Origin of the sequence: Shewanella aestuarii, from assembly GCF_011765625.1 — a bacterium.
Taxonomy (GTDB): Bacteria; Pseudomonadota; Gammaproteobacteria; order Enterobacterales; family Shewanellaceae; genus Shewanella; species Shewanella aestuarii_A.
In genome coordinates this window covers 2,950,732-3,008,402 of sequence record NZ_CP050313.1, presented here as the reverse complement: position 1 = coordinate 3,008,402, position 57,671 = coordinate 2,950,732, and the positions used below count along the sequence as shown (strand labels likewise).

The 57,671-nt window shown below is 42.1% G+C and carries 48 protein-coding genes and 2 pseudogenes (2 of these 50 only partly in view); 40 read left to right on the top strand and 10 right to left on the bottom strand.

The genetic code is table 11. The features are described from left to right. The 5 genes from HBH39_RS13225 to HBH39_RS13205 form a co-directional block, all read left to right on the top strand. Nucleotides 1–624, top strand: the 3' portion of a protein-coding gene (locus HBH39_RS13225; protein WP_167679013.1) for a DUF1365 domain-containing protein. 195 nt of this gene lie to the left of the window's left edge; 624 of the gene's 819 nt are visible here — the last part of the coding sequence; its start codon lies off the left edge, out of view; it ends in the stop codon at nucleotides 622–624. 99 nt (nucleotides 625–723) lie between these two features. Continuing rightward, on the top strand, nucleotides 724–1,968 hold the full coding sequence (locus HBH39_RS13220; RefSeq protein ID WP_167679011.1) for an SAM-dependent methyltransferase: 1,245 nt from the start codon (nucleotides 724–726) through the stop codon (nucleotides 1,966–1,968). 15 nt (nucleotides 1,969–1,983) lie between these two features. Further along, the gene (locus tag HBH39_RS13215; protein ID WP_167679009.1) at nucleotides 1,984–2,517 is read left to right on the top strand and encodes a DUF2878 domain-containing protein; all 534 of its coding nucleotides are present in this window, start codon (nucleotides 1,984–1,986) and stop codon (nucleotides 2,515–2,517) included. A gap of 34 nt (nucleotides 2,518–2,551) precedes the next feature. Beyond that, entirely contained in the window at nucleotides 2,552–3,193 is a 642-nt protein-coding gene (locus HBH39_RS13210; protein ID WP_167679007.1) for a chalcone isomerase family protein, read from the top strand. Further along, on the top strand, nucleotides 3,193–3,714 hold the full coding sequence (locus HBH39_RS13205; protein ID WP_167679005.1) for a DUF3833 domain-containing protein: 522 nt from the start codon (nucleotides 3,193–3,195) through the stop codon (nucleotides 3,712–3,714). The genes HBH39_RS13210 and HBH39_RS13205 overlap by 1 nt, the downstream gene beginning before the upstream one ends. A 115-nt stretch (nucleotides 3,715–3,829) precedes the next feature. Here HBH39_RS13205 and HBH39_RS13200 read toward each other — a convergent pair whose 3' ends face one another. The 3 genes from HBH39_RS13200 to HBH39_RS13190 all read right to left on the bottom strand — a co-directional run bounded on the left by HBH39_RS13200 (nucleotide 3,830) and on the right by HBH39_RS13190 (nucleotide 5,746). Next, complete coding sequence (locus HBH39_RS13200; protein ID WP_167679003.1) at nucleotides 3,830–4,174, bottom strand: DUF3634 family protein; 345 nt, start codon at nucleotides 4,172–4,174, stop codon at nucleotides 3,830–3,832. A 193-nt stretch (nucleotides 4,175–4,367) separates the two neighbouring features. Next, nucleotides 4,368–4,706 (bottom strand): hypothetical protein, encoded by a 339-nt coding sequence (locus tag HBH39_RS13195; RefSeq protein ID WP_167679001.1) that lies wholly within the window; start codon nucleotides 4,704–4,706, stop codon nucleotides 4,368–4,370. 158 nt (nucleotides 4,707–4,864) lie between these two features. Further along, nucleotides 4,865–5,746 carry a DMT family transporter gene (locus tag HBH39_RS13190; RefSeq protein ID WP_167678999.1) on the bottom strand — a complete coding sequence of 294 codons (882 nt, stop codon included), beginning with the start codon at nucleotides 5,744–5,746 and terminating at the stop codon, nucleotides 4,865–4,867. A gap of 317 nt (nucleotides 5,747–6,063) precedes the next feature. Between HBH39_RS13190 and dnaK the strand changes: the two genes are divergently transcribed. From dnaK to carB, 8 genes are all read left to right on the top strand, one after another. After that, nucleotides 6,064–7,986, top strand: coding sequence for a molecular chaperone DnaK (gene dnaK, locus HBH39_RS13185; protein ID WP_167678997.1), 1,923 nt, complete (start codon nucleotides 6,064–6,066; stop codon nucleotides 7,984–7,986). A 110-nt stretch (nucleotides 7,987–8,096) separates the two neighbouring features. Continuing rightward, nucleotides 8,097–9,224: a molecular chaperone DnaJ gene (dnaJ, locus tag HBH39_RS13180; protein ID WP_167678995.1), complete on the top strand. Its 1,128-nt coding sequence runs from the start codon at nucleotides 8,097–8,099 to the stop codon at nucleotides 9,222–9,224. Nucleotides 9,225–9,333: 109 nt separating this feature from the next. After that, entirely contained in the window at nucleotides 9,334–10,590 is a 1,257-nt protein-coding gene (locus tag HBH39_RS13175) for a DEAD/DEAH box helicase (protein ID WP_167678993.1), read from the top strand. 90 nt (nucleotides 10,591–10,680) lie between these two features. Next, the gene (locus HBH39_RS13170; RefSeq protein ID WP_167678991.1) at nucleotides 10,681–11,481 is read left to right on the top strand and encodes a M48 family metallopeptidase; all 801 of its coding nucleotides are present in this window, start codon (nucleotides 10,681–10,683) and stop codon (nucleotides 11,479–11,481) included. 96 nt (nucleotides 11,482–11,577) lie between these two features. Further along, complete coding sequence (locus HBH39_RS13165; RefSeq protein ID WP_167678990.1) at nucleotides 11,578–12,195, top strand: FKBP-type peptidyl-prolyl cis-trans isomerase; 618 nt, start codon at nucleotides 11,578–11,580, stop codon at nucleotides 12,193–12,195. 106 nt (nucleotides 12,196–12,301) lie between these two features. Beyond that, nucleotides 12,302–13,117 carry a 4-hydroxy-tetrahydrodipicolinate reductase gene (gene dapB, locus HBH39_RS13160; RefSeq protein WP_167678988.1) on the top strand — a complete coding sequence of 272 codons (816 nt, stop codon included), beginning with the start codon at nucleotides 12,302–12,304 and terminating at the stop codon, nucleotides 13,115–13,117. 189 nt (nucleotides 13,118–13,306) lie between these two features. Then, nucleotides 13,307–14,464 (top strand): glutamine-hydrolyzing carbamoyl-phosphate synthase small subunit, encoded by a 1,158-nt coding sequence (gene carA / locus HBH39_RS13155; protein ID WP_208764162.1) that lies wholly within the window; start codon nucleotides 13,307–13,309, stop codon nucleotides 14,462–14,464. Between the two features lie 23 nt (nucleotides 14,465–14,487). Next, nucleotides 14,488–17,709, top strand: coding sequence for a carbamoyl-phosphate synthase large subunit (gene carB / locus HBH39_RS13150; RefSeq protein WP_167678984.1), 3,222 nt, complete (start codon nucleotides 14,488–14,490; stop codon nucleotides 17,707–17,709). Nucleotides 17,710–17,803: 94 nt separating this feature from the next. On the opposite strand, the gene HBH39_RS13145 is transcribed toward carB, so the two are convergent. Continuing rightward, nucleotides 17,804–18,691, bottom strand: a complete 888-nt coding sequence (locus tag HBH39_RS13145; protein WP_167676119.1) for an IS982 family transposase — start codon at nucleotides 18,689–18,691, stop codon at nucleotides 17,804–17,806. 238 nt (nucleotides 18,692–18,929) lie between these two features. On the opposite strand from HBH39_RS13145, the gene bfr (HBH39_RS13140) reads away from it, so the two are divergent. The 3 genes from bfr (HBH39_RS13140) (at nucleotide 18,930) to dinB (ending at nucleotide 21,176) form a co-directional block, all read left to right on the top strand. Further along, the gene (gene bfr / locus HBH39_RS13140) at nucleotides 18,930–19,400 is read left to right on the top strand and encodes a bacterioferritin (RefSeq protein WP_167678982.1); all 471 of its coding nucleotides are present in this window, start codon (nucleotides 18,930–18,932) and stop codon (nucleotides 19,398–19,400) included. Nucleotides 19,401–19,416: 16 nt separating this feature from the next. Then, nucleotides 19,417–19,884 carry a bacterioferritin gene (gene bfr, locus HBH39_RS13135; protein WP_167678980.1) on the top strand — a complete coding sequence of 156 codons (468 nt, stop codon included), beginning with the start codon at nucleotides 19,417–19,419 and terminating at the stop codon, nucleotides 19,882–19,884. A gap of 218 nt (nucleotides 19,885–20,102) precedes the next feature. Next, nucleotides 20,103–21,176, top strand: a complete 1,074-nt coding sequence (dinB, locus tag HBH39_RS13130; RefSeq protein ID WP_167678978.1) for a DNA polymerase IV — start codon at nucleotides 20,103–20,105, stop codon at nucleotides 21,174–21,176. 30 nt (nucleotides 21,177–21,206) lie between these two features. On the opposite strand, the gene HBH39_RS13125 is transcribed toward dinB, so the two are convergent. Continuing rightward, nucleotides 21,207–22,667 (bottom strand): aminoacyl-histidine dipeptidase, encoded by a 1,461-nt coding sequence (locus tag HBH39_RS13125; RefSeq protein WP_167678976.1) that lies wholly within the window; start codon nucleotides 22,665–22,667, stop codon nucleotides 21,207–21,209. Between the two features lie 173 nt (nucleotides 22,668–22,840). Between HBH39_RS13125 and HBH39_RS13120 the strand changes: the two are divergent. The 5 genes and pseudogenes from HBH39_RS13120 to HBH39_RS13100 all read left to right on the top strand — a co-directional run bounded on the left by HBH39_RS13120 (nucleotide 22,841) and on the right by HBH39_RS13100 (nucleotide 31,241). Continuing rightward, nucleotides 22,841–24,375: pseudogene (locus tag HBH39_RS13120) on the top strand (M17 family metallopeptidase). 1,733 nt (nucleotides 24,376–26,108) lie between these two features. Beyond that, nucleotides 26,109–27,038 (top strand): STM4504/CBY_0614 family protein, encoded by a 930-nt coding sequence (locus tag HBH39_RS13115; protein ID WP_167678974.1) that lies wholly within the window; start codon nucleotides 26,109–26,111, stop codon nucleotides 27,036–27,038. A gap of 333 nt (nucleotides 27,039–27,371) precedes the next feature. After that, nucleotides 27,372–28,661: an NCS2 family permease gene (locus HBH39_RS13110; protein WP_167678972.1), complete on the top strand. Its 1,290-nt coding sequence runs from the start codon at nucleotides 27,372–27,374 to the stop codon at nucleotides 28,659–28,661. A 180-nt stretch (nucleotides 28,662–28,841) separates the two neighbouring features. Next, nucleotides 28,842–29,971, top strand: a pseudogene (gene proB, locus HBH39_RS13105) (glutamate 5-kinase). Next, complete coding sequence (locus HBH39_RS13100) at nucleotides 29,964–31,241, top strand: glutamate-5-semialdehyde dehydrogenase (protein ID WP_167678970.1); 1,278 nt, start codon at nucleotides 29,964–29,966, stop codon at nucleotides 31,239–31,241. Before proB ends, HBH39_RS13100 begins: the two are co-directional and overlap by 8 nt. 112 nt (nucleotides 31,242–31,353) lie before the next feature. Here the strand turns inward: HBH39_RS13100 and HBH39_RS13095 are convergent, their stop codons facing one another. The 4 genes from HBH39_RS13095 to HBH39_RS13080 all read right to left on the bottom strand — a co-directional run bounded on the left by HBH39_RS13095 (nucleotide 31,354) and on the right by HBH39_RS13080 (nucleotide 35,458). Next, entirely contained in the window at nucleotides 31,354–32,082 is a 729-nt protein-coding gene (locus tag HBH39_RS13095; protein ID WP_432280118.1) for a TorF family putative porin, read from the bottom strand. A 126-nt stretch (nucleotides 32,083–32,208) separates the two neighbouring features. After that, nucleotides 32,209–32,574, bottom strand: coding sequence for a cupin domain-containing protein (locus HBH39_RS13090; protein ID WP_167678968.1), 366 nt, complete (start codon nucleotides 32,572–32,574; stop codon nucleotides 32,209–32,211). Nucleotides 32,575–32,587: 13 nt separating this feature from the next. After that, nucleotides 32,588–34,084, bottom strand: a complete 1,497-nt coding sequence (locus tag HBH39_RS13085) for a CoA-acylating methylmalonate-semialdehyde dehydrogenase (RefSeq protein ID WP_167678966.1) — start codon at nucleotides 34,082–34,084, stop codon at nucleotides 32,588–32,590. 33 nt (nucleotides 34,085–34,117) lie between these two features. Next, nucleotides 34,118–35,458 (bottom strand): aspartate aminotransferase family protein, encoded by a 1,341-nt coding sequence (locus HBH39_RS13080; protein ID WP_167678964.1) that lies wholly within the window; start codon nucleotides 35,456–35,458, stop codon nucleotides 34,118–34,120. 279 nt (nucleotides 35,459–35,737) lie between these two features. On the opposite strand from HBH39_RS13080, the gene HBH39_RS13075 reads away from it, so the two are divergent. The 5 genes from HBH39_RS13075 to HBH39_RS13060 all read left to right on the top strand — a co-directional run bounded on the left by HBH39_RS13075 (nucleotide 35,738) and on the right by HBH39_RS13060 (nucleotide 39,186). Next, a complete protein-coding gene (locus HBH39_RS13075) occupies nucleotides 35,738–37,234 on the top strand; it encodes an aldehyde dehydrogenase (protein ID WP_167678962.1) in 1,497 nt (498 codons plus the stop codon). A gap of 123 nt (nucleotides 37,235–37,357) precedes the next feature. Continuing rightward, nucleotides 37,358–37,624, top strand: coding sequence for a hypothetical protein (locus HBH39_RS19830; protein WP_244325652.1), 267 nt, complete (start codon nucleotides 37,358–37,360; stop codon nucleotides 37,622–37,624). Further along, nucleotides 37,621–37,770 carry a hypothetical protein gene (locus HBH39_RS19825; RefSeq protein WP_244325805.1) on the top strand — a complete coding sequence of 50 codons (150 nt, stop codon included), beginning with the start codon at nucleotides 37,621–37,623 and terminating at the stop codon, nucleotides 37,768–37,770. The genes HBH39_RS19830 and HBH39_RS19825 overlap by 4 nt, the downstream gene beginning before the upstream one ends. Before the next feature lies 1 nt (nucleotide 37,771). Beyond that, nucleotides 37,772–38,623: a sulfurtransferase gene (locus HBH39_RS13065; RefSeq protein WP_167678960.1), complete on the top strand. Its 852-nt coding sequence runs from the start codon at nucleotides 37,772–37,774 to the stop codon at nucleotides 38,621–38,623. Between the two features lie 215 nt (nucleotides 38,624–38,838). Beyond that, nucleotides 38,839–39,186 (top strand): YkgJ family cysteine cluster protein, encoded by a 348-nt coding sequence (locus HBH39_RS13060; protein ID WP_432280158.1) that lies wholly within the window; start codon nucleotides 38,839–38,841, stop codon nucleotides 39,184–39,186. A gap of 133 nt (nucleotides 39,187–39,319) precedes the next feature. On the opposite strand, the gene HBH39_RS13055 is transcribed toward HBH39_RS13060, so the two are convergent. After that, a complete protein-coding gene (locus tag HBH39_RS13055; protein WP_167678958.1) occupies nucleotides 39,320–40,627 on the bottom strand; it encodes an NAD(P)/FAD-dependent oxidoreductase in 1,308 nt (435 codons plus the stop codon). Between the two features lie 222 nt (nucleotides 40,628–40,849). Here HBH39_RS13055 and HBH39_RS13050 point away from each other — a divergent pair, with 222 nt between their 5' ends. From HBH39_RS13050 to HBH39_RS12985, 14 genes are all read left to right on the top strand, one after another. Further along, entirely contained in the window at nucleotides 40,850–41,398 is a 549-nt protein-coding gene (locus HBH39_RS13050; RefSeq protein WP_167678956.1) for a cupin domain-containing protein, read from the top strand. Nucleotides 41,399–41,781: 383 nt separating this feature from the next. Then, nucleotides 41,782–42,546 (top strand): gamma-glutamyl-gamma-aminobutyrate hydrolase family protein, encoded by a 765-nt coding sequence (locus HBH39_RS13045; RefSeq protein ID WP_167678954.1) that lies wholly within the window; start codon nucleotides 41,782–41,784, stop codon nucleotides 42,544–42,546. 2 nt (nucleotides 42,547–42,548) lie between these two features. Further along, nucleotides 42,549–43,904 carry a glutamine synthetase family protein gene (locus HBH39_RS13040; RefSeq protein WP_167678952.1) on the top strand — a complete coding sequence of 452 codons (1,356 nt, stop codon included), beginning with the start codon at nucleotides 42,549–42,551 and terminating at the stop codon, nucleotides 43,902–43,904. Nucleotides 43,905–43,970: 66 nt separating this feature from the next. After that, the gene (locus HBH39_RS13035; protein WP_167678950.1) at nucleotides 43,971–45,335 is read left to right on the top strand and encodes an aspartate aminotransferase family protein; all 1,365 of its coding nucleotides are present in this window, start codon (nucleotides 43,971–43,973) and stop codon (nucleotides 45,333–45,335) included. Nucleotides 45,336–45,620: 285 nt separating this feature from the next. Continuing rightward, on the top strand, nucleotides 45,621–46,721 hold the full coding sequence (locus HBH39_RS13030; protein WP_167678948.1) for a polyamine ABC transporter substrate-binding protein: 1,101 nt from the start codon (nucleotides 45,621–45,623) through the stop codon (nucleotides 46,719–46,721). 149 nt (nucleotides 46,722–46,870) lie between these two features. Next, nucleotides 46,871–48,007 (top strand): polyamine ABC transporter ATP-binding protein, encoded by a 1,137-nt coding sequence (gene potA, locus HBH39_RS13025; RefSeq protein WP_167678946.1) that lies wholly within the window; start codon nucleotides 46,871–46,873, stop codon nucleotides 48,005–48,007. After that, nucleotides 48,004–48,903, top strand: a complete 900-nt coding sequence (locus HBH39_RS13020) for an ABC transporter permease subunit (protein WP_167678944.1) — start codon at nucleotides 48,004–48,006, stop codon at nucleotides 48,901–48,903. Before potA ends, HBH39_RS13020 begins: the two co-directional genes overlap by 4 nt. Then, nucleotides 48,900–49,721, top strand: coding sequence for an ABC transporter permease subunit (locus HBH39_RS13015; protein WP_167678942.1), 822 nt, complete (start codon nucleotides 48,900–48,902; stop codon nucleotides 49,719–49,721). Before HBH39_RS13020 ends, HBH39_RS13015 begins: the two co-directional genes overlap by 4 nt. Nucleotides 49,722–49,925: 204 nt before the next feature. Continuing rightward, nucleotides 49,926–51,212, top strand: a complete 1,287-nt coding sequence (locus HBH39_RS13010) for an NAD(P)/FAD-dependent oxidoreductase (protein ID WP_167678940.1) — start codon at nucleotides 49,926–49,928, stop codon at nucleotides 51,210–51,212. Nucleotides 51,213–51,235: 23 nt separating this feature from the next. Beyond that, the gene (gabD, locus tag HBH39_RS13005; protein ID WP_167678938.1) at nucleotides 51,236–52,684 is read left to right on the top strand and encodes an NADP-dependent succinate-semialdehyde dehydrogenase; all 1,449 of its coding nucleotides are present in this window, start codon (nucleotides 51,236–51,238) and stop codon (nucleotides 52,682–52,684) included. Between the two features lie 24 nt (nucleotides 52,685–52,708). After that, entirely contained in the window at nucleotides 52,709–53,986 is a 1,278-nt protein-coding gene (gene gabT, locus HBH39_RS13000) for a 4-aminobutyrate--2-oxoglutarate transaminase (protein WP_167678936.1), read from the top strand. A gap of 102 nt (nucleotides 53,987–54,088) precedes the next feature. Beyond that, nucleotides 54,089–56,206, top strand: a complete 2,118-nt coding sequence (locus tag HBH39_RS12995) for a methyl-accepting chemotaxis protein (protein WP_167678934.1) — start codon at nucleotides 54,089–54,091, stop codon at nucleotides 56,204–56,206. Between the two features lie 94 nt (nucleotides 56,207–56,300). Further along, nucleotides 56,301–56,975: an RluA family pseudouridine synthase gene (locus HBH39_RS12990; protein WP_167678932.1), complete on the top strand. Its 675-nt coding sequence runs from the start codon at nucleotides 56,301–56,303 to the stop codon at nucleotides 56,973–56,975. Between the two features lie 60 nt (nucleotides 56,976–57,035). Then, on the top strand, nucleotides 57,036–57,671 hold the 5' portion of the coding sequence (locus tag HBH39_RS12985) for a DUF599 domain-containing protein (protein ID WP_167680080.1). Its footprint extends 93 nt past the window's final position; only the first 636 of its 729 coding nucleotides appear in the window; the start codon lies at nucleotides 57,036–57,038; its stop codon lies off the right edge, out of view.

Below are 57,671 nucleotides of genomic sequence, written 5' to 3'. Positions count from 1 at the left end.
TATCTTAATGATACAGCAACTCAGTTCGGGGAAGATTTTATTGCAGTAGAGTTGCTTACTGCAACCGGTGACATCATGTTAGATAGCCAAGCTTTAAAGCAACGGGCATTAACAATAGTGGCCAAATTAGGTGGCCAGCAAAGCTGTAATAAGGTCATTTTTAGTGGTCAAATTCGTCACTTTGGTTTTTATTTCAGTCCGGTTAACTTTTTCTTTTGCTATCAAGATGATATACCGCTATATATGATAGCAGAGGTAAGTAATACCCCATGGAATGAGCGTCATTGTTATCTGGTTGATTTGAATCAGACCACTCATACCGATAAAGCGTTTCACGTGTCGCCATTTATGACCCTTGATATGCATTACTTGTGGCGAATTTTACCTCCAACACATCGGCTAAAGGTTAGCATTGAAAATCGCAATCAATATAACGATAAGTTGTTTGATGCGACGATTGCGTTAAAAAGAAGCCCGTTTTCAAAAGCAAACCTTCGTAAGTTTGTTATTGGTTATCCATTGATGACATTGAAAATAGTCAGCGGGATTTATTGGCAGGCATTAAAGATATTTGTAAAACGGATCCCATTTGTGAGTAAGCAAGTCAAGACTTCGGCTTCTTAGTCAAATAAAACACAAACCTTTAGATGTATTGAACCAAGTTACCGCTTAATGCGTATAAAATTTTCATAAATGCAAATAAAAAGGTATCGGAGCTTAGACATGGAAAATACGGCAACAAGCACCAATATAGCTCAAGCAACGCTGTCTGACAGTTTAGCCCAAAAAGTACTTATCAAAGCGCTGGCACATCTTACTGCTGGCCAATTAACCATTGTAGATGGTCAACAATCATATGTGTTTGGTGATAAAAGCAGCGTTCTTCATGCAACCATGCAAGTGATGCATCCAAGTTTTTATCGACAAGTGGTTTTTTCAGGTTCAATTGGTGCTGGAGAAGCCTACATTCAAGGGCATTGGTCTAGTCCTGATTTAACTAAAGTAGTGCAAGTTTTTGCACGCAACTTGGCCCTGCTCGATAACATTGAACGCTATTTTTCTTGGTTTAGTAATGGTCTAAACCGTATTAAACATCTTTTTAATCGAAACTCTCAACAAGGCTCTAAGCGTAACATATTGGCCCATTACGACTTGGGAAATGATATGTACAAAGCCTTCTTAGATCCTGAAATGATGTATTCAAGTGCCATTTATCCAAGCCAAGAGGCCAGTTTAAATGATGCGCAAATCCATAAATTAGATACCATATGTCAGCGTCTTGATTTAACCCCAGGGCAAAGCTTATTAGAAGTGGGCACTGGTTGGGGAGCTCTGGCCATTTATGCTGCAAAACACTATGGTGTATATGTTACAACCACCACCATCTCTGATGCGCAATATGACTATGCAGTAGCACGAGTTAACGCTGAAGGCCTGTCAGACAAAATCACCTTATTAAAGCATGATTATCGCGAGTTAACGGGTGAGTATGATCGCGTGGTATCGATTGAAATGATCGAAGCTGTAGGGCACGAATACCTAGCTGGCTTTTTTGAGAAACTACAGCATTTACTCAAACCAGAAGGTAAGTTACTGATTCAGGCAATTACCATTGCAGATCAACGCTATGACAGCTATCGTAAAAGTGTCGATTTTATTCAGCGCTATATTTTCCCCGGCGGTTGTTTGCCATCGGTGAGTGAAATGGCGCGCCATATTGCCAATAAAACCGATATGGTGATTTGGTCTCTGGATGATATCGGCCTTGATTATGCAAAAACATTGCAGCACTGGCATCAAAACTTTGATGCGGCTAAAGAGCAGATTAGTCAATTAGGCTACGGTGAAGACTTTATTAGAATGTGGAAGTTCTATTTAAGTTATTGCGAAGGTGGCTTTTTAGAGCGCACAACCAGCACGGTGCATTTAACTGCTGTTAGACCAAAATATCGCATCACATCAATCTAAATATTGGGAATGACAATGAAAAAGTTATCAGCGTCGCCCCAATTGTCTGCTGCATTGTCGTTATCCTCTTCACAATGGTTGATCATCAATGCCCTTAGCTTCCAAGCAATTTGGTGGCTGGGGGTGTTAGGTCAAAACCAGTATTTATGGTTATCAGCTGTTATTGTTGCACTGCAATTTACTGTTTTAAAAGCTAAATTGACCGAGTTTAAAATCATGCTAGTTGCCAGTGTGATTGGCTTTAGCCTAGATATGCTGCTGATTCAGTTTGGTGTATTTGTCTTTAGTACATTCCCTTGGTGGTTATTGATTTTATGGGGTGGTTTTTCAATTACCTTGAATCATAGTCTTGGTTTTTGTCACCGTTTAGCATGGTATTTACAAGCATTACTGGGTGGTGTTTCAGGTAGCTTGAGCTACCTTGCGGGGGCCAAGTTTTATGCGGTATCGCTTCCAATGGGGCAATTGCAATCAAGCCTCATTTTAGCGGTGATCTGGAGTGTGCTTTTCCCCGTATTGTTATCTATATCAGGTCGCTTATCTCGCTAGCACTGGCGACCTTCCTTGTTTCAGGAATAAAGAGATGACAAACCTTACTATCCAACCATTTTTTTTCTCAGCATACAAACCGATATCGGGGTTAGGCAAACTCATTAAGCTTGGATTTAGCGCAGTATTAATCTTTGCCTCACAATTGGGCCAAGTTTATGGCGATCAGCTTAATACTAATTACCAAACTAGTACCGATGAAGCAGCATCAAATATTATTTCAGTTGCTAAAGTCGACACGCAATCGCTCGTCAAAGTTGGCGAGGCAGATATGGATGTAATGTGGTTTGATGTATACCTTGCCAAGCTGTATACCACAGATGGTCAATATCAACAAAACCGTTACCCAGTCATGTTAGATATCGAGTATCACCGCGACATTAGCGCACAAGATTTAATTGAAGCGACGATTGACCAGTGGCAGGCCATGGGGTTATCAGCAAGTGAAATCGATAATATAAAAACGCATCTGTCATCCGCTTGGCCTGACGTCGCCAAAGGCGATCGACTTAGTTTTGTGATTCATAATCATCAATTAGCCGAATTTTTAGTTAACGATAAACCTTTTTATCAGGTGAGTGATTTGGTTTTTAGTCAGGCATTCATAGATATTTGGTTATCTGAAAGAACCTCTCGCCCTAAATTACGTAAGCAATTGATTGGAGAAGTACGCTAATGAAGAATATATGGCTGTTGGCCCTGAGCTTATTACTGATGTCTTGTTCTTCCGCTTCAATTGAAGATTATCAAAAAACCACGCCCACATTGGATCTCGCCAGCTTTTTTGATGGAGAGTTAACGGCTGCCGGTATAGTGCAGGACTTTTCCGGTAAAGTGACTCGTAAGTTTACCGTTAAAATGCAAGGTGAATGGACTGGTAATAAAGGCGAATTAAAAGAATGGTTTGTATATGATGATGGTGAAAAGCAAACTCGTATATGGCGAATTACTGATTTAGGTAATGGTCAGTTTGAGGGGCGTGCCGATGACATTTTAGGCGTCGCTGAAGGCCAAGCCAGTGGCAGTGCACTTCGCTGGCGTTATGATATGCAGTTGCAGGTTGATGGTGAAGAATACCAAGTCGAGTTTGATGATTGGATGTTTTTAGTTGATGACAAAACTATCATCAATAAAAGCGATATTATTAAATTTGGGATAACGGTTGCACAAGTTACCTTGGTGATCAGTAAGTCGTAGTTTTTGTGATCGTATCCTAGTTTGTCTCATCAGGTTAACTGAAATAGCCATTGATTACTCAATGGCTATTTCATTAAAAGCATGCTCATTTAGCTAAATATCAACAGCTTTAGCCTTAGCCTTTGAGTTGGCTGTTATCAACGGTTTTGCGATCATAATACTCAAATGGAAAGACGTTGCGAATTTGCTGTGTTAGGTTGTCATTGACGTTGGCTGACACATGTAATCTGACACTATTGTTTTTTTCTGCACGAATAGTACAAGTGAGTTTTTCGTGCTTGGCAATTTGTTTGCATTCACGTTCAAATTTTTCCGGAATTTTGCCTTTATGACTGGTTAACTTGCCGTTTTTAAAGTGCATTTCAAACAGTGTTAACCCCTGTTTACCACTAAAAATGAGTTTGTAAGCTAAAAAGGCAAGTGCTGTGATAAATGCAATTTTAAAAAATGTATCTGTCATTTTGACCATCCTAGTGCTGCTATGTTCTAAAACATAAATTACTCTTTAATCAGATTGTTGCAATCACTATTTTTAATAATATTGAGTTGAGTCAAATTCAGCATTGACAAGAGTTATGCCTACCCTGTATCGGCAGCAATTAAGTTCTTAAACAGAAGAGTATTATCGAAAAGTCACAATTTATGGTCTGGATTTAGGGAGCAATATTAAATAACTCATTGGGTAAGCTTGCTAATACTAAGCGTTCATAGGTGGTATAAATCCAGATAATAAAAAAGCACAGCATCATAATTAAGGCAACAATACGGAATGCCTGTGCATACTCAGTGACATAAGTGAAATAACGACGTTGAATGGCGTTACTAAGGTAAGTACCTACTAATGAAAATACGCATAAATACATGGCTGCATATTGGGTTGAGCTTGAACCATAGGTTTTTTCATAAACCAAGATAAGCCCCACTATACTTAGCACAATATAGCGAAAAGTCCTTTCTGCTTTGTCTGACAAACGCCATCGTGGCAATCCCATTGCCTATCCCTCTATCCAACTTTTTGCTATTAAACATATGTAAATAAAAATTATTTATAGCCTTAGTTGGATGTTTTTTCAACTATGAAATAGTTTAATTTCCAAGACGCCTATCAAATCATAACCTATCAGGAAGTGCTGATATCGAAGCATCTAGTTCAATGTTTTGGGAGTACTTTTTGTAATGCCAGCCCTGTAAGAATGAGTCCAAGGCCGGTATAAGTGGCAAGGCTGATTTGTTCGCCTAATATCCAAGTGATAAAACCGACAGACATCACTGGAGTCAAAAATACTAAGGTACTAATATTTGCTGCTTTGTCGGTTTTCTTCAATGCCATTAACCATAATACAAAGGTAATCCCCATTTCAAACAGACCGACATACATGCCAGCAAGTAAGCCTTTAAGTGTGAGAGTTGGCAGAGAATCTGTAAGTAGCAGTGTGATAATAATAAATGGTAAGCCTAGTAAAAAACTTAGCAGCAAACTGACAATGGCATCACCTTTATCTTTGGTGTTGATTAACCAATATAAACACCATAAAAGGGTACTGCATAGCGCCAAACCTATTCCAAGTGGGCTTTCAAAACTAAAATCTGTCAGCTTACCGCCGGTGGCAATAACAAATACGCCAAAGTAAGCAATGACGGCGGCTATCAAATCGGCTTTACTTAACTTGTGTCCGAGAAGCGGGACCGAAAGGATCGGTAATAAAATGGCCCAAGTGTAATTTAGCGATAACGCTTGTTGGGCGGGTAATAAATCATAAGCTGCAAATAATACGTAGTAATAAAGAAAGGGATTAAGTAAGCCGGTAAGCAAATAAAACCAGGGACGCGTAATAAATTGACGTCCAATAAGAGTAAGTTTTCCTTGAATGACTAAAATCAGTCCTAAAGTGACAATTGAGGTTAATACAGCTACTAGCACTAATTGCAAAGGACTAAAAAAACCTAAAGCAACTTTAAATGCGGTTGCGACGGTTGACCACAGAAAAATGGCACCTAAACCATAAAGGTAGGCTAGTTTGGTTTGTGTCACTTACAAATCCTTGATGATGTATCGGTTAGGAAGGAACAGAGTGTAGCTAATTTAAACTCTGAACCAATAGGAATAATTGTATACAATATTCAGTTTAGCTATATTGCCACATCTCATATTAGCAAGACACTATAAATTTTTTTTGCTCGCCCTTGTAAATCAATTTTACGCCCTTATATAAGTGGTAAGAAAGATTTGCGCGGCAAAAATGACAAAAATTAGATTGCAATTGACTGCTTGAAAAATTTTATCACGGCCCCATATCTACACCAGAATACAAATTTTATGACGAATAGCGTCAATTTTCGGAGGACCCCATGGGTAAAATTATTGGTATCGATTTAGGCACAACAAACTCTTGTGTGGCTGTCCTTGATGGCGGCAAAGCACGCGTAATTGAAAACGCAGAAGGCGATCGTACAACACCTTCTATCATTGCTTATACCGATGATGAAACTATTGTAGGTGCACCTGCAAAGCGTCAGGCTGTAACCAATCCAACTAACACTTTCTTTGCCATTAAGCGTTTAATCGGTCGTCGTTTTAAAGATGACGAAGTACAGCGCGATGTTAACATCATGCCATTTAAAATTATCGCAGCAGATAATGGTGATGCATGGGTTGAGCAACGTGGTAATAAAATGGCTCCTCCACAAGTTTCTGCTGAAATTTTGAAAAAAATGAAAAAGACAGCTGAAGACTTCCTAGGTGAGCCAGTAACTGAAGCGGTTATTACTGTTCCTGCTTACTTTAACGATTCTCAACGTCAAGCAACTAAAGATGCTGGCCGTATCGCAGGTCTTGAAGTTAAACGTATTATTAACGAGCCAACAGCGGCTGCGTTAGCTTACGGTATTGACAAAAAGCAAGGCGACAACATAGTTGCAGTATACGATTTAGGTGGTGGTACATTTGATATCTCTATCATCGAAATCGACAGCAATGATGGCGACCAAACCTTTGAAGTATTAGCAACCAACGGTGATACTCACCTAGGTGGTGAAGACTTTGACAATCGTTTAATCAATTATTTAGCTGATGAGTTTAAGAAAGAGCAAGGCATGGATCTTCGTAAAGATGCCCTAGCAATGCAGCGTCTTAAAGAAGCGGCTGAAAAAGCGAAGATTGAACTTTCAAGCACAAACCAAACTGAAGTGAACTTACCTTACATCACAGCAGATGCAACAGGTCCTAAGCACTTAGTAGTAAAAATTACTCGTGCCAAGTTAGAGTCTTTAGTAGAAGATTTAATCCAACGTTCTTTAGAGCCGCTAAAAGTTGCACTAGCGGATGCTGATTTATCAGTGTCTGACATCAACGAAGTTATCTTAGTTGGTGGCCAAACTCGTATGCCTAAAGTGCAAGAAGCAGTAACCAACTTCTTTGGTAAAGAGCCGCGTAAAGACGTTAACCCTGATGAAGCTGTAGCTGTTGGTGCAGCGATTCAAGGTGGTGTACTTGCTGGTGATGTTAAAGACGTATTACTACTTGACGTAACTCCACTATCATTTGGTATCGAAACCATGGGTAGTGTGATGACTAAGCTTATCGAGAAGAACACCACTATCCCGACTAAAGCGAGTCAAACATTCTCTACTGCTGAAGATAACCAAAGTGCTGTGACTATTCACGTACTGCAAGGTGAGCGTAAGCAAGCGAGTTACAATAAATCTTTAGGTCAATTCAACCTAGAAGGTATCGAGCCTGCACCACGTGGTATGCCACAAATTGAAGTGTCTTTTGACATCGATGCAGATGGTATCTTAAAAGTATCAGCGACCGACAAGAAAACCGGTAAAGCACAAAACATCACCATCAAAGCTAACTCTGGTTTAAGCGACGAAGAAGTTGAGCAAATGGTACGCGATGCAGAAGCTCATGCTGATGAAGATGCTAAGTTTGAAGAGTTAGTTCAAGCTCGCAACCAAGCTGACGGTCTTGTACATGCGACTAAAAAGCAAGTAGAAGAAGCGGGTGATGATTTACCTACTGAAGACAAAGAGAAAATTGAAGCTGCTATGGCTGAAGTTGAAACTGCGACCAAAGGTAATGACAAAGCAGCCATCGAAACAGCAACTCAAGCGCTTATTGAAGCCTCTGCTAAATTGATGGAAATCGCACAAGCTAAAGCACAAGCTCAAGGCGGCGCAGAGCAAGCCACTGACGCTGGTCAAAAAGCTAACCCTGCTGATGATGTTGTTGACGCTGAATTTGAAGAAGTGAAAGACGACAAGAAATAATTAACTAAACCAGTTAGTTAATTTGAAGCGGGCGTTGAGGTTCACCTTTAACGCCCGTTTGCACAATCTTACTTTATTAATTGAAGCCAACCTTCGAGAAGCAAAACACTATGTCAAAGCGTGACTTTTACGAAGTTCTTGGTGTCGGTCGTGACGCCAGTGAACGTGAAATTAAAAAAGCCTACAAGCGTTTAGCTATGAAGTATCACCCTGATCGAAATCCGGGTGATAAAGAAGCTGAAAAGAATTTTAAAGAAGCGAAAGAAGCTTACGAAATTCTAACCGACAGCGACAAAAAAGCCGCCTATGATCAATTTGGTCATGCAGGTGTAGATCCTAACCGCGGTGGTGGCGGTGGTGGTCATGGTGACTTTGGCGATATTTTTGGTGATGTTTTTGGTGATATTTTTGGCGGCGGTCGTCGTGGCGGTCAGCGTCAAGCGGCCCGTGGCAGTGATTTACGATACAACCTTGAATTATCGCTAGAAGAAGCCGTTCGTGGGTTAACCAAAGAGTTACGTATACCAACACTTGCAGCATGTGACTCGTGTGACGGTAGCGGCGCTAAAAAAGGTACTCAAGCAACAACATGTGGCACTTGTCATGGTCAAGGCCAAGTACAAATGCGTCAAGGCTTCTTTGCGGTTCAGCAGGCGTGTCCTACCTGTCACGGTCGCGGTAAAATCATCAAAGATCCTTGTAATAAGTGTCATGGTGACGGCCGAGTTGAAAAGAGCAAAACTTTATCGGTTAAAATTCCTGCTGGCGTTGATAATGGCGACAGAATTCGCTTATCAGGTGAAGGAGAAGCGGGTGAGTTCGGTGCACCTCCTGGTGACTTATACGTTCAGGTGAGCGTGCGTGAACACCATATCTTTACTCGTGATGGTAATAACCTTTACTGTGAAGTGCCTATTTCATTTAGCAAAGCAGCGCTTGGCGGTGAAATAGAAGTGCCTACGTTAGATGGTAAAGTTAGCCTGAAGATCCCTGCAGAAACCCAAACCGGTCGCATGTTCCGTTTACGTGGCAAAGGCGTTAAGTCGGTTAGAAGCCATGCAGTAGGTGATTTACTGTGTAAAGTTGTAATGGAAACCCCAGTCAAACTGAACGATAAACAGAAAGAATTGTTACGTGAGTTTGAAGCAACATTAACGGGTGAGTCTAAAAAGCATAGCCCAAAAGCTGAAGGCTTTTTTGACGGTGTGAAAAAGTTCTTCCAAGACTTGAACAGCTAATTAGTTGTCAAACGTGTAACCATTATATATCAATAGATTAAGGCTGTTTACTTAGGGTAAGCAGCCTTTTTTATTGGGTAAATTTAGCTTTATAAATGAGCACAGTCTTATGTCATTTTCAACATTTAAACTTAATTCACAGCTATTAAGCGCCTTACCTGAAAAAGTGACTAAGCCAAGTCGCATTCAAGATTTAGTGATTGAGGCCATTATCGCAGCAAAAGACGTACTTGCCTTAGCGCAAACTGGCAGTGGTAAAACTTACGCATACGGGCTGCCTGTATTGCATCGATTAAGCTTAATGCCGGCTGCACAGTTGCAAAAGCAAGGTCCAATGGCACTGGTCATTGTACCTACTCGTGAACTTGCTACCCAGATTGGCCAAGACTTGTCGCCATTAGCGCACAAGGTAGGTTTAACGCTGGATGTGTTATGTGGCGGTGAAGCGATAGAACAGCAAATCAATCGCTTAAGCTCCAAGGTTCATATGATAGTCGCAACCCCAGGGCGGCTACTGGCTTTGGTTGAACAAGGTTTTATTCGATTTGAACACGTGCAATCTGTTGTGCTTGATGAGGCGGATAGGTTGCTGGATATGGGCTTTATTAAGGAGATTAATGTGCTACTTAAACGCATGCCGAATAAGCAAACATTGCTGTTTTCTGCCACGTTACCCGATGCCTTAGATGCATTAGCTGGGCAAGTATTAGCTACCGGGCATGTTCGAGTTGAGGCTCATGCAGTTAATAGTGCCGTAGATGATATTGAGCAAACCTTATATCTGGTTAATAAAGGCAGTAAAGCGAAGGTGTTGATGCATTTGATGAACTTGCACCAATGGTCGCAGGTATTAGTGTTTGTAAACGCAAAAGATAATGCCGATGCTTTGTGTAAAAAATTGCGCAAAGCCGGTATTGATTGCGCCGCCCTTCATGGTGATAAAAATCAAGTTGATCGCAGTCAATCCTTAGCAGACTTTAAAACCGGTCAGTTAAGCGTATTGGTGGTCACTGATGTATTAGCTCGCGGTATTCATATTGACGCGCTGCCAGTAGTGATAAATTTTGAGTTGCCTCATCAAGCAGCTGTTTATGTGCACCGTATAGGTCGCACGGCTCGAGCAGGGCAAAGCGGTATTGCGTTATCGTTAGTCAGTCATAGTGAGATACAACACCTTGATGCAATTCGTTTATTAACTCAACAGCCTTTAACCTTAAAGACCCTAGAGGCATTTCCTGTCACCGATAAACCAAGTTGTAACACCAGTAAGCGGCCACCAAGAGACAAACAAGCAAACCGTCGTACAGCAAGTAAACGCAGTAGCCGCGATTTTTCATCAGCAAGCAGAAACAAATCATCTATATAAAAAGTATACAGTGCATTCAATCTTGGTAATTTTTCAACCACGCAGTAACATATAAGGACATTGGAAAAATAAGTAGAAGGACTTAACACCATGAAGCGATTGTTAGTGAGTGTATTAGTATCCAGCTTTTTAGTTGGCTGCGTGGCAACCAAATCTCCGACAGGGCGCACACAAGCGCTGCTATTTTCTGATGCTCAAATGCAGCAAATGGGAGCGCAGTCTTTTGAGGCGATGAAAAAAGATCAAAAAATCAGTCAAGACAAAGCCAAAACTAACTATGTGAATTGTGTTGCCCAGCGTATTACCGCGACATTACCAGACCAAAGCCAAAAGTGGGAGGTGGTGTTGTTTGAGTCTGATTCAGTAAACGCTTTTGCATTGCCTGGCGGTCATATTGGGGTTTACACCGGCTTATTAAATGTGGCGACAAATCAAGATCAATTAGCAACCGTTATCGGCCATGAAGTGGCCCATGTTTTGGCACAACATGGTAATGAGCAAGTCTCACGTCAGCAACTAACGGGGATAGGGATGCAAGTCGCCGATGTGGCTCTTGGGGCAAGTGGCGTAGCCAACAAAGATTTATACATGGCAGGACTAGGTCTTGGCGCTCAAATTGGGGTGATTTTACCTTTTGGGCGCGATCAAGAAAGCGAAGCCGATATTATGGGGTTAGAGTTGATGGCCAAAGCGGGTTTTGACCCCAATGCCAGTGTCCAGTTATGGAAAAACATGGCTAAAGCGGGTGGTAAACAAGGGCCTGAATTGCTGTCTACCCATCCATCTCATGGTCATCGAATCGAAGATTTACAGTCAGGGTTGAATAAAGTCATGCCACTTTATACCCAAGCAAGAAAACAGTCTTTGACTGAATGTAAAATTAACCGTTGAAAAACACCCTAAAATCGGGCTTTTTCACAGCATCAGCAGATTAAGTGTGATAAACTCCGTGCAAATTTTTTATCGATAAAATGAGAGAAGCAAATTATGTCAGAAGTGTTCAGCACAATGGAGCAGCATGCAAGTTATGGTGTAGGTCGTCAAATGGGCGAGCAACTAGCTGCCAACCCTTTTGAAGGAATTGATATTCCTGCAGTGCAAGCTGGTTTAGCTGATGCATTCTTAGGTAAAGAAAGCCAAGTTTCAATGGCAGATTTACAAACAGCGTTTACTGAAATCAGCCGTCGTTTACAAGCAGCACAAGAAGAAGCCGCTGCTGCAGCAACAGCTGAAGCTGATGCATTTTTAGCTGAAAACGCTAAACGTGACGAAGTGATTGTGACTGAGTCAGGTCTTCAGTACGAAGTATTAGTTCAAGGTGACGGCGAGAAGCCATCAATTGATTCAACTGTACGTACTCACTACCACGGTACTTTCATCAACGGTGAAGTATTCGATAGCTCAGTAACTCGTGGCCAGCCTGCAGAATTCCCAGTATCAGGTGTGATTGCTGGTTGGACAGAAGCTTTACAGTTAATGCCTGTTGGCACCAAGCTTAAATTATTTGTGCCACATCACTTAGCATACGGTGAGCGTGGTGCTGGAGCTTCAATTCCTCCTTACACTGCGTTAGTGTTTGAAGTTGAGTTGTTAGACATCATCTAAGTTAGTTAAAACGCCTAAGATTACTTAGGCGTTTTTGTATATATCGTTAATGATTTAGCCAATAAGTATGCAGCTAAATTTAAGTGGGTTTTTACTGGGAGAGCAAATGACTACAAAAGTAAGAGTTGCCGTTGTCGGTGCGAGTGGTCGTATGGGACGTACATTAATTGAATCGGCAAAACATCAAGAGTTTATATACTTAGGCGCAGCGGTTGAGCGTTTAGGTTCAACCTTAATCGGTGTCGATGCGGGTGAACTTGCTGGTGTAGGCTCTATGAATGTAGCCATTGCTGACTCTCTTGATGATGTTGCAGATGATTTTGATGTACTGATTGATTTTACATCACCAGAAGCTTCTATTGTTCACTTAGATTGGTGCGCGCGCAATCGTAAACCGATTGTCATAGGAACTACAGGTTTCAATCATGCTCAAAAAGAGCAAATTGGTGCTTATTCTGAACAAACTCCGGTAGTTTTTGCACCGAATATGTCTGTTGGTGTGAACCTAATGTGGAAGCTGTTAGAGCTTGCAGCAGAAGTGATGGGTGACTATACCGATATCGAAATTATTGAAGGTCATCACCGTTTTAAGAAAGATGCCCCATCAGGGACCGCACTTAAAATGGGTGAAGTGATTGCCAAAACCCTAGGCCGTGACCTTGAAAAGTGTGCCGTTTATGGCCGTGAAGGGATCACCGGAGAGCGCGATCGTGAAACCATTGGTTTTGCCACGATTCGTGCAGGGGATTTAGTCGGTGAGCACACTGCAATGTTTGCGGATATTGGGGAGCGTTTAGAAATTACCCATAAAGCCTCTAGCAGAATGACCTTTGCTAACGGTGCAATGCGTGCAGCGCATTGGTTGGTTGATCAAAATCCTGGCTTGTATGATATGCAGCAGGTACTTGGACTTAATGATTAATGTAGAAACCACCATTTGATATGGTGGTTTTTTTTGAAACATACTTTTTCTGAAATTGACTTTATCGCGCCTAGACTGGGTATTGATTGTCTTGTATGATCGCCCGAATTTGTCAAAATTTCGTAATTCAGCGGAAATTGGTATCTTAGTGCAAAATAAAAACACATAATTTCAGTGGCTTGGCTCTTTTTGGAGGTCGCGTTGACACAGTCTGCCTTACTCGTACTCGAAGATGGAACAGTTTTCTCTGGCACAGCAATTGGTGCTACAGGGATTTCAGTTGGTGAAGTAGTATTTAATACTTCAATGACCGGATACCAAGAGATATTAACTGACCCATCATATTCACGCCAAATAGTAACATTAACTTATCCACATATCGGTAATACCGGAACCAATAATGAAGATGTTGAATCAGAATCGGTTCATGCATGTGGTTTAATCATTCGTGATTTACCGTTAATTGCTAGCAACTTCCGTAACCAACAATCACTAAGCGATTATTTAAAAGCGAATAACGTGGTTGGAATAGCGGACATCGATACCCGCAAATTAACGCGTATCCTGCGTGAAAAAGGCGCCCAAGCCGGTTGTATTATGGTGGGTGACCTAGACGAAGCTAAAGCACTGGAACACGCTAAAGCCTTCCCTGGTCTTAAAGGCATGGATTTAGCCAAAGAAGTGACCACAGATAAAACATACCAATGGCGAAGTGGCAGCTGGAAATTAGTCGGTGGTCTACCGTCTGACACCCCAGAAGCTGAGCTTAAATTTAAAGTAGTTGCCTATGACTATGGTGTAAAACGCAATATTTTGCGCATGTTAGTTGACCGTGGTTGTGATGTCACAGTCGTTCCAGCTAAAACACCTGCGGCAGAAGTATTAGCCATGAACCCAGATGGGGTGTTTTTATCAAATGGTCCTGGCGATCCAGAACCATGCGATTACGCCATCGCGGCGATTCAAGAAATTTTAACAACAGATATTCCAGTGTTTGGTATTTGTTTAGGCCATCAATTACTGGCGCTAGCTTCAGGTGCAAAAACCTTAAAAATGAAGTTTGGCCATCATGGTGCTAACCACCCTGTCAGTAATATTGAACGAGGTAATGTGATGATTACCAGCCAAAACCACGGTTTTGCTGCTGATGAAACCACATTACCAGCCAACATCAAAGTGACTCACAAGTCATTATTTGATGGTTCATTACAAGGTATTCACTTAACCGATAAGCCAGCATTTAGCTTCCAGGGACACCCTGAAGCCAGCCCTGGGCCAACAGATGCCGCACCTCTGTTCGATCATTTTATCGAGCTTATTGAACAATACCGTCAGCACGCTAAGTAGTTATCTGGGAGAAGACAGAAGCAATGCCAAAACGTACAGATATTAAAAGTATTCTTATCCTAGGTGCCGGTCCAATTGTTATTGGACAGGCGTGTGAGTTTGACTATTCAGGTGCACAAGCCTGTAAAGCCCTTCGCGAAGAAGGCTACCGAGTCATTTTGGTTAACTCTAACCCAGCAACCATTATGACTGACCCAGAAATGGCCGACGCAACATATATCGAGCCAATTCATTGGGAAGTGGTGCGCAATATTATTGCTAAAGAGCGTCCTGATGCGATTTTACCAACCATGGGTGGACAAACTGCACTGAACTGCGCACTAAAGTTAGAAGAAAAAGGTGTACTAAAAGAATTTAATGTTGAAATGATTGGTGCCACAGCTGATGCAATTGATAAAGCTGAAGACCGTAGCCGTTTCGACAAAGCGATGAAGTCCATTGGCCTAGAGTGTCCACGTGCTGGTATTGCTCACAATATGGATGAAGCTTATGGCGTATTAGACATGGTAGGTTTTCCATGTATTATTCGCCCCTCTTTCACCATGGGTGGCAGCGGTGGTGGTATCGCTTATAACAAAGAAGAGTTTGAAGAGATCTGTTCTCAAGGCTTAGATTTGTCGCCAACTAAGGAATTATTGATTGATGAATCATTAATTGGTTGGAAAGAATATGAAATGGAAGTGGTTCGTGACCGCAACGATAACTGTATTATCGTGTGTTCAATTGAAAACTTCGATCCAATGGGTGTGCACACAGGTGACTCAATTACTGTTGCCCCAGCGCAAACCTTAACCGACAAAGAATACCAGTTAATGCGTAATGCTTCTTTAGCAGTATTGCGTGAAATTGGTGTTGAAACCGGTGGTTCAAACGTTCAGTTTGGTATTTGTCCAAACACTGGCCGTATGGTCATCATCGAGATGAACCCGCGTGTATCACGTTCATCTGCTTTAGCTTCAAAAGCAACCGGTTTCCCGATTGCTAAAATTGCAGCCAAATTGGCAGTGGGCTTCACGCTTGATGAGTTAAGCAACGACATTACCGGTGGTAAAACGCCAGCATCATTCGAACCGGCTATCGACTATGTCGTGACTAAGGTTCCGCGCTTTAATTTTGAAAAATTTGCCGGTTCAAATGACCGTCTAACCACACAAATGAAATCTGTCGGTGAAGTTATGGCTATTGGCCGTACTTTCCAAGAGTCATTACAAAAAGCATTACGTGGTTTAGAAGTGGGCCGCAACGGTTTTGATCCGATTGTAGATTTACAATCTTCAGAAGCCATGCAAATTATTCGTCACGAATTAAAAGAGCCTGGCTGTGACCGTATTTGGTACATCGCTGATGCGTTCCGTGCAGGTTTATCTCGCGACGAAATTTTCAAGCTGACGAATATTGACCATTGGTTCTTAATTCAAATTGAAGACCTCATTGCTAACGAAGCTAAAGTGGCTGAAGTCGGTTTGTCAGGTTTAAATTATGAGTTCTTACGTCAGTTAAAGCGCAAAGGTTTCTCTGATGCACGCTTAGCGGATGTGTTAGGTGCCAGTGAAAGTGAAGTGCGTAAGTTGCGTCACCGTCATGAAATCTTCCCTGTTTATAAGCGTGTGGATACCTGTGCGGCTGAATTTTCAACCGACACGGCTTACATGTACTCAACTTATGAAGAAGAGTGTGAAGCTAACCCATCTGACCGCGACAAAATCATGGTGTTAGGTGGCGGCCCTAACCGAATTGGTCAAGGTATCGAGTTTGATTACTGTTGTGTTCATGCTGCATTAGCACTGCGTGAAGACGGTTTTGAGACCATTATGGTTAACTGTAACCCTGAAACCGTATCAACAGACTACGACACTTCAGATCGCTTGTACTTTGAGTCAGTGACGCTAGAAGATGTGCTTGAAATCGTGCGTATTGAGAAGCCAAAAGGCGTTATCGTGCAATACGGAGGTCAAACACCACTAAAATTAGCCCGTGACTTAGAAGCTGCTGGAGTACCTATTATTGGTACTAGCCCAGACGCGATTGACCGTGCTGAAGACCGTGAGCGTTTCCAACAAGCGATTCAACGTTTAGGCATGAAGCAGCCTGAGAACGCGACGGTGACAACCGTTGAAAGTGCAGTGATTGAAGCTGAAAAAATTGGTTATCCATTAGTGGTTCGTCCATCTTATGTACTGGGTGGTCGTGCTATGGAAATCGTTTACGACAAGCAAGATTTGCTACGTTACTTTAACGAAGCCGTTAGTGTGTCTAACTCATCGCCTGTATTACTCGATCACTTCTTAGACGATGCCATAGAAGTTGATATTGATGCCGTTTGTGATGGTGAAACCGTGGTTGTTGGCGCAATTATGGAACATATTGAGCAAGCCGGTGTTCACTCTGGTGACTCAGCGTGTTCATTACCGCCATACAGCTTAAGTGCAGACATTCAAGCGCAAATGCGTGAGCAAGTGTCTAAACTGGCTTTTGAATTAGGCGTAGTTGGCTTAATGAACGTGCAGTTTGCAGTGAAAGATAACGAAATCTATATGATTGAAGTTAACCCTCGTGCAGCACGTACCGTACCGTTTGTGTCTAAAGCCACAGGTGTACCTTTAGCGAAAATTGCAGCTCGAGTGATGGCAGGTCAAAGCTTGAAATCACAAAACTTCACAGAAGAAGTGATTCCACCTTTTTACTCAGTTAAAGAAGTGGTACTGCCATTCAACAAGTTCCCAGGAGTTGATCCACTATTAGGGCCAGAAATGCGCTCAACTGGTGAAGTCATGGGTGTAGGTGATACCTTTGCTGAAGCCTATGCTAAAGCACAGTTAGGTGCCACAGCTGAAGTACCTAAGTCTGGTCGTGCATTATTGTCTGTACGTAACAGTGATAAGAAGCGCGTTGCCTCGTTGGCTGCAAAGCTAATTGAGCTAGGCTATGAAATTGATGCGACACACGGTACGGCGGTTATTCTTGGTGAAGCGGGAATTAACCCTCGATTAGTTAACAAAGTACATGAGGGTCGTCCTCATATTCTTGACCGTATCAAGAATGATGAATATACCTACATTGTTAACACCACTGAAGGTCGTCAAGCAATTGAAGACTCGCGTCAAATTCGCCGTGGTGCACTACGTTATAAAGTGAATTACACCACGACATTGAATGCAGCGTTTGCTACTTGCTTAGCACATTCTGCTGATGACCGTGGCAATGTGACTTCAGTTCAAGAGTTACATCAGCGCGTTAAAGGCTAATAAGCCAATAAATAAACGTCATATCAATTGTAAAGAGCCTTCATTTTGAAGGCTTTTTTTATCGCTAAAATAAGCTATTTAACCTGAGATCGGTTTAAGCCATCGCCATCAACCCTGACTTTTCTGTAGGTGTGATGTTCAATGATGGCTTTTCTGGTTTTAGGCAATATGCGATTAATCCACCTAGCAAGTTCAACATGAATCCATGTAAACTCCTGTGTCTTGAATGCTCTATCTGAGAAATATTCTTCAGTTGGTCGTTGATGGTTTCAATGATGAACCGTTTAGACAGCATTGCTCTGTCCCAAGCCGCTAATATCTTCGCCTTCATGTTCTTTCGTTGAGTTGTTATAAGAGTGATCCCGTTTTCTTTCAAATCTTCAGTCAGCGCCTTACTGATATAACCTTTATCGGCGTAAAGCTTATCGAGTAGCCCTTTTGACAGTTCCCGAACGGGCTTTCTGTCATCCGTATTAGCAGGAGTAAGCTTAGCTGCCACAATATCGCCAAGATGATTGGTAATAATGTGCAGCTTAAATCCATAAAACCAGCCCATTGTTCCTTTGCCTCTTGCAGCCGTTCCTTTGAATACCTTGTGTCTCGGGATGCGTAAGTTATGGCAGACTTTAATGCTTGTAGAGTCAATAAACTCAATACCTGTAGGCACTCCTTTAACATGGGTAAAGAAAGCACTTAGTGGTATAAGCATCGATGGCATCACTTCAATAAATCGGGTGTAACTGAGAAGTTTAGGGAAATCATTTTTGTAATAACGACAGATAATTCCCAGATAAAAGTTTTTAAAATCACGCTGATGAGACATATGAAAAGCGACAATGATTGTCATAATTTCGCTTTCAGACATTCGTCCTTTACGATTACGCTTTCGCTCGCCACTTTCAAGTTGAAGTTGCTGCCACTGAGGTAGAAAAGCCTTACAAAAATCATCGACATGACAAAATAAATCTACTAGTTTACTCATAGCTGGTTCCTTTGTGGTCAATCCTTCTTGGTCGAAAGATCTGATCATGGAACCAGCTTTTAGTTCCCTTCTATTTTTATCCCGAATTCAGGTTATTTAAGTTACAAATCTAAGTTGTAATGATAATAGTTATCAGTTGTATGTTTATGAATTTAAAGGAAAATTTGCAATCGCATTCTAGCTGTACTATCCTAGCTTAAATTGATCCAGATCAAGTTTTGCCATTAAGGACATTATTATGAAAGGTCACCCAAAAGTTATCAGCCAACTTAATCGTGTATTAACATTCGAGCTGACCGCCATTAACCAATATTTTCTTCATGCACGCATGTTTAAGCATTGGGGCTTAGAAAAGCTGAACGAGAAAGAATACAAGAAATCGATCCAAGACATGAAACACGCTGATAAGTTAATTGAGCGAGTTTTGTTCCTTGAAGGTTTACCTAATTTGCAACAACTTGATAAATTGCGTATCGGTGAAGAAGCCGAAGAAATGTTGAACTGCGATAAAGATGCGGTTACTGAACAAATTGCAGTATTACGTGATGTGATTAAGTTATGTGAAACCGAGCAAGATTATGTCAGTCGTGATTTGCTTGAAGATCTGCTCGAAGATGAAGAAGAGCATTTAGATTGGATTGAGTCTCAACAAGAGTTGATTACTCAAACCGGCATTCAAAACTATCTTCAATCTCAAATTAAAGACTAACTAAAAGGACTCGATTATGAAAGGCAATCAAGAAGTTATAGACGCTTTAAATAGCTTATTAACCGGTGAATTATCAGCAATGGATCAATACTTTGTGCATGCACACATGTATGAAGATTGGGGATTTGACGAGCTATACACCCGCATTTTACATGAATCAGATGATGAAAAAGCGCATGCCGCTAAGTTAGTACAACGTATTCTATTTTTAGAAGGCACACCTGATGTTGCCAGTCGTGAAGCATTGAATATAGGTAAAGATGTCAAAGAAATGCTTGAAAACGACTTACAGTATGAGTACAAGGTCGCGGATGATTTACGTAAAGTGATTAAGTTATGTGAAGAAAAGGGCGATTATCAAACACGTGAAATTTTAGAAGTGTTACTAGATGATACCGAGTCTGATCACATGTACTGGTTAGAAAAACAATTACGTTTAATTGAACGTGTTGGTTTGCAAAACTATCTACAAACAAAAATGTAAGTTAGCATTTACTCAGAAAAAAGCCCAAGCTCAAACAGCTTGGGCTTTTTGATTTTATATCCAAATGGTTACGGCTTTTCACCCATTCCAATATTATGCTCTGCTATATCTTTTTATAGGCGGCAATAAAATTGTTATTGAATTAAGTGACTCGTCAATTGAATACTGTTTTTATACACAGTAACATTGGGTTTGTTACTTATTGAATTGATATTGGCATGCGAAAAATTATTCACATTGATATGGATTGCTACTTTGCCGCCGTTGAAATGCGTGATTTTCCTGAGCTACGCGATAAACCAGTGGCGGTTGGCGGCAGCTCAGATCGCCGAGGGGTGATTAGCACCTGCAATTATGCTGCGCGTAAATTTGGTGTGCGGTCTGCAATGTCGAGTTATCAAGCATTAAAGTTATGTCCTGATTTAGTGTTAGTGCGCGGTCGAATGCAGGTTTACAAAGAGGTGTCACAGCAAATTAGGCAGATATTTCAGCGTTACAGTGATCTTATTGAGCCGTTATCGTTAGATGAAGCATTTTTAGATGTGACTGATTGTGTGCTGTACCACGGTAGTGCTACGTTAATTGCCAAAGCCATCCGTGCAGACATTGAAGCTGAGACCGGCTTAACGGCTTCAGCGGGCGTCGCGCCAATTAAGTTTCTCGCCAAAATTGCGTCTGATTTAAATAAACCTAATGGTCAATATGTGATACCCCCAGAAAACATTCCTGAGTTTATTAAAACCCTACCGCTGAGAAAAATTCCTGGTGTGGGCAAGGTTACTGCGCAAAAGCTTTCCGATTTAGGGCTGGAAACTTGTGCCGATGTGCAAGATTATCCTCAGCATAAATTACTCGATAAATTTGGTAAATTTGGTGCAGTATTGATCGAGCGTGCAAACGGGATTGACCCTCGCGCGATCAGTAATAATCGGCTTAGAAAATCAGTGGGAGTTGAAACCACCTTAGCCCAAGATATTTTTACGCTAGCGCAATGCCACCAAGTGTTACCGCAATTAATTCAAGAGCTAGACGCTCGAGTCAGTCGTAGTGCCAAAGACAGACAGATCAATAAACAGGTGGTAAAGATAAAGTTTCATGACTTTAAACAAACTACCATTGAGCAGCGCAGTGATGGGATATCAGTAAACTTATTTTATAGCTTGTTAGCGCAAGCCTTTTTACGCAGTAATGGTCGCGGGATCCGCTTGCTTGGTGTGAGTGTCGGTTTGGCAGAAACAGATGAAAAAAAACTGCAAACTAAGTCAGTTACCCAACTCGATTTGCAGTTTTAATTGACGTTAAGTCGTTGCCAACATTAAAGATTAGACTTTTGCTGGAATACGCTCTAATACCGCTAACAATAGCTGCCAATATTGCCCGACAGTCTCAATGTTAACCATTTCATCTGGGCTATGTGGGTAGCGAATAGTCGGGCCAATCGAAACCATGTCCATGTGCGGGTAAGGCTCTTTAAATAAACCACATTCAAGACCAGCGTGGATGACCATAATTGTTGGGTCTTTCTTATAAATATCATTATAAGTTTCACGCACAATCGCCATGACAGGTGAAGTGCTGTCAGGCTTCCAACCCGGATAAGCGCCGCTGAACTCAATGCTAGCGCCAGCAAGATTCGTTAATGCATTTAACATGCCTTGAATTTCTTCACGGCCAGAATCAATCAGTGAACGAATTAAACACAATATTTCAATGCTTTCTTGCTCGGTGTTAATTACGCCGACATTCAGTGATGTTTCGGTCACCCCCTCAACTTCATCACTCATGCGCATTACCCCATTTGGGCATGCGTGTAGTAAGTCAATTAAGCTATTTTGCGCATCTTCACCAATTACTTTTGCTGGCGTATCAATGGCTGTTAATGTCAGTAACATGCCTGGGTCGGCTATCGCTAACTCTTGACGAACTAAGGCCTGAAACTCGCTAATTGCGGTTTCTAATGCTGGCACATTTTCAGCTGGCAACATGAAGCTTACACTGGCTTCGCGTGGAATTGCGTTACGTAGCGACCCACCGTTGAAATCAACTAGCTCTAATGCAAGTAAGTCACTTTGAGCAAATAAGAAGCGAGCTAACAACTTGTTTGCATTGCCACGACCCAAATGGATGTTAACGCCAGAATGGCCACCTTTTAAACCTGATAAAGTTAGCTTAAATGCTTTGTTGCTTAACTCAGGTGCCTGCCATGAAAGTGGGATAGAAATTTGTGCATCCACGCCACCGGCGCAGCCCATGTAAATTTCACCTTCTTGCTCAGAATCTGTGTTAATTAAGATTTCGGCATCTAAATAACCTGCTTCTAGGCCAAACGCGCCGGTCATGCCCGCTTCTTCATCTATGGTAAGCAGAACTTCTAATGGGCCGTGCTTAATGTCATCACTGCCTAAAATCGCTAAAGCTGATGCCATACCAATGCCGTTGTCTGAGCCTAAGGTAGTACCATTGGCTTTTACCCACTCACCATCGACATAAGCTTCGATAGGATCTTTTTCAAAATCATGCACTTTGTCGGCATTTTTTTGCGGAACCATATCAATATGGGCTTGTAGTGCTACCACTTTACGGTTTTCCATACCGGGAGTGGCAGGTTTACGAATAATGAGGTTACCTACTTTATCTTCAACAACAGCTAAGCCTTTTGATTTAGCCCATTGTTGAATATGGCTTGAAAGTGCCTGTTCGTATTTAGATGGATGAGGAATTGCACAAATTTGTTCGAACCATTGCCAAAGAGGTTGTGGATATAATTGATTTAATGCTGTCACGAAAAGTCCTCTATCATTCAATTTAATAAATTTATGGCATTATTCTACCATAGCGGGATAAGTTGCCATGTTAACTGCGTCCATTATTATTGATAGTGGAACCTTAATTATGTAAATAAAAATTAACCCTCAGCACAAAATTCAGCCCTGAATGTTTAATAAAAGGACAGACAATGTATCAAGTACCTGTAGTTGATGTGAATAATGATAACGCCATTTTTGAAGGTGAAGGATGGGATGCGGTAGTGGTGGTCACGCCTAATCTAGATGATATTGAACAGCAAGAAATTAGTTTGCTGGCTAATCATGCCACTCAAATCGATCAACGCGTAGGCAAGCAAGCGACCTTGTTATTTGCCCCTGGGCTTGCTGGTGGTCGATTAATTATTTCACCTGTCACCGGCAATGATGATTATGCCGACGTCAGAATATATGCCAACGCTGCTAAAGACGGAATAACCATTGCTAAAGATGCTGGCGCTAAAAAACCATTATTGATAGTCAGCGCCTCACAAGATGCTCGATTTGAGTTTGCTGCTGAGGTTGCAGCACTCGCCTGCGGACAAGCATTATGGCAACCGTTAGAAACCCGTGAGGCCAAGCAATTACAGCCAGTGTTTACAGCCATTGGTTTATTAAATACTAACGATAAAAGTCAGTTACTTAATGCCTTAGAAGCTGGGCGAGTGCTTGCAAGAGACTTATGCGGCACAGAGCCTGAACGCATGAGTGCAATTAAATTTGCTGATTACTGTGTTGATGCATTTAAAGATAGTGGCTTACAGGTTGAGGTTGTGGATGACAAGGCGAGTTTAGAAGCAAATTACCCATTATTATCGGCAGTAGGACGAAGCTCATTTGATGTGGCGCGTCATCATCCGCGGGTGGTTAAAGTTTGTTACCAAGGCGAGGGGGAGATAACCAAAACCTTATTGTTTGCCGGTAAAGGTGTGGTGTATGACACTGGTGGCGCCGATATTAAAATTGCTGGCGGCATGGCAGGTATGAGCCGCGATAAAGGTGGTGCTGCGGCAATCGCTGGGTTAATGAAGACTTTATCGATACTTAAACCTAAAGGGATTAAGGTGATAGCCCAGTTAGGGCTGGTACGCAATAGTATTGGCAGCGAGGCATTTGTGACCGATGAAATTATTAAAAGTCATGCTGGCGTTAGAGTACGAATTGGTAATACCGATGCAGAAGGGCGTTTGGTATTAGCGGATTTATTATCACATTTACGTGTTGAAGCCACCAAAGCGGTTAATCCATCGTTATATTCGGTAGCAACTTTAACCGGTCATGTGGTGCGTTGTTATGGTGGTTATAGCGCCTTGGTTGAAAATTCAGTCGCCAAGCAACAGCAGGTAGCTGCTAAATTACAACATATCGGGCAGCAATGGGCCGAACCATTTGAAGTCTCTTATTTACGTCCAGATGATTTTGACAAAATTTCTGACAAAAATGGTGCAGCAGATGTTATTTCATCAAATAATGCCCCGTCATCGGTGACTGCTCGTGGGCATCAATATCCAGCAGCATTTTTATTAAAAGCATCTGGTTTAGAGAAACATTCACTTAAAAATGAATTACCTATGAGTTATACCCATATTGATATTGCTGGAAGTGCCACCCAAGGGATCCTTTGTACGGCAAACCAACCGCACAGCCGCTAGTAGCTTTATTACAGTTTTCGATAAGCGGCAATTGATATTTTTATAAATAAATACAGTGCATAAGCCTCATCTTGTTTTAGAGTAAATATGTAAAAACCTTTATTTTGGTAATGTTATTACGTAAATAAAGGTTTTTTTGTTTATTTTAAAAAAATACTTGTAATAAAATTACATATTAGTATAATTCTTTTCGTTGGCTGGCGAGATGCCGTCAATGCTAGTAAATCCAGGATGGATGTTATCTCCAAGGAAACGAGTGTAAGAAAGTTGTCTCAATGGATTGAGAATAGTTAGTTCCACGGACCAGAGCCACTACTAGGTTTAAACAACTTTAATTTGGAGAATTTATCATGTCTTATTTAGGCAATGGCAAGATTTATTGGCAAAACACTTGGTTTGACACAAGTGTTTTACGTGGCGGTTTATTCGCTATGAAGTTTTAAAGGTTAGGTTCAGCTTATTTCCGTTTGGTGACCCAACATCATTTCCCGTCAATTTGACGTTTAGACACGGGTAATAAATTGCTTGATTTATTCCCATATCACTCCCCAGTGATACTCGCTTTCCTTTCCCCAAAAGGGATGCTTGTAATATGTCGGCCTACTCACTGAGTAGGCTTTTTTTTGTCTGTTTTTTGTTATTTCATCGGTATGAATGAGCAGTTATTTATGCCCCAAAGTATCTTTGGAGTATGGCCTACGGCCACTAACGTCGTGGCGCTTCGTCCACACCAGACCAAAGGGGCAAAACGCTTACGCCCCTTTGGAAACCCTCAGCGCCCCAGACGAAAAATGCTGAAAAGCGCATATTTTCGATGGGGATTGATCCTGCTTTTAACTTCGTTTGTTGCTAACTTCGGTCATTGTCAGCTAATACAAAATCTCCCTAACGCTACCGATAGGTGTCTGAAGTAAATGGATTTACAAATGCCAAGCTCACGGGTTCTTGTAATAAAGAGTCTCAATGACCTCAACTCAAATTGAATTGACAATAACCCTTTGCCGATGCTACTTCGGGACGCTGTACGCCATCCATGGCCGCTTAACGAAAACGTCCTGTTTTCGATACCCCTCAGCCGCATCTGCACAGGATTATTCTATCTCTTCGATTTGGCTTTATTTGAACCCCAAATTAAAAGCGTAAGTGATACTTAGAATTTAATTAAATTGAATTTTGATGTTTTTCTATTGATTACAAACATGGTCAAATCGAAGAGGCAATAATCAAGGGGCAGATGATCCAGCGAGTATCCAAAAGAAGGCGAAGTTTCGCTGCGTGAAACGCTTTGAGCGAGAGGCATGGATGCCGAACTAGCTTTTTAACAAGGATGTTATTGGTTTTGGTTAAGCCCACACGGACGTGCTTGCTGCGTCTCGCTGGATTATTTGTACGAAAGGTCGCTCTTTCACATCTGACCCATAGGGATATGGGAAATGTCAGTGTGATGTCGGGAACATCACTGACCATGTGATCGCGACATTCCTTCATCCGGAACATCCCAGCGGCAGGCAATTGATTAGATTTGAGTCACGGACCTACTTAACCTACCCAGTATAACTTTTATTAAAACATTGAATTAAAGCTATAAAGTAGATTAAAGTATCAAATATTAGGGACAAAGTAGGGGAACCTCGAGCATATTTATCGAGCGCGCCATTTAGGGAAGAAAAAGCCATTCATTAACAGTGCATATCAACTCCCTTGTTAAAGTTTACTTTGCCCCAACTAATTTCTAAAACGTTAGCTGTCAGGGAGTGCAGAGGTAGATATGGCAAGATATGAACTATTTTCAAAGAAACAGAAAAAGTTGAGGGGAGAAGTCCCTGATCTATATCAATATGAAAATATTGAGCAAAGCTTCCGTGTTCAAGTAGTTCATATCGTACGGGATACTATAGGCGTTGAGCAGCTTTACAATGACACCACTAATGGAGTGTACGCGGAGATTCATAAGGTGCTTTGCAAAGAGTATGGTGTTTTTACTTTAAAAGAATACACAAATTCAAATTTTTCAGCAGTCTTCGATTACTTCTTAAGCCAAAAAAGCCACGAAAAGTGCCTTGACATTATAGAGTTAACTTTCAGAATAATTGACACCCATATTAGAGAGCGAGAGTGGGCTTTTCGCAATGCTTCTGGCGTCTGTCAAAAACCTGATGACGCAATTGACGAATTAAATTGTCGGTTCAAGGAAGCAGGAATTGGTTATCAGTTTGAATCAGGAGAGCTAATTAGGGTCGACTCTCAATATGTCCATTCTGAAGTTGTAAAACCCGTTCTTCATCTTCTTGGTAAGAACAAGAAGTATGCCGGTGCAAATGACGAGTTTTTATCAGCCCATGAGCACTACCGTCATAAACGTTATAAAGAATGCCTTAATGATTGTCTCAAGTCATTCGAGAGTTTGATGAAAGCAATCCATGAAAAGCATTCGTGGCCTTACAATCAAAACGACACAGCAAAGAAATTAATTAATAGCTGTCTTACTAACGGGCTAGTGCCAGAATATCTACAGAATCAATTTTCATCTGTACGAATTTTGCTCGAAAGTGGTATTCCAACGGTAAGAAATAAGGAAGGTGGGCATGGCCAAGGCTCAGATGTTACTTCTGTCCCAGAACATTTAGCCAGCTATACCTTGCATCTAACAGCGACTAACCTTCTATTTTTAGGTAACTGTGAAGAAAAATACAGCTAACAAAAGGCTGCTAAGGAAAATTTGCTCTCTAGCGTTCCTAAATTTCAGCTGAATGCGGCGTCCATAAAAGTTTTAATCCAAACTCCTCGAGTTAGATCAACAAACCCAAAATCACGTTAACTCCTGCTGTGCATTTAGCTTTAATTATGATGATTAACCTTATATGAAAAGTCTGTTTTCAGGCTTTGCAAGTTATTATTGCCATCTAAAGTAAGATTTTATGACACGCTACAGGCTATAATTTGCCTCTTTTGAGCATTCGGGGTCAGTTATCGAAACGGCTCAAAAACAATAAAAAATATTAATTAACCCTCACCCAAGGAACATGGTTCCATGTTAGAAAAACTATTTAAGTTAAAAGAACATAATACTTCTTTAAAACAAGAAGTCGTGGCAGGTTTTACCACCTTTTTAACCATGGCTTATATTATTTTTGTCAACCCTATGATGCTGGCTGATGCTGGGATGGATCATGGCGCTGTGTTTGTTGCGACCTGTTTAGCCGCTGCTATTGGCTGTTTGATTATGGGATTACTGGCAAACTACCCAATCGCACTTGCCCCTGGTATGGGCCTGAATGCATTTTTCACTTACACAGTCGTCGGTGAAATGGGGTACAGCTGGGAAACCGCACTGGGCGCGGTATTTATGTCTGGTGTGTGCTTCTTAATTTTGTCATTGGTCAAAATACGCGAATGGATTGTTAATAGCATCCCAATGTCATTGCGCTTTGGTATTGCAGCGGGTATCGGCTTATTTTTAGCCTTAATTGGCCTCAAAAGTGCCGGTATTGTGGTCGCAAGTCCGGCCACTTTAGTCACCATGGGCGATATAACCTCTTTTCCTGCTGTGATGGCCGCCTTTGGCTTTTTTATCATTATTGCTTTAGTGCACCGTGGTTATAAAGCAGCGGTGATTATCAGCATTATGACTATCACCGTACTTGGGTTAATTTTTGGTGATGTGCAGTACAACGGCTTGATGTCTATGCCACCTTCTGTTGCGCCAACATTTATGAAAATGGATCTTTCTAGCGTACTTGAAATATCGATGATTTCAGTCATTTTTGCGTTTTTGTTTGTGGACTTATTTGATACTTCAGGCACTTTGGTTGCGGTCGCTCAGCGTGGTGGTTTATTAGATGAAAATGGTCGTTTGCCAAGGGTAAAACGAGCATTAACCGCTGACAGTGTGGCAACCATTACCGGTGCCGCATTAGGAACATCAACCACCACCAGTTACATTGAAAGCACCGCGGGTGTGAGCGCTGGTGGGCGTACAGGATTAACCGCCGTTGTCGTTGGATTGCTATTTATTGCTGCCTTGTTTATTTCGCCTTTGGCGGGCATGGTGCCAGCCTATGCGACTGCAGGAACGCTTTTTTACGTGGCAATTTTAATGATGTCAGGTTTAGTGAATGTTGAATGGGATGATTTAACTGAAGCCGCGCCTGTGGTTGTGACATGCTTATTGATGCCATTAACCTTCTCGATTGCTAATGCAATTGGTTTTGGCTTTATTTCATACCTAGTGATTAAAGTAATGACAGGCCGTTTTAAAGACTTAAATGCAGGTGTGTTATTTATTGCGGTGCTATTTTTAATTAAATTTATTTATGGTTAATGTGAAATAACATAGGCTAATTTTTTAAGGGTTCTGCATTGCAGAGCCCTTTTTTATAACGCATCTCAAATTATTTTCATCAATTGGGTTTGTTGTGAGGGTTTATCTAGGAATTGTTTGATTAATTGGGTATAAAAATAGGTCCTCCGTTGTATATAAGCGAATAGAAGAGAAGGCTAAATGGGTTATCGCCGCGTTGTGGTTAAGTTAGGTACCAGTGTACTGACCTCGGGAAGTAAAAAGCTGGATAAAGCACATATGGTGGAGTTAGCCAGACAAATGGCTAATTTGATGAAATCAGGTGTTGAAGTGGTGTTGTGTACTTCCGGCGCGATTGCCGCAGGGCGTGAACATCTACAATACCCCTTATTGCCCGATACCATGGCCCATAAACAATTACTGGCCGCGGTTGGTCAAAGTCAGCTCATTTTAGCTTGGTCGCAATTATTCAGTATTTATGGCTTACATGTGGGGCAGCTATTGTTGACTCGCGCTGACTTACAGGACCGTGAGCGTTATTTGAATGCTCGCGATACCTTAAATGCCTTGTTGGATAATAATATTATCCCGATTATTAATGAAAATGATGCGGTCGCAACCACTGAAATAAAAGTAGGTGATAACGATAACCTGTCGGCCCGTGCGGCCTTATTGTGCGATGCGGATTTATTGATTTTATTGACGGATCAACAGGGTTTATTTGATGCCGATCCGCGTACTAACCCCGATGCCCAATTAATCACCCAAGTGAAGGATATTGACGATAGCTTACGCTTATTAGCGGGGGCTCAGTATCTGGTTTAGGCACAGGTGGTATGGCAACTAAATTACAAGCCGCCGATATCGCAAGGCGTGCGGGTATTGAGGTGGTTATTGCATCAGGTCATCATGAAGATGTGATCAAAAAAGTGGTTAATAGTGAGTCCGTAGGTACCCATTTCAGTGCAATTGATTCGCCACTTGAAAGCCGTAAACAATGGATTCTAGCTGGGCCAGCATCCAAAGGTAAATTAATTGTCGATGATGGCGCGGCTAAAGCTGTGGTTGAAAATGGTCGCAGTTTATTATCAAAAGGCATTGCCACCATTGAAGGTCAATTTGACCGCGGGGCAACAGTATTAGTGGTCAGCCTACAAGGTAAAATACTGGCTAAAGGGATAAGTCGTTACTGCGCTGACGACTTACGTAAAATTAGCGGTAAACACTCAAACGAAATTGAACAAGTATTAGGTTATGACTATGGCGATGCCGCTGTGCATCGCAACGACATGGTTGTACTGGAAAATAAGGAGATTACTACCCATGTCTGATGAGAAAATTAGCACGTATTTAGCCACGCTAGGGCAACAAGCTAAGCAAGCAAGCTTTGCGCTAGCCAGTTTAACGAGTCAGCAGAAATCAGCGTTATTACAAACGATTGCTGAACAACTTGCTGAAAATTCCGCCCGTATTTTGGCTGCTAATGCGCAAGATGTTCAAGCGGCTAAAGCCAATGGCTTAACGGATGCTATGGTGGATCGCTTGCTTCTTGATGAGTCACGTTTAGCAGGCATTATTGGCGATATTGATAATGTGATTAATCTTGCCGATCCAATCGGTAAAGAAGCCGACAGCAAGCTGTTGGATAATGGTTTGCGTTTAACCCGCCGTTGTGTGCCATTAGGTGTCGTTGGGGTTATCTATGAAGCCAGACCAAACGTGACTGTAGATATTGCGGTATTAGCCTTAAAAACCGGTAATGCGGTAATTTTACGAGGCGGTAAAGAAACCTTAGCCTCAAATAAGGCATTAAGTGACGTTATCCGCAGTGCATTAGTGCAACATGGCTTACCTGAAAACTGCGTACAGTTAATTGACTCACCTGATCGCGCCATTGTTAGTGGTTTACTGCGATTAGATAAATACGTCGATATGATCATTCCTCGCGGTGGTCAAGCGTTGCAGCGTTTATGTGCCGAGCAATCTAGCATTCCTGTGATCCTTGGCGGAATTGGTATTTGCCATTTGTTGGTTGATAAAAAAGCCGATTTAAACCGTGCACTTGATGTGATTGCTAATGCAAAAGTTCAGCGCCCAACGGTATGTAATGCATTAGATACCTTGTTAGTTGATCAAGCTGTCGCGCAAGTATTTGTTCCTAAAGTGGCTGCCCATTTGCACAGTTTAGGTGTGGTATTTCATGCCTGTGAGCAATCGCAGCAATATTTAAACGGCTTAGGATTTGATGTTACGCCTGCGGGGGAGGAGTCCTTTTCGACTGAGTGGTTATCATTAACGCTGGGCATTAAAGTCGTGAGTGATATTGATGAGGCGATTAAGCATATTCGTGCTCATTCAACGGGTCATTCGGAAGCCATATTGACAGATGATATTCATGCCGCTAGCTACTTTATGAACCAAGTTGATTCATCCGCTGTGTATGTTAATGCCAGCACTCGCTTTACTGATGGAGCGCAATTTGGACTAGGTGCTGAAGTGGCAGTAAGCACCCAAAAGTTACACGCTCGTGGACCTATGGCGCTGGATGCATTAACCACTTATAAGTGGTTGGCATGGGGCGATTACACCAGCCGTAAGTAATACCATAAAAAAGGCTTACTCCTTTACAACCTAAAGTGAGTAAGCCTTTAATTAACTAATCTTAGTGGATTAAGTTAGTGGATTAAGCCGATATTACTGCCATAAAGCTAGATTAGAATCCGTAGCTAACACTGACTAAAAAAGTATCGTCATTGCGCCAAACGCCGTCATCGACAATATAATCGTCACTCATATCAGACATTAAATAAGCGGCTGAAATACTGACACCGCCCACTTCGGTTGATACACCTACTGAATAGTCAGAATAGCTATCAAAACCTTCGCCATCATCAATACCATCGCCGAAGTTGTAACCATAATGGAGGTCTAGGCTCCAGTTTTCAGCAAATTCCCAACCATAGTTTAGCTCGGCATAATGTAAATCATCACCTGCGCCACCGTAATCATTGGTGTACCAATAAGCTGCACGGAAACCAACAAAGTCGATACCGGCTGTGATCTCAAAATAGCCTAAATCACTTCCGCCAGACCCAATGTAGTTATAGCGATACAAGGTAACGTCATAGCTAGCATCATCATTGATTTCACCGTAGTAACCGGCATAGATATCTAGTTCTACATCAGGGCCGTTATAGCCTTCTTCGTCAAAGTCGACATTACTTGCCCATGCGCCCACGAAAAATCCGCTGTCATGGCTCCAATCAACACCTGCTTGTATAGCAAAATCACCTGCCGTTTGTGATACACCACGAAAGCGATAATCGTTTGTGGCTGCAACTTCGCCGGTTAATTCAGCTAGCGCAACCGGTGATAGTAGGGTGGCCGATAATGTTAATCCGCTTAACAGTGCAATTCGCGCTCTTTTTGTTAGTTTTGACACGATATTTCTCCAGTTTCACTTTTTATAGAGTTCTTGGTTTCAAGAACTGCGTTGGTTACCACATATCTACTCGCACAATTGCAATGCAATTTAGTGGTGAGCAGTACCGCATGGCGGGTTAAAAACTCAGGTTTGTTCAAACATCACATAGACTTTCTTACACTTTTCAAGCACCTCCCAAGTGCCTGAAAAACCTTTAGGTATAACAAACTTATCGCCTGCTTTTACCGTTAAACTGTTGCCATCAGCATCTGTAATTTTGCTGATACCTTCCAGAATGTCACAATATTCATATTCAGTATAAGTAATTTTCCAGCAACCCATCTCACTTTGCCAAATTCCGACATTAAATTGCTTACATGGGCTTTCAAAATGGTTTTGAACACTTTGTAATGGATTGCCTTGTATGCATTTTTCTGGTGCTAAATGGTATTGCTCAATCTCAGTGCTGGCAGCTGAAAACACAGTGATGCTATTAATTCCTTGGCTCATAATACGATGCTCACTATTTCATGGTTGGCATGATAAATGCCGATGCTGCTTCAGTTAATTTTGCCTGTGGCCAGCGCGCAGTAATGGCTTTACGTTTGGTGTAAAAACGCACGCCATCTGGGCCATGCATATGCAGTGGGCCAAACAATGAACGTTTCCAACCACCGAAACTATGGAACGCCATCGGTACTGGAATAGGTACGTTAACCCCAACCATACCCACTTCTACGTGATGACAAAAATGCCTTGCGGCTTCACCACTTTGGGTGAAAATAGCGGTGCCGTTACCAAATTCATGTTGGTTAATTAGCGCTAATGCTTCGGCGTAATCTTTGACACGAACAATGGCCAATACTGGGCCAAATATCTCTTCTTGGTAGATGCGCATGGTCGGCGTGACATGGTCAAATAAACATGCCCCTAAAAAGTAGCCTTGCTGGTGGTCTTCAATGCTGATATTTCGTCCATCAACCAGCAGTGATGCACCTTCTTGTAAGCCGGTTTCAACATAGTCGCTGACTTTGGCAAGATGCTGGGCAGAAATAAGTGGCCCCATGTCCATTTCGGGAGTCATACCATTGCCAACACGTAAGTCACGAATTTGCGGTAACAGTTTGTCGACTAACTTATCGCCCACATCACCCACGGCTAACACAACCGAAATAGCCATGCAGCGCTCACCAGCACTACCATAAGCGGCACCCATTAGCGCATTGACTGCTTGATCTAAATCCGCATCAGGCATTAATAGCATATGATTTTTAGCACCGCCCAATGCTTGCACGCGCTTACCATGGGCTGAGGCCGTGGTGTAGATATATTCTGCAATTGGGGTAGAGCCAACAAAGCTAACGGCTTGGATATCTGGGTGAGTCAATAAGGTATCAACGGCTTCTTTATCACCATTAACCACATTAAATACGCCATCAGGTAAGCCGGCTTCTTTGAGTAACTCAGCAATACGCATCACTGAGCTTGGGTCTTTTTCAGATGGCTTCATAATAAAGGTATTGCCACAAGCAATGGCAATAGGAAACATCCACATTGGCACCATGACAGGGAAGTTAAATGGCGCGATGCCCGCGACAACGCCCAGTGATTGATTAACCGACCATGAATCAACACCGCCACCTACTTGTTGGGTATGCTCGCCTTTTAATAAGTGGGGAATGCCACAGGCAAATTCAACGACTTCTAAACCGCGAATTAACTCGCCTTTAGCATCGTCAATCACCTTGCCATGTTCACGGGTGATTAGCTCAGCCATTTCTTCAATATTTTGCTCGACTAAAGCTTTAAATTTAAATAGCACTCGAGCACGGTTTAGGGGCGTAACCTGTGACCATGTTTGGTATGCCGCTTTAGCGGTGGCGATGGCTTGTGCTACCTCGCCTTGGCTTGCCAATGAGACTTGGCCGCGTAACTCACCGGTTGCGGGTTCATAAATATCCTGCTGACGCTGGCTGGCTGTTGTGTGTTGTCCGTTAATAAAATGGTTGATGCTAAGCATGAAACGTTACCTATCTATATTCTTAAAAAGTGTTTAACCCACTGCCACAATGGCGTCTGCAAGACTATTGACCATTTGATCGATATGCGATTTTTCGACAATTAACGGTGGTGACAGGGCAATGATGTCACCAGTTGCACGCACTAAGGTGCCGTGTCTAAAACAATGATCAAATATGCCATATCCGCGTTTACCGACTCCTTTATCACTGGGTGAGAACTGTATGCCGCCCACTAAGCCGGTGTTGCGAATATCAATCACATTTGGCAAGCCTTTTAAACTATGAACGGCTTGTTCAAAATAGCTTTCAAGGGATTTAGCGCGGGCAAAAAGTTGCTCGTTTTCATAAATGGCTAAGGTTGCTAGGGCCGATGCCGCAGCTACCGGATGGCCTGAATAGGTATAGCCGTGGAAAAATTCAATCATGCCTTCTGGGGCGTCCATGCATGTGTCGTGAATTGTGTTACTGACAAACACTGCGCCCATGGGAATTGCACCATTATTAATGGCTTTAGCTGCAGTGATAATGTCTGGGGTGACATTCCAGCGTTGACTCGCAAAGGCTTCGCCTACACGGCCAAAGGCGGTAATCACTTCATCAAAAATTAATAAAATACCGTGTTTTTGCGTGATTTCACGTAATCGAGCCAAGTAACCTGCTGGTGGTAAAATAACCCCTGCCGAACCCGACATGGGCTCAACAATGACCGCGGCAATATTTTCTGCGCCGTGTAAGGTGATCAGTTGTTCAAGTATTTCAGCTTTTTCTATGCCATGAGGGGGTAAGTCACGACTAAACGCATTATTAGTGATGTCTAAAGTATGAGGTAAATGATCTATACCTTGGAGTAATTGCTGGCTAAAGGTTTTGCGATTATTTCCAATACCACCAACCGAAATCCCGCCAAAGCCGACACCATGATAACCAAGCTCGCGGCCAATAAAGCGAGTGCGAGTTGATTGGCCATTAGCGCGATGATATGCCAAGGCCATTTTTAAGGCGGTGTCGACCGACTCTGAACCTGAGTTAGTGAAAAACACATGATCTAAGCCTGCAGGACTTAATTGACACAGTTTGTCTGCCAGCTCAAAAGCTAATGGATGACCTAATTGAAATGAGGGCGCGTAATCCATATCGTGAATTTGCTTACTCACCGCTTCTGATATTTCACTGCGACCATGACCAGCATTACAACACCATAGTCCTGCCGTGGCATCTAATACTGAATTACCATCAATATCCGTGTAATGCATTCCCTCAGCGCTAACTAACATTCGCGGTGAGGTTTTGAACTGTTTGTTTGCCGTAAACGGCATCCAATAATGAGACATATTCAGCCCATGGTTTGCTGTGTTAGGTTGATTTTTTTCCATATCTCTATCCATCATGATTGCCAATTACAGCGAGGCGATTGATTACTGTGTGGTTGATATTTGCTATGCTATGTCAAAAATAATGAACGTAAAAGGTTTTTGTGCATTTATTTAAACTAAATTACCCATTTTTGTAAAATATATTGAAAATATTTTACCTTTAAGCATAATCGAGCTATTCCGTTAGCCATCAAATTGTTTATTGATGAAGTGAGAACGAAAGCAATATTCGATAAATAAACGCTAACTCTGCCACTCTTTTTTACATTCGAGGTCACAATGAGTACTCCTACAAGCCGCAGCGATTGGGAAGCCTTGGCTGCTAGCCTAACAATTAACAATCAAGCTTTTATTAATGGTGAATATTGTGATGCACAGTCTGGGGAAACCTTTGAATGTACAAGCCCGGTAGATGGCCGGTTGCTCACCCAGGTTGCTAGTTGCGATTTGGCTGACGCCAATATTGCTGTTGCCAATGCTCGTGAAGTGTTTGAAGCCGGTACTTGGTCGAAGCTCGCCCCCGTTAAGCGCAAGCAAGTGATGATCAAATTTGCTGATTTACTAGAAGCTAACGCCGATGAATTAGCTTTACTTGAAACCCTTGATATGGGTAAGCCGATTAAGTTTTCGAAAACAGTAGATGTTGCAGGAGCAGCCCGTGCTATTCGTTGGTCAGGTGAGGCCATTGATAAAATTTATGATGAAGTTGCGCCAACAGCACATAACGAAATAGGCATGATCACCCGTGAGCCCGTTGGGGTTGTTGCCGCTATTGTGCCATGGAATTTTCCAATGATTATGGCATGTTGGAAGCTTGGACCATCATTAGCAACCGGCAACAGTGTGATTTTAAAGCCTTCAGAAAAATCACCTTTAACGGCGATTCGTATGGCGCAGCTTGCGATTGAAGCAGGCATACCACCGGGCGTATTAAATGTGTTACCTGGTTTTGGCCATACGGTTGGCAAAGCGTTAGCGCTGCATATGGATGTTGATACTTTAGTGTTTACCGGCTCTACAAAAATTGCCAAGCAATTAATGATCTACGCGGGTGAATCCAACATGAAACGCGTTTGGCTAGAAGCTGGTGGCAAGAGCCCTAATATTGTGTTCAATGATGCGCCAGATTTAAAAGCTGCGGCAGAAGCGGCAGCATCAGCTATTGCCTTTAACCAAGGTGAAGTGTGTACTGCAGGCTCACGTTTGTTAGTTGAAAAAGGCGTTAAAGATGAGTTGATTGGGTTAATTGCTCAAGAGCTTAAATCATGGCTGCCTGGTCATCCGCTAGACCCTGACACAATAACTGGGGCCGTGGTAGATGCACAGCAACTGAACACTGTATTGGGTTACATTAAGGCGGGTGAAGAGCAAGGTGCATTACTTGTGCAAGGTGGTAAGCAGGTTATGGCTGAAACCGGTGGGGTATATGTTCAACCAACCATTTTCGCCAATGTGACCAATGATATGCGTATTGCCAGTGAAGAGATTTTTGGCCCTGTTTTGTCGGTGATCGAGTTTGATGGCATGGATGAAGCGATTAAAATTGCTAACGACACCATCTATGGCCTAGCGGCGGGTGTGTGGACATCTGATCTTTCAAAAGCCCACAAAACCGCGAAAGCACTTCGCAGTGGTATGGTGTGGATTAATCATTATGATGGCGGTGACATGACCGCGCCATTTGGCGGGTATAAACAGTCAGGTAATGGCCGTGATAAATCATTGCATGCCTTTGATAAATACACTGAAATAAAAGCAACTTGGATTGCTTTATAAGCTTTGCTTTTAATCAATTAAGCCCTTTATAGTACAAGCTGTAAGGGGCTTTTTATTAAGTTGATTGAATTGGTTATTAGATACTTAATGCTTAACTCTCAACACAAATGGATTTGTATTACTATGTCTAACAAAGTGCTTAATCGTATTGCGATTAGTTTAGCGGTCGGTTTTTTTGGTTTTATTATTTGGATCATTTATTTAGCGAACACCGGTGGCCGCAGTGTATTTTTTGTTCTGATAAAACACATGCCCTATGGGGATAAAGTGGGTCACATGCTGCTATTTGGTACGCTGACTATATGGCTAACCTTGCACTGCAATTTCGTTGTTTTAACATTGGCAAATATGGCCTTTATTGGGGCAGCATCGGAGTTTCGTTGTTTGTGATCGCTGAAGAATTTAGTCAAGGCTTTATCGCAAGTCGTACTTTTGATGTCGCCGATTTAGCAGCCGATGCCGTTGGGATAAGCTTATTTATTTATTTCAGTTGGTTAACCCAGTCGTTTATCATTAAAAAGCAATCCGAGGTTTAAAATGAATTCTCCTTTAGTCAGTACACAATGGCTCAGCGAACACCTTAATGACACTGATTTAGTTGTAATCGATGCCAGTATGCAAGTGGTTTTAGGTAAGGAACCGCTGGTTTATGAGCAGCTTTTTGTTATTCCCGGCGCTAAGGATTGCCAATTAGAGAAGCAGTTTTTTGACCATAATGCCTTACAAGCTAATAGTATGCCGACTACTGAGCAATTTACTCAAGCTGCGCAAGCTTTAGGGATTGATCAGCAAAGCACTGTGGTGATTTATGATAACCAAGGTATTTATGCTTCTCCAAGGGTGTGGTGGATGTTTAAATACATGGGCTTTGACAAGGTATTTGTATTAGATGGTGGCTTGCCTCAATGGTTAGCGGAATCACGACCAACCGTTTCAAGTTTTGCAATTGCAAGTCAACCAGGCAATATTCAAGGGGGGATTGAACCTCAGAAAGTGTGCGATGCTCAATATGTACTGACTCAAATAGGCAGCGACACGACCGACATCATTGATGCCCGGGGGGCGGGTCGCTTTAATGGCAGCTTACCAGAGCCAAGAGAAGGTATGCGAAGCGGCTGTATACCGAGTTCATTTAACTTGCCATTTGCTAATGTGCTTGATGGTTTTAAAATGAAATCTGTGGAAGAGTTACAAGCTATATTTGCCCATGTACGCTCAAGTGATACCGGGGCGCAATCGGCTGCCGAACAACGAATTTTCAGTTGTGGCTCAGGTATTACCGCATGTATTTTAATTTTAGCCTCACATGTAGCAGGATACGAGCAAACCCTACTTTACGATGGTTCGTGGGCGGAATGGGGCGCTAACCCTGATTTACCTATTGCTTAGTGCTTAACGCCTAGTGCCTAGTACTAAGTAAAAATCGCACTTTAGGATAAAAAATTAACGGCAATATTCACTCAATTAGTCCGCTAGTTAATTGATTATTGATAGGCTAAGTTAATCAAATTGATGTCTACTAGGGGCAAACAGGCGTAGAATGCTTGCCCTCTATATTGATTATTACATTGGCTATTTCTATCAAATCTGTATCTCCAACAACTATTATTGAAGTTATATCTCCTGAAACTACCTTGTCTGAATCTGAGGTGAGCTGTGCTAATTGTCAGGCTTGCTGCTGTCGTTTAGAAGTAATCTTGATTAGTGATACCGGTGTGCCTAAAAAACATATCGCAGTTGATCAATGGGGCGGTGAAAAAATGCGACGCTTAGATGATGGATGGTGTTCTGCTTTAGACCGTGAAACCTTAATGTGCAGCATTTATGAACTTAGGCCATGGATTTGCCGTGAATTTGAAATGGGCTCTTACGAATGTCGATTGGAAAGAGCAGCTGAATTACCTGCCAGCGTTGAAGTAAAAAACAGCGACTTTTTTCAACATCACCGTTAACCATTGATGCTTATTTCATTATCGACTTAGCGCATTGGGCGGGTATTTTGAAACGCCAATGCGCCAATGCGCCAATGCGCCAATGCGCCAATGTCTCTATGTATCAGTTTCGCGGTGGGTTAGTGTCAATTGATTACAATAAATCTTTCATCCTGTGGTACAGCATTCCCGCGGCTAACATAGGGGAGCGCAGCATCGGCCCTCCTGGGAAGGTCATATGCTTAATTTTAGCAAACACATCAAAGCGCTCAGCTTGTGATGTAATCGCCTGTGCAATTAACCTTGCTGCCATATGAGTGGCGTTAACGCCATGTCCGGCATAGGCTTGGGCATAATAAATATTATCTGCATCTGGTAAACGGCCTATTTGTGGCATACGATTCGCGCCAATGCCCATCATGCCGCCCCACTGATAATCAATTTTTACCCCTTTAAGTTGAGGGAAAACTTTTTCAAGATTAGGGCGCAAAGCGGCTTCAATATTTTTGGGGTCTTTACCTGAATAAGTGCACAAACCACCAAATAGTAAGCGCCTATCAGCAGAAAGGTGGAAGTAGTCTAATGCAACCCGCATATCGGCAAAGGCCATATTCTGCGGAATAATAGCAGCACATTGTTGCTCCGTTAATGGTTCGGTTGCCAGCAAGTAAGTGCCTGTGGGTAACACCTTACCACCAAGATAAGGATTGAGCTTATTTCCTATATAACCGTTGGCACCAATCACTAAGTAGGAACAATTTACCCGCCCATTAGGGGTGATAACTTGCGGTTTTTCTCCTTTGATAATTTGCTCTGCTGGGCTGTACTCAAATATCTGTACGCCAAGGCTTATGGCGATTGCCGCTTCACCTAATACTAAATTTAATGGGTGTAAATGCCCGCTCCCCATATCAACTAACGCACCTTGATAGAAATCAGACCCGATGACTTCACCTAATTGTGATTTATCTAATAGCTTGATGTCTTTAGTGTAACCAAGGTCGAGTAAGTCTTGATATTCTTGGTGCAAATCGGTCATGTGTCTTGGTTTTACCGCCAGATCGCAATACCCCATTTGTAAGTCACAATCAATTTTGTGTTGTTTAATGCGTTCAATCACAATATCAACCGCTTCAAAACCCATTTGCTGGATAGCTTTGACACCTTCATCACCTATGACGTTACTAAATTGGGTGGCGTCGTGACCAATACCGCGAATAAGTTCACCACCATTTCGACCAGAAGCGCCCCAGCCAACGCGTTTAGCTTCCAGTACAGCCACACTAAAACCTCGCTGGCTTAATTCAATAGCCGTATTAATGCCAGTAAAACCGCCACCGACAATGCATACATCAACGGTTAATTCTCCATCAAGCTTAGGGTGTTCTACGCATTGTTTAGCTGTTGCCACATAAAACGAATCGGGATGTTGTTGGCTGTGTACGGGTGACTTAACTGGCATGGTGACTCCGAACATAATGGTCTGTTTGTCAATGACGGACCAAATGCTATAAAAAATATCGATAATAAGTGTGCATTTTATTTAACACTCATTTAGTATAAAATACAATTCGTTTGATAAAGGATTTAGCTTTGTTTTAATATCGTTAACATTAACGGATGTTAAATTTTTTGTTTTATAAGAGCGTCACTTTTATTCTTAGTCATTGTTAGGAGAAGCAATTTGGACATTGGTGCAAGCCTTAAAGCTGTTCGCAAGTTGAAAGGATTATCGCAGCGAGAGTTAGCAAAGCGAGCAGGGGTAACTAATAGTACAATTTCGATGATTGAAAAAAACAGTGTTAGCCCATCTGTTAGTTCATTGAAGAAAGTGTTGGCGGGTATTCCAATGTCATTAGTTGAATTTTTTTCGATGGATGATGGCGCGATTGGTGAGCAAAAAGTGGTTTATCGTGCTAATGAGTTACTGGATATTGGTACGGGCGATTTGGTGTATAAACTGATTGGCCGAGATTACCCCAATAGGGGTATGTCGATTATGAGCGAAACCTACCCGCCGGGCACAGATACTGGCGAGGAAATGTTGCAACATAAAGGTGAAGAAGGCGCCGTTATTGTTGAAGGTAAGATAGAGTTAACCGTTGGCGAAGATGTCTTTGTGCTTGAGAAAGGTGATAGTTATTATTTTAATAGCGAACTCCCACATCGTTTTCGCAACCCATTCGAACAACCATGTCATTTAGTTAGCGCGACTACTTCTGCTGATTTTTAATTAAAACCAGAGAGCCAAATTTATCAGAGTTTGGCTTATCCTTTTGAGCTTACTACTTCTGCTGTTCATTCCTTTGTACCCCTTCCATTGTTGTTTTATGTAAATAATATTGGCCGAAATTCACTATTCTGGTGCAGGTTAACGCCAAAATAGGGCAGGTGTTTTCGGTTTGAAATTTTAATCTGAATAAAGTTAAAAGCTGAAATTACAAATGAAGCATGTGTTAAATCATTGTTGTATTGATGTATTTTATTTTTTAGATTAAAAGTTAACACTATCCATCATTCATCTATTGCTTAGTAAAATAAATCCGTGTAGTGTGTGAAAAAATGAACACAAACAAGAATAATACTCTTCATTCAAGTTTTTCTAGAAGGTGAGATATGTCCAAGTCAGGTCTTCCTCTAATCGGGGTCGTGGCGTGTAATCAACAATTAGGTCTTCATCCATTTAATATTGTTGGTGAAAAATACTTATTAAGCGTGGTAAATGGTGCTAAAGGCTTTCCTATTATTTTGCCTTCTCTTGGAAGGGATTTTCCAACAGCAGATATTTTAGCCCGGTTAGATGGCATTTTATTTACCGGCTCACCTTCAAATGTCGAACCACATCACTATCAAGGCCCCGCTAGTGCTGAAGGCACACACCATGATCCTAAACGTGACGCGACAACCTTACCCTTAATAAAAGCCGCCATTGATGCTGGTATTCCTATATTAGGCATTTGTCGTGGCTTTCAAGAAATGAACGTGGTTTTTGGCGGGAGTTTGCACCAGAAACTACACGAAGTTGGTCATTATATTGAACATAGAGAAGATAAAACGGCGTCTTTAGATGTGCAATATGGGCTATCGCACAAAATTTCGATTGTATCAGGTGGATTACTACACGATGCATGGGGCTGTGACACTGCAGAGGTTAACTCTGTTCATACTCAAGGAGTTGATCGCCTTGGGCAAGGGTTACAGCCAGAAGCATATGCACCAGATGGATTAATCGAAGCGTTTTCAGTTGCAAACGCAAAAAATTTCGCATTAGGCGTTCAATGGCATCCAGAGTGGAAGGTTCAAGATAACGCGTTCTATACCTCAATATTTAACGCATTTGGCCAAGCCTGTCGTTTATATGCAGCACAGCAAGAGAGATAAAAATGGATAAGTTAATTGATTTTTTAAAAGAAAATAAAATTACTGAAGTGGAATGTGTCATAACCGATATGACAGGGATCGCCCGCGGTAAAATTGCGCCAGTAGACAAGTTTATAGATGAAAAAGGCATGCGTCTTCCTGAAAGCGTGTTGCTGCAAACCGTGACAGGCGATTATATCGATGATGAAATTTTCTATTCATTACTCGATCATGCCGATATCGACTTTGTTTGTGTGCCTGATGAAAATGCCGTATTTATGCTTCCTTGGACTGTTGAGGCTACCGCGCAAGTTATTCATGATTGCTATGACCGTATGGGAAATCCTATTGAGTTGTCGCCACGAAATGTGCTTAAAAAAGTGCTGAAGCTTTATGAAGATAAAGGTTGGGAACCGGTAATTGCGCCAGAAATGGAGTTTTATTTAACTCAGCGTAGTGACGATCATGATTTACCGTTAAAGCCTCCCGTTGGTCGTTCTGGTCGTCCAGAAGCAGGTCGTCAGTCCTTCTCAATTGATGCTGCTAACGAGTACGATCCGCTATTTGAGGATATGTATGATTGGTGTGAGCAGCAAGGTTTAGATATTGATACCTTGATCCATGAAGATGGCCCTGCGCAAATGGAAATCAACTTCAGCCACGGTAATCCTTTAGCATTGGCTGACCAAGTTTTTGTGTTTAAACGCACCTTAAGAGAAGCCGCGTTAAAGCATAACGTTTGTGCCACCTTTATGGCGAAGCCGGTGACAGATGAACCTGGCAGTGCTATGCATATTCACCAAAGCGTGATTGATAAAAAGACCGGTAAAAACATTTTTACCACTGAAGATGGTACGCAAAGTCAGTTATTTTTAAATTATATTGCAGGGTTACAAACTTATATTCCTGAGTTACTGCCCTTAATGGCGCCAAATGCGAACTCTTTCCGTCGTTTCTTACCGGGGACTTCAGCGCCGGTCAATTTAGAATGGGGTGTAGAAAACCGCACCTGTGGATTACGCATTCCTGAATCATCTCCGCAAAATCGTCGTATTGAGAACCGTATTCCAGGGGCTGATGCCAATTGCTATTTGGCCATTGCAGCCAGCTTATTATGTGGCTTTATTGGTATGGAGAAAAATTTACGTCCTTCAACACCTGTTACTGGGCGTTCAAATGAAAGTCGCACCAATAACGAACACTATTTACCTGTCACATTAGAGGAAGCCTTGGTCGCAATGCAAGAAAGCGAAGCTTGTGTTGAATACTTAGGTCAATCATTCACGACAGGATTTGTGGCGGTAAAACAGGCTGAGCTAGAAAACTTCCGCCGAGTGGTCAGTTCTTGGGAACGCGAGTTCTTACTATTATCGGTCTAATTTTTGCTTAATTATTTTAGTTAACCTTGGCGAGTTATTTTATCGCCAAGGAATAAGGAAGATTATATGGCGACGCTTTCGACATTGCAGCAAGCTGATATACAGCATTTTATTCACCCTTTCACTGACTCTAAAACCTTAGGCGAAAAAGGTACTCGCATTATTGAGCGCGCTGAAGGTGTTTATCTTTGGGATATTGAAGGGCGTAAATTGTTAGATGGCATGGCGGGGTTGTGGTGTGTCAATGTCGGTTATGGTCGTCAGTCTATTGTTGATGCAGTTAGTAAGCAAATGCAGCAACTTCCTTATTATAATAGCTTTTTTCAATGTACTCATCCGCCAGCGATAGAACTAGCCAAGACAATTGCTGAGTTGGCGCCCGCGCATATGAATTGTGTGTTTTTTACCGGCTCTGGCTCAGAGTCTAACGACACCAATTTACGTATGGTGCGCCGATATTGGGATTTAAAAGGCCAGCCGACTAAAAAGACCATCATTAGCAGAGACAACGCTTATCATGGTTCAACCGTTGCTGGTGCCAGCTTGGGTGGGATGTCTGGTATGCACAAACAAGGTGATTTACCTATCCCCGGAATAGTGCATATTGCTCAGCCATATTGGTATGGAGAAGGCGGTGATTTAACACCAGAGGCTTTTGGCCTACAGGCGGCACAAGCTCTTGAAGCAAAAATCCTTGAGCTTGGTGAAGAGAACGTAGCGGCTTTTATTGCTGAGCCATTTCAAGGTGCAGGTGGCGTGATTATTCCACCATCAACTTATTGGCCTGAGATAAAACGTATTTTAGCTAAGTATGATGTGTTGCTGATCCTTGATGAAGTGATCAGTGGTTTTGGCCGAACTGGGTGTTGGTTTGCTGCGGAATATTTTGATTTAAAACCGGATTTAATCTCTATCGCGAAGGGCATGACCTCTGGTTATGTGCCCATGGGCGGGGTGATCATTGCGGATCGGATTGCTGAGGTGATTAAAAATCAATGTGGCGAGTTTACCCATGGTTACACTTATTCTGGTCACCCAGTGGCAGCTGCCGCAGCATTAGAAAACATTCGCATTATTGTGCAAGAAAAGTTAGTGGAAAAAGTCGCGACTGAAACCGCGCCTTATTTTCAAAGCCGCTTACAGCAACTTGCAGAGCACCCGCTTGTAGGTGAAGTCAGAGGCATTGGTTTAGTGGCGGCCATTGAACTAGTTAAAGATAAATCATTACGACAACGCTTTAATAGTGACATTGGTGTAGGTACTTGGTGTCGTGATTTATGTATCGAGCATGGTTTAGTGATGCGTTCAGTCGGCGATACTATGATTATTTCGCCGCCGTTAACTATAAGTCTCGCGCAAGTTGATGAACTAATTGAAAAAGCGATTAAGGCGTTAAATGATACTTACGCCAAATGCATGGTATATAAATAATCAGAATATCGATTCGCTGTTATCAGCATCATTGATGTGGTTTAGTGAATTTTTATGGCTAAATAGTGATTTTTTAGCCAAACAGTTAAGTTAGTATCTAGTAATCAAAAGGGTTTTTGATAGAATCCAAATTTATAGCAATCTAGCAGTTTGCTGTGATCAAACCGATGCGTTTATAAGTTGTAGCATTGGATAGTTTCCTTTAAATAAGGAAATGATAATAACGCTATTAATAGCGAAAAACTGTCAGCCAGAACTGACCATTATCCAAGTAAGGGAGAACATATGAAGCTACTCAATAAACTTTCTACCATTGCGCTGATGTCAGCGACCGTCTTTGCTAGCACCACACTGCATGCTGAAGAAGTGGTAAAAATGTATAACTGGTCGGATTATATCGCTGAAGATACACTCGCAAATTTCGAAAAAGAAACTGGCATTCGTGTTATCTATGACGTATTTGACAGTAACGAAGTGCTAGAAGCAAAGTTACTTTCTGGCCGCAGCGGTTACGATATTGTTGTGCCATCAAATCACTTTTTAGCCAAACAAATCAAAGCGGGTGCATTTCAAAAGTTAGATCGAAGCAAGTTAACTAATTTTGCTAATTTAAAGCCTGATTTAATGAAGCAGCTACAAACTGCAGACCCTGAAAACGAACACGCTGTGCCTTATTTATGGGGTACCAATGGTATTGGTTACAACATTGATAAAGTCAAAGAAGTGTTAGGTGAAGATGCGCCATTTGATTCACTAGAGCTTATTTTTAACCCTAAATATGCAGAGAAAATTGCCTCTTGTGGTTTATCTATGTTGGATTCAGCCGACGATATGTTGCCACAAGCATTAATCTATTTAGGTTTAGACCCTAACAGTAAAAATACAGCCGATTATGAGAAGGCCGCTGAAGTATTAGAAAAGGTTCGTCCTCACATTACTTATTTCCATTCATCTCGCTATATTTCTGATCTAGCTAATGGCGATATTTGTGTGGCATTTGGTTACTCTGGTGACGTTTTCCAAGCCGCGGCGCGTGCTGACGAAGCGGGTAATGGGATAAAAATTGGTTACTCAATTCCAAAAGAAGGCGCTAACCTTTGGTTTGACATGTTGGCTATTCCTCAAGATGCAACAAACGTTGAAAATGCCCATAAGTTTATTAACTACTTATTACGTCCTGAGGTGATTGCACCTATCACTAACTATGTTGCTTACGCCAATCCAAACGTACCTGCACAAAAATTAGTTGATGAAGCAATCCTTAATGATCCAGCAATTTATCCATCACAAGAAGTGATTGATAACTTGTACATTGGTGATATTCGTCCAATGAAAATCCAACGCGTGGTTACCCGTGCTTGGACCAAAGTAAAATCTGGTCAATAGGTTTTACATACCTGGGCGAGATGTTTCGCCCAGTTTTTATATTTTTTACAATTTTCAATTAACTAATTAGCTACTTATTTTGCGAGTAAGGTGGTTAGCGCAAGTCAATTTTTTGTGCGACACCTATTCCAAAAAGGCGGAGCAGTCATATGGTAAACACCTCTAGCGTCACCAATAAACCAACCACAAAGACGCAAGATGAAGTACTGGTCAAAATTGATCGTGTAAGTAAGTTATTTGACGACGTGCGCGCAGTCGATAACGTGTCTCTTACTATCAATCGTGGCGAAATTTTTGCCTTATTAGGTGGTTCTGGTTCGGGTAAATCAACCTTATTACGCATGTTAGCCGGATTTGAAAAACCATCAGAAGGACGTATTTTTCTTGATGGGGTCGATATTACCGACATGCCTCCATACGAACGTCCAATTAATATGATGTTCCAGTCGTATGCGTTATTTCCACATATGACGGTTGCTCAAAATATCGCTTTTGGCCTAAAGCAAGACAAGATGCCAAAAGATGAAATTAACAAACGCGTTGAAGAAATGCTCAAACTTGTGCATATGGAAAAATATGGCAAGCGTAAACCGCATCAACTTTCAGGCGGCCAACGTCAACGTGTTGCGTTAGCTCGCTCCTTGGCTAAACGTCCTAAGTTATTGTTACTGGATGAGCCCATGGGCGCATTAGACAAAAAGCTGCGAACTCAAATGCAGTTAGAAGTGGTGGACATTTTAGAAGCCGTAGGCGTGACCTGCGTGATGGTTACCCATGACCAAGAAGAAGCCATGACCATGGCTGGCCGAATTTCAATTATGAATGAAGGGTGGATTGTACAAACAGGCAGCCCAATGGACATTTATGAGTCGCCAAATAGTCGCATGGTGGCAGAGTTTATTGGTACGGTGAATTTATTTGAAGGTGATATCATTGAAGATGAAGTGGATCACGCTGTTATTCAATCCCCCACGCTAAAGCAGCCTTTTTATATTGGTCACGGTATTTCTACCAGTTTAGAAAACAAACGTGTGTTTTTAGCTGTTCGTCCTGAAAAAACCATCATTACCCGTGAAAAACCAGAAGGTGAATATAACTGGGCTCACGGGATTGTGCATGATATTGCTTATCTAGGTGGCATATCGGTTTACTACATTAAGTTGGATAACAATCAAATTGTTCAATGCTCGATGACTAACCGTGAGCGCCGTGCTGATCATGCCACTTGGGAAGACGAAGTGTATATCAGTTGGGAAGATTCTAGCGGGGTAGTATTAAACTCATGAAGAAACCACTGAAACTATTTAAAGGACGCTATCTCACCATAGGTATGCCCTATGTGTGGTTGTTGATGTTCTTTGCGCTTCCGTTCGCCATAGTCTTAAAGATAAGCTTTTCTACTGCAGCGATTGCGATACCGCCCTACGAGCCAACATTCAGTTATGTTGATGAGGCACTAAGTATCTTTTTGAATTTAGGTAACTATTTATTGTTACTGCAAGATTCAATGTACTACATGTCTTATTTGACATCGCTAAAAATGGCTCTGATAGCCACTTTAGGTTGCTTAATTCTTGGGTTCCCCATGGCTTATGCCATTGCCAGAGCACCCGCTAGAACTCAAGCTGTCTTACTTTTACTTGTAATGCTCCCCTCGTGGACATCATTTCTGATCCGTGTTTATGCCTGGATGGGGATTTTAAGTAATACAGGCTTAATTAATAATACCTTGATGTGGTTAGGCGTAATATCTGAACCTATTCAAATGCTCAATACTAACTTCGCTGTGTATATCGGTATTATTTATGCTTATTTACCGTTTATGATTTTGCCGCTTTACGCCACTTTAGTGAAATTAGATTTTAGTTTGGTTGAAGCTGCATCCGATCTTGGCTCTAGAAGTATCAATACTTTCTGGAAAATTACTTTCCCTTTATCAATGAGTGGCGTTGTTGCCGGTTCAATGTTGGTCTTTATTCCAGCCGTGGGTGAGTTTGTTATTCCTGAACTGTTAGGTGGCCCAGACTCACTGATGATTGGTAAAGTCTTGTGGCAAGAGTTCTTTAACAATCGTGATTGGCCAGTGGCCTCATCGCTTGCGGTTGTCATGTTAGCCTTGTTAATTGTGCCTATTACCTTGTTCCATCGTTATCAGTCCCGTCATATGGAGAAAGAGATATGAAGAAGTTAAGTTTCTCTAATGTGATGCTGTGGTTTGGCTTGCTATTTTTGTATGCGCCAATGCTAATTTTGGTTATCTATTCATTTAACGAATCGAAATTAGTTACAGTGTGGGGTGGATTTTCACCTAAATGGTACGGTGAGTTATTTAGAGACCAACAAATACTTGACGCAGTTTGGACGAGTTTACGCATCGCGTTTTACAGTGCGACCATGGCGGTGATTATTGGCACCATGGCCGCCTTTGTGATGACTCGTTTTCGTCGCTCGTGGGCTAAGTTAACTTTATCAAACATGATCACTGCGCCTTTGGTTATGCCAGAAGTGATTACCGGTTTGTCACTACTGTTGCTGTTTGTACAAATGGCAGAAACCTTTGGTTGGCCTGCTGAGCGAGGCATGTTAACCGTGTGGATTGCCCATTCTACTTTCTGTTCAGCATATGTGGCCGTTGTAGTGTCATCAAGGTTGCGTGAGCTTGATTTATCCATTGAAGAAGCAGCAATGGATTTAGGTGCAACACCCTTAAAAACCTTCTTTTTGATTACCGTACCTATGATATCGCCAGCGTTAATGGCTGGTTGGTTGTTATCATTTAGTTTGTCGTTAGATGACTTAGTGATTGCTAGCTTTGCCTCAGGTCCTGGATCCACAACGCTACCTATGGTGGTGTTCTCTTCGGTTCGCTTAGGGGTTTCGCCTAAGATTAATGCGTTGGCAACCATTATTATTTTGGTGGTTTCGTTGGTTGCATTCTTGTCTTGGTACTTTGTGCGCCGTTCAGAGAAAAAAGCCAAAGCGGCCATGGAAGCTCACTAAACAAAAAGCTGACTGTTTTTGATACTGACATACCCCGCAATGATAAAACACTGCGGGGTATTTTTTTAGTCAAACATCTGTGTTGCATTTGTGTTTAATATAATAGACAAAGTGTAAAAAATTTTAATGAAAATGCTAGTGTTTAAAATCGCTTGCGTGTACGATAAATCAGTTGTTTTAAGCTTTGAACATTAAGGAAGTGCTATGCCCGCAACATCTCATACTAGTTCGTATTATGCCGCTTCAGCCAATGATAAGGTTGAACGCCCACGTTTAGAATCTTCAATTGAAACAGATGTTTGTATTATAGGCGCGGGTTATACCGGACTATCTGCTGGATTACATTTATTAGAAAGTGGCATGAAAGTTGTCGTGCTTGAAGCTGCCAGAATTGGCTGGGGCGCATCGGGTCGAAATGGTGGTCAAATCGTTAATTCGTTTAGTCGTGATATCGACACAATTGAAAAAGTCGTTGGCAAAGACCAAGCTAAACTTTTTGGTCAAATGGCATTTGAAGGCGGGCGAATTATTCGTGAGCGTATTGCCAAATATAATATTGATTGTGACTTAAAAAATGGCGGTGTATTTGCCGCAATGAACAAAAAACAAATGGGTCATTTACACAGCCAAAAAGCCTTATGGGAAGCCCATGGACACAATGAGCAATTAGAGATTCTCGACCAAGATGCCATTCGAAAAGTGGTTGATACCGACCTCTATGTTGGTGGCTTGCTCGATAAAAGCGGTGGTCATATCCATCCACTCAATTTGGCACTAGGCGAAGCGCGGGCGATTGAGACCCTTGGCGGTTTGATTTTTGAAGACTCAGCGGTAGTGAAAGTTGACGATGGTGAAACTCCCGTGGTTCATACAGCTCATGGACAAGTGAAATGTAAATTTGTCGTTGTTGCGGGGAACGCTTATTTAGGAAAGCTGTTACCTGAGCTTCAAGCTAAATCCATGCCGTGTGGCACCCAAGTGATCACCACCGAACCGCTATCAGATGAGATGGCCGCCAGTATTTTGCCGCAAGATTATTGTGTTGAAGATTGTAATTATTTACTCGATTACTACCGATTATCCGGTGACAAGCGGCTTATTTTTGGTGGCGGCGTAGTTTATGGCGCACGGGATCCTGCTAACGTCAAAGCGTTAATTGAGCCCAAATTGTTACAAACTTTCCCACAATTAAAAGGGATCAAAATTGACTATGCTTGGACAGGAAACTTTTTAATGACCCTGTCACGCTTACCGCAAGTTGGCCGTATTGGGCATAATATTTATTATTCTCAAGGTTGCAGTGGTCATGGTGTTACTTATACCCACTTAGCGGGTAAATTAATTGCTGAAATGCTGAATGGCCAAGCGACTCGATTTGATGCTTTTGCTGCTTTACCGCATTACCCATTTCCGGGTGGCCATGCTCTGCGCGTGCCATTTAGTGCATTAGGGGCGTGGTATTACACCATGCGAGACAAATTAGGTATTTAATAACATAGGTTAGGGAGAGCATTGTGGTTTTAAATGATCCGAGTTTATTGCACGAGCAATGTTATATCGATGGTAAATGGCTTAGCGCCAACAGTGGTGAAGCGGTTGCCATTGCCAACCCTGCTACACAAGAAATATTAGGTCATGTACCTGTTATGGGCGCAGCAGAAACCCAAGCTGCTATTGACGCGGCTAACAAGGCGTTACCAGCATGGCGCGCGTTAACTGCAAAAGAGCGCAGTGTAAAACTTCGTCGTTGGTTTGAGTTACTACACGAAAATGCTGATGATTTAGCATTAATGATGACCTCTGAGCAAGGGAAACCATTAGCAGAGGCAAAAGGTGAAGTTGTTTATGCGGCTTCTTTTATTGAATGGTTCGCAGAAGAAGCTAAACGAGTTTATGGTGATACCATTCCAGGTCATCAAGGTGATAAGCGGATCACTGTGATTAAGCAGCCTGTTGGTGTTACCGCTGCTATTACGCCTTGGAATTTTCCGGCTGCCATGATCACCCGCAAAGCTGCACCGGCACTCGCTGCTGGATGCACCATGGTTGTGAAACCTGCGCCGCAAACACCTTTTACAGCACTGGCGTTGGCTGAGCTTGCTCATCGTGCTGGTATTCCTGATGGGGTCTTTAGCGTGATAACAGGTGATGCGGTTGCCATTGGTAATACCCTTTGTGAAAGCCCTATTGTGCGTAAATTATCTTTTACCGGCTCAACCAATGTGGGTATTAAGTTGATGGCACAATGCGCGCCAACACTGAAGAAGTTGTCATTAGAGTTAGGTGGTAATGCGCCATTTATTGTGTTTGATGATGCCGATTTAGACGCTGCTGTTGATGGGGCGATGATTGCTAAATACCGCAATGCCGGCCAAACCTGTGTTTGTGCTAACCGAATTTACGTGCAAGCAGGAGTCTATGATGCCTTTGTCAATAAGTTTTCTGCGGCGGTTGCTAAATTAACTGTCGGTAACGGTGCAAACGATGGCATTACTATTGGGCCATTAATTAATGCTGATGCGGTCGCTAAAGTGCAAAGTCACTTAAATGATGCTGTTGCAAAAGGCGCCAATATTGTTGTTGGTGGTAAGCCGCATCAATTAGGTGGTTTTTTCTTTGAACCCACCATTTTGCGTGATGTGGATAAAACCATGCGAGTTGCCCGTGAAGAAACCTTTGGTCCACTGGCACCTGTATTTAAGTTTGAAAATATTGATGATGTGATCAAACAAGCTAATGATACTGAGTTTGGCTTAGCTGCCTATTTTTATGGCCGAGACATTTCATTGGTTTATAAAGTTGCTGAAGCATTGGAATATGGCATGGTAGGCGTGAATACTGGTTTAATTTCAACTGAAGTTGCGCCATTTGGTGGCATTAAATCTTCAGGTCTTGGGCGTGAAGGTTCAAAATTTGGCATCGAGGAATACCTCGAAATGAAATACATCTGCATGTCGGTTTAGTCCGCATTAAAGGAGTCGTTGGCAATGAGTAAAACAAATGAAGGACTAATGGCACGTCGTCAATCGGCAGTTGCACAAGGGGTAGGGCAAATTCATCCTATTTTTACTGAGCGTGCAGAAAACTCGACCGTTTGGGATGTTGAAGGTCGTGAATATATCGATTTTGCAGGTGGTATTGCAGTGCTTAACACCGGACATTTACACCCTAAAGTAAAAGCGGCTGTTGCTGCCCAGTTAGAAGCATTTTCGCATACATGCTTCATGGTGTTAGGGTATGAAAGCTACATTCAAGTCTGCGAAAAATTGAATCAATTAGTTCCCGGTGACTTTGCTAAAAAAACCGCTTTGTTTACCAGTGGTTCTGAAGCGGTTGAAAATGCTGTTAAAGTAGCTCGCGCCTATACTAAACGAGCGGGCGTTATAGCGTTTACCTCTGGATATCATGGCCGGACGATGGCGGCTTTAGCCTTAACGGGTAAAGTGGCTCCATATAGCAAAGGCATGGGCTTAATGGCGGCGAATGTATTTCGCGCCGAGTTTCCTTGTGAACTACATGGCGTGTCTGAAGATGATGCTATGGCATCAATTGAGCGTATCTTTAAAAACGATGCAGAGCCAAGTGATATCGCTGCAATTATTTTAGAACCAGTACAAGGTGAAGGTGGCTTCTATGCGGCAACCCCTAGCTTTATGAAACGCTTACGTGCTTTATGTGACGAGCATGGCATTGTATTAATTGCGGATGAAGTGCAAACCGGAGCTGGTCGTACCGGTACCTTTTTTGCCATGGAACAAATGGGTGTTGCAGCAGACATTACAACGTTTGCAAAATCGATTGCAGGCGGGTTCCCCTTATCAGGGATTACAGGCAAAGCAGAGGTTATGGATGCCATTACAGCGGGTGGATTAGGCGGTACCTATGGAGGTAGCCCGCTTGCATGCGCAGCTGCACTTGCCGTTATTGAGGTGTTTGAAGAAGAGCAGCTTCTGACTAGAGCAAATGAAGTTGGTGCTAAGCTAAAAACAGCATTAACCCAAATGCAGGCGAAGTTTTCCCAAATCGCCGAAGTGCGTGGCTTAGGTGCGATGATTGCCATTGAGTTAATTGAAAACGGTAAACCCGCTGCACAGTATTGCCCTAAAATACTTGCCGAAGCTCGAGATCGTGGTTTAATTCTGCTGTCATGTGGCACTTATGGCAACGTCATTCGAGTCTTGGTTCCGCTTACGGCACCCGATGAGCAGATAGAAGCTGGGTTAGCCATCATGGAGCAATCCTTTGCGGCGGCTTTTAACGCTTAAGCGAATAAATCCCACTTAATGTGGGATTTTTTTCAGTTTAAATCTTAATATCCAAAATGTTAACTACACTTATTGAATAATAAAAAAGTTGGAGTGTTATGAATGAAAACCTTATCGATCCGCTCGAAGTTACTGTGGATAACAACAGCATTGTTTGTTGCTACCGTGGTGACTTTGTCATTAAGTCTTTGGTGGAGCCTTACGGATAAGAATGCGCAATTAGCAACTGAAATAGAAACCGCACTAAAACAAGAGATAAACGACAAACTATCGGCAAGGGCGGGCGAATATGGTGAGCAGGTTGCAGGTTTTATCAATGAGGCCTATCGGATCCCATTTTCATTTGCGGGAATGATTGAAAACACCTCGGCAACAGAGCCATTAAGTCGAGAAAAAGTCGAGCTCACACTTGCTTCCGTATTGCAAAAAAACAGTCAAATATCCTCTATGTATGCTCAGTTTGAAGCCAATGGTTATGATGGTTTAGATGCGCAATACACACAAGGTGCTACTCACAGTGTGGTGAACTCGGGGACCCTTGAAATTTATTACACGCGTGAAGATAACGGCACGGTTACCCAACAGCAAGTCGATGAAGCAGATGAAAAATACGTCGCTACTCTCAATGAGTTTGGGATCCGTGAAGCTGAGTGGTACTTGTGTGCCAAAGACAATAAAAAACCGTGTTTAATGGAGCCTTATTTATACGAAATTACTCCAGGTAATAATGCCTTAATGACATCTTTAACTGTACCTGTACTAGTCAATAATCAATTTAAGGGCATAGTGGGCGTTGATGTTAACTTACCTATTTTTCAAAAAATGATTAAGCAATTATCAGATAGCCTTTATCAAGGTCAAGCCAAAGTCACCTTAGTGAGCTCAAAAGGGTTAGTTGTGGCAGCTAGCCATTACAATAAGTTAGCGCGGCCGTTATCTGAATCCATGTCGCCTGCTTTGGCAACGAAATTGCTGCAGTTAAACAAAAGCGGCGGCAATGTTGATGAGCAAGATTACATTAATGTTGTTTATCCCATCGCAATACCATTATCTGGCAGTAATTGGTCATTGATTATTGAAGTCCCGAAATTACAAGCTTTCATGGCTGTCGATAACATGAACCGCGCAATGACGGCAATGGCCATGTCTTTAGGTAGTTTACTACTGATTTTAGGAATTGTTGTCACTGTGATTGCGGTTATTATTATTGGCTTAGTTATTCGCAGCATTGTTGCGCCACTTAATATGATCCAAAGCCGAGTAGAAAATCTAGCTAGTGCAGAAGGCGATTTAACTCAGTCGATTGAAGTTGAGGCCCATGCAGAGTTAATTGCGCTAGGACGAGGTTTTAACTCGTTTATTGCCAAGCTAAGATTGTTAATTTCTGAGCTAAAAGAGTTAGCTGATAGCTCACAAAAAGAAAGCCAGAAGTCAGCCGATATTGCGCGATTAACTCGCGACAGTGTTAATCGCCAATACAGTGAAATTGATAATGTGGTTACGGCGGTAAATCAAATGAGCGCAACGGCACTTGAAGTCGCCAAAGCATCAGAGCAAACGGCAGCAGAAACCGCTTCAATGACGGTTAATGTTAAAGATGGCGAGTCACGCTTAACTCAGGCAATGGCATTAGTTAAAACCGTGTCAACAGAGTCTGAACAAGCACAGCATGCCGTTGGTTTGGTGCAACAAAGCAGTTCCAATATTAGCCGTATTTTAGAAGTGATTAGCTCAATAGCAGAGCAAACTAATTTGTTAGCACTCAATGCCGCCATTGAGGCAGCAAGAGCCGGTGAACAAGGTCGTGGCTTTGCTGTTGTCGCCGATGAAGTGCGCGCGCTTGCCTCTAAAACGCAAAGTTCCACCAATGACATCAGTAAGTTAATTGATGCACTACAAAGTGAAGTAAAAAATGCGTCAAGCATTATTGATAAAGGTGCCCAAGGTGCTGTGATGGCAGTTGAGCAAACGGAGCTTGCTTTGAACTCGTTAAATGCCATTGTTGAGCAAATTAACGAGGTATCAAGTCAAGTAACGCATATTGCCACTGCCGCAGAAGAGCAAAGTGCAGTCACAGAAGAGGTTAGCCGTAACATTACCGGTATTTCTGATTCCGCTGCTGAGTTGGCACAATTATCAGATGAGGCTGAGCAAAGCAGTGCTAGTCTGGCAGAGTTAGTCCGTTTACAGCATAAACAACTTGGTCGTTTAAGAACCTAACAGGCTGCTGTTAAGCTTGTGAATATGGTAAAGTTAGTTATCTTAAAACTCGCTTTTGAATAAAGAGCGAGTTTTTTATTTTATAGGTTGCTGCATGTCCGAGTTTATTGCTCCCCCTTGTTTAGGGCAGATAGAAGTGCTTTATCAAGATGAAGATATTTTACTGATCAACAAACCGTCGGGTTTATTGAGTTTGTCTGGCAAAAATCCGCTTAATATTGATTCAGTGCATCATAGATTAGTTAACATGTTTCCCAGTGCAACCTTGTTGCATCGATTAGATTTTGGTACCTCGGGCATTATGTTGGTGGCATTAAACAAGCAAGCTAATGGCATACTCACTAAACAATTTCAGCAGGGGATGATTGATAAAACATATACTGCCATCTTGTTTGGTGATCTTGATGATAATCAAGGTGATATTGATTTACCCATTGCCAAAGATATTGATAATTTTCCCTACATGAAAATTTGTCATCAAACAGGCAAAGCGGCTCATAGTCAGTTTACCGTGATTGAAAGGCGAGTTGCTGAACACCGTTTTTCTTCTGCCACAACCCGAGTGAGTTTTGTGCCGTTAACAGGCCGAACCCACCAACTGCGCTTGCACAGCCAGCAAATCGGTCATCCGATTTTAGGGTGTGACTTGTATACCAATTCTAAATCTCAGCAAATGGCATCAAGATTACTGCTACATGCCACAAGGTTAAGCTTTACTCATCCAATAACGAATAGTCGACAACATATTGATTGTCCTTGCCCTTTTTAGTTTATTTCGCTAAAACAGAGTAAGACGTAATCAAACTTTGATTAATTAGCGGTGTGAATGATGACTATTTCTATGCTCGACATTTTTGCTTTTGTAACATTTATTGGATGTTGGGTTGGCTATACTAGCTTTTCACGCCGAAAAGCAAGAAATACAGATTGTATTTCTAAGGTTATGCATCAACAACGTATCCACTGGATGTCGCAAGTGATTGGTAAGGAGGTAAGAGTTGCTGAAGCGTCATTGTTAGCAAATTTAGAACGTAATATTGCCTTTTTTGCTTCAACAACCCTACTGGTACTTGCGGGTGTATTGACGTTATTCGCGCAGGTTGAAAAGCTTGAGCTGGTTATTGGCTCGATTCCCTATACAGCCTCGCCAAATCATGGATTAGTCCAAATTAAGTTAGCTTTACTTGCTGGTATTTTTGTATTGGCATTTTTTCAATTTACTTGGTCAATGCGCCAGTATGGTTTTGTCAATGTGATGATAGGCGCCGCGCCGTTAGATAAAAGTGGTAAAGATAAAAACTTACTCGCTTATGCTAGACAAATGGCGATAGTGCAAGATCAAGCCGCTCACTCATACAATTATGGTTTGCGCTCATACTATTTTTCGATGGCGGCATTGTGCTGGTTTTTGCATCCATCGGCATTTATTTTGGCCAGTTTATTTGTGGTATATACCCTATATCAG

Bases quoted from the DNA above. Each gene is read 5' to 3' on its own strand.
- HBH39_RS13220 (WP_167679011.1), top strand. From the start codon at position 724: ATGGAAAATACGGCAACAAGCACCAATATAGCTCAAGCAACGCTGTCT.
- HBH39_RS13215 (WP_167679009.1), top strand. From the start codon at position 1,984: ATGAAAAAGTTATCAGCGTCGCCCCAATTGTCTGCTGCATTGTCGTTA.
- HBH39_RS13210 (WP_167679007.1), top strand. From the start codon at position 2,552: ATGACAAACCTTACTATCCAACCATTTTTTTTCTCAGCATACAAACCG.
- HBH39_RS13205 (WP_167679005.1), top strand. From the start codon at position 3,193: ATGAAGAATATATGGCTGTTGGCCCTGAGCTTATTACTGATGTCTTGT.
- HBH39_RS13200 (WP_167679003.1), bottom strand. From the start codon at position 4,174: ATGACAGATACATTTTTTAAAATTGCATTTATCACAGCACTTGCCTTT.
- HBH39_RS13195 (WP_167679001.1), bottom strand. From the start codon at position 4,706: ATGGGATTGCCACGATGGCGTTTGTCAGACAAAGCAGAAAGGACTTTT.
- dnaK (WP_167678997.1), top strand. From the start codon at position 6,064: ATGGGTAAAATTATTGGTATCGATTTAGGCACAACAAACTCTTGTGTG.
- dnaJ (WP_167678995.1), top strand. From the start codon at position 8,097: ATGTCAAAGCGTGACTTTTACGAAGTTCTTGGTGTCGGTCGTGACGCC.
- HBH39_RS13175 (WP_167678993.1), top strand. From the start codon at position 9,334: ATGTCATTTTCAACATTTAAACTTAATTCACAGCTATTAAGCGCCTTA.
- HBH39_RS13170 (WP_167678991.1), top strand. From the start codon at position 10,681: ATGAAGCGATTGTTAGTGAGTGTATTAGTATCCAGCTTTTTAGTTGGC.
- HBH39_RS13165 (WP_167678990.1), top strand. From the start codon at position 11,578: ATGTCAGAAGTGTTCAGCACAATGGAGCAGCATGCAAGTTATGGTGTA.
- dapB (WP_167678988.1), top strand. From the start codon at position 12,302: ATGACTACAAAAGTAAGAGTTGCCGTTGTCGGTGCGAGTGGTCGTATG.
- carB (WP_167678984.1), top strand. From the start codon at position 14,488: ATGCCAAAACGTACAGATATTAAAAGTATTCTTATCCTAGGTGCCGGT.
- HBH39_RS13145 (WP_167676119.1), bottom strand. From the start codon at position 18,691: ATGAGTAAACTAGTAGATTTATTTTGTCATGTCGATGATTTTTGTAAG.
- bfr (WP_167678982.1), top strand. From the start codon at position 18,930: ATGAAAGGTCACCCAAAAGTTATCAGCCAACTTAATCGTGTATTAACA.
- bfr (WP_167678980.1), top strand. From the start codon at position 19,417: ATGAAAGGCAATCAAGAAGTTATAGACGCTTTAAATAGCTTATTAACC.
- dinB (WP_167678978.1), top strand. From the start codon at position 20,103: ATGCGAAAAATTATTCACATTGATATGGATTGCTACTTTGCCGCCGTT.
- HBH39_RS13115 (WP_167678974.1), top strand. From the start codon at position 26,109: ATGGCAAGATATGAACTATTTTCAAAGAAACAGAAAAAGTTGAGGGGA.
- HBH39_RS13110 (WP_167678972.1), top strand. From the start codon at position 27,372: ATGTTAGAAAAACTATTTAAGTTAAAAGAACATAATACTTCTTTAAAA.
- HBH39_RS13100 (WP_167678970.1), top strand. From the start codon at position 29,964: ATGTCTGATGAGAAAATTAGCACGTATTTAGCCACGCTAGGGCAACAA.
- HBH39_RS13090 (WP_167678968.1), bottom strand. From the start codon at position 32,574: ATGAGCCAAGGAATTAATAGCATCACTGTGTTTTCAGCTGCCAGCACT.
- HBH39_RS13085 (WP_167678966.1), bottom strand. From the start codon at position 34,084: ATGCTTAGCATCAACCATTTTATTAACGGACAACACACAACAGCCAGC.
- HBH39_RS13080 (WP_167678964.1), bottom strand. From the start codon at position 35,458: ATGGAAAAAAATCAACCTAACACAGCAAACCATGGGCTGAATATGTCT.
- HBH39_RS13075 (WP_167678962.1), top strand. From the start codon at position 35,738: ATGAGTACTCCTACAAGCCGCAGCGATTGGGAAGCCTTGGCTGCTAGC.
- HBH39_RS19830 (WP_244325652.1), top strand. From the start codon at position 37,358: ATGTCTAACAAAGTGCTTAATCGTATTGCGATTAGTTTAGCGGTCGGT.
- HBH39_RS13065 (WP_167678960.1), top strand. From the start codon at position 37,772: ATGAATTCTCCTTTAGTCAGTACACAATGGCTCAGCGAACACCTTAAT.
- HBH39_RS13055 (WP_167678958.1), bottom strand. From the start codon at position 40,627: ATGCCAGTTAAGTCACCCGTACACAGCCAACAACATCCCGATTCGTTT.
- HBH39_RS13045 (WP_167678954.1), top strand. From the start codon at position 41,782: ATGTCCAAGTCAGGTCTTCCTCTAATCGGGGTCGTGGCGTGTAATCAA.
- HBH39_RS13040 (WP_167678952.1), top strand. From the start codon at position 42,549: ATGGATAAGTTAATTGATTTTTTAAAAGAAAATAAAATTACTGAAGTG.
- HBH39_RS13035 (WP_167678950.1), top strand. From the start codon at position 43,971: ATGGCGACGCTTTCGACATTGCAGCAAGCTGATATACAGCATTTTATT.
- HBH39_RS13030 (WP_167678948.1), top strand. From the start codon at position 45,621: ATGAAGCTACTCAATAAACTTTCTACCATTGCGCTGATGTCAGCGACC.
- potA (WP_167678946.1), top strand. From the start codon at position 46,871: ATGGTAAACACCTCTAGCGTCACCAATAAACCAACCACAAAGACGCAA.
- HBH39_RS13020 (WP_167678944.1), top strand. From the start codon at position 48,004: ATGAAGAAACCACTGAAACTATTTAAAGGACGCTATCTCACCATAGGT.
- HBH39_RS13015 (WP_167678942.1), top strand. From the start codon at position 48,900: ATGAAGAAGTTAAGTTTCTCTAATGTGATGCTGTGGTTTGGCTTGCTA.
- HBH39_RS13010 (WP_167678940.1), top strand. From the start codon at position 49,926: ATGCCCGCAACATCTCATACTAGTTCGTATTATGCCGCTTCAGCCAAT.
- gabT (WP_167678936.1), top strand. From the start codon at position 52,709: ATGAGTAAAACAAATGAAGGACTAATGGCACGTCGTCAATCGGCAGTT.
- HBH39_RS12995 (WP_167678934.1), top strand. From the start codon at position 54,089: ATGAAAACCTTATCGATCCGCTCGAAGTTACTGTGGATAACAACAGCA.
- HBH39_RS12990 (WP_167678932.1), top strand. From the start codon at position 56,301: ATGTCCGAGTTTATTGCTCCCCCTTGTTTAGGGCAGATAGAAGTGCTT.